This is a genomic window from Streptomyces sp. NPDC021562 (genome assembly GCF_040640875.1).
Taxonomy (GTDB): domain Bacteria; phylum Actinomycetota; class Actinomycetes; order Streptomycetales; family Streptomycetaceae; genus Streptomyces.
On the sequence record NZ_JBFACN010000027.1, the window covers coordinates 57,389 to 112,877 of the forward strand.

Here is a 55,489-nt window from a genome sequence, read left to right on the forward strand (position 1 = left end):
ACGGGACGGCGGTCGCTCGGTGCGGGAGCGGTCATGGTGCTCGCCTCCTCGCTGCGGTGGCGCGGCGGGTGCCCGTGCTCCCATGCAAGTCCTGACGCGTACCCGCTGCCAGGGGCCATTGGTCCCGGCCCGTCGTGAAAGGGACTTCAGGGACCCGGATCCGGGCTGTTCGGCCCCAGCCGGGGCGGCCCCGGCGAGCTGGACTGGACGCGTCGGGACACGACGAGCGCCGAGGAGGTACGGCGATGGCCACACTGACACGCAGGCAGAGGTTCCCGTTCCCGGACATGCCGGACTGGCTTGAGACCTTTCCCAGCAGGCTGACGATGCCCGCGGTCCGGATCGAGGACTACACGGAGAGCGGCCGCTACGTCATGCGCGCCGAACTGCCGGGTATGTCCGCGGAGGACATCGACGTCGTGATCGGCGACGGGGTGCTGACGGTCGAGGCCGAACGCACGGAACGGGACGTCGACAAGAGCCACAGCGAGATCCGGTACGGTGCCATGAGCCGTAGCGTGACCCTGCCGGCCGGCGCCGACGAGGACGACGTCAAGGCCGACTACACCGACGGCATGCTGACCATCAGCGTGGGCCTGGGGGCCGAGAAGGCCGAGGCCAAGCACATCGAGATCCGGCACGGCGGCTGACGTCGCATTTCCGGTGGGCCCCGGTGCGTGCCATTTCCGGCGGGCCCCGGTGGACCCACCGGCCGCCGCGTGCGGCGACCCCGGGGGTACGTGGTCACGAATGCCCCTTCGACGGTTGCGGACGCTCGTGCCGAGGGCCTTCCGGTGCGCTCGGCCACGTCAGGGCGCGGGTGATGTCGGCGAGGGTGAGGATCCCGGCGAGACGGCCGCGGTCGAGGACCAGGGCGCGCCGCACCGGGCTCTCCTGCAACCGGGGCAGCACGTCGAGAACCGGCTCGTCCGGGGTCGCCGTCACGACGTCGGGCAGCGGGCGCATCACCTCGCGGACCGTCGTGTGGTCACGTGCCCGAGGCGGCACGGACTGCACCCGGCGCATGGTGAGCAGACCGGCGACCGAACCGTCCACCGCCAGCACGGGGAAGGCCGAATGACGGTAGGGGCCGAAGGGGCCTTCGGCCAGGAGGTCGCTGAGTGTCGCCGTCGCCGGGACGCTGACCGGGTCCGGTGTCATGACGCGGCGGACGGGAACGCCCTCCAGCACGCCCCGCATCTGTGCCTGCCGTGACTCCGCCGTGGCGGCGGCGACGAGGAACCAGCCGATCAGCGCGGCCCACAGGCCGGACAGGTGGCCGCCGAACAGCACGTCCGCGAACCCGGTCAGGACCATGAACCAGCCCAGGGCGCGACCCGCCGCCGTGGCACCCCGGGTGGCGCGCAGCCGGTCACCGGTGCGGTGCCACAGGTACGCCCGCAGCAGTCGGCCCCCGTCCAGCGGGGCGGCGGGCAGCGCGTTGAAGACGGCGAGCAGGACGTTGATCGCGGCGAGCCAGGCGACCGCCTCGACCACCAGCCCGGACGCATGCAGTGCGTCCAGTCCCACGGCGGCTCCGGCGAGCACACCTCCGGCGAGCAGACTGGTGAGCGGGCCCACGCCGGCGATCCGCAGTTCGGCGGCCGGGGACGAGGCCTCGCCGCGCAGCCGGGCCGCGCCGCCCAGCATCCACAGCGTGATGCCCGCCACCTCGACCCCGTTGCGCCGGGCGACCACGGCATGCGCCAGCTCGTGCGCGAGCAGCGAACCGAGGAACACCACGGCGGTCAGGACGGCGAGGCCCCAGTACGCCACGGGGGAGTGACCAGGGTGCGCGGCCGGGAAGCGGCCGTGCGCCAGCGCCGTGGTGATCAGCACGACGATGACCAGTACGCTCCAGTGCAGGCCGACACGGACACCGGCGATCCGCCCCAGGGACAGCGTCTCGTCCATCGACACCGCCTCACCTTCCGGTCTTCTCCCGGTTCTCCCGGTCCTCTTCCGGGCTTCCGTGCGGTGCGCGCCGCACAGGGCGGCACCTACAGACTGCGGCGGCGGCCGCCCGGTCCGGAGGGGCCGACCGGCTCTCGACGCGGACACTCGGCCCCGATCCGGCTGCCGGAGGCGCGCCTCACGCGCCCTGACCGTTCCGGGACCCGCGAGGCGCGGCACAGCGCATGCTCGACCGCGCGGCCCACGACGTCCGGCGGCGAGGGCCTTGGCCCTGAGCTGCCCTGACCGGCTCCTCACGACCGGCCCGCGCACGCTCGGGAGCCGGGCCGGTCCCCGCCGGAGGGGCTGCCCTCTGTTCGGCGTGCCGTCCTTCGCCGGGGCGGGATACCGTGGAGACGATCCGAGGAGGCCGGGCCGGTGCGCCGGGACCGAGGAGGAGCGCGGTGGAGACTCCCGACGAGCTCCGCGTCCTGCTGCCGCAGCTGAAACTCGACGAGCTGCTGGACGAGCTGCAGGCCAGGCTGGACGCTGCCCGGGGGACCCGGGACCGTGTGCACAGCCTGTTGGAGGCGCTCCTCTCCGTCGGCCGCGAGCTGGACCTGGAGCAGGCCCTGCGCTCTATCGTCAGGGCCGCCGCGGCCCTGGTGGACGCCGAGTACGCGGCCCTGGGCGTCATCGGACCCGACGGCGGCAGCCTGTCGGCGTTCCACACCGCCGGGGTCACCGACGAGCAGGTCGCCGCGATCGGGCCGCTGCCCGAGGGCCACGGCATCCTCGGCGAACTGATCCGCGATCCGCGGCCGCTGCGTCTGGAGAAGCTCTCCCAGCACGCCGCCTCCTACGGCTTCCCGGACCGGCATCCGCCGATGAACAGCTTCCTGGGTGTCCCGATCCGGGTCCGGGACCAGGTCTTCGGCAACCTCTACCTCACCGAGAAGCGCGGCGGGCTCCAGTTCGACGAGGAGGACGAGGCGGTGCTGGCCACCCTGGCCGTGGCGGCCGGCGTGGCGATCGACAACGCCCGTCTCTACGAGGACTCCCGGCTCAGGGAGCGGTGGCTGCGGGCGAACGTGGAGATCACCCACAGTCTGATGTCCGGCAGCGGCCGGGCCGAGGCCCTGCACCTGATCGCGGGGCGCGCCAAGGAGATATCCGGCTCCGCGCTGGCGGCGGTCGCCCTGCCCTGGGAGGACAACGCGTCCCTGGGTGTCGAGATCGCGGTGGGACTGGACGCGGACGCGCACCGGGGTCTGGTGCTGCCCCTGCGGGAGACCCTGATGGGGCTGGCGTTCGCCACCGCGGCACCGGTCGTCAGCGACGACGTCACCCACGATGCCCGGGTCTCTCCCGAACCCCCGCGCTTCGAGGGGCTCGGCCCCGCCGTGGCCGTCCCCATCGGCACCGGCGAGGGCGGGGTGCGCGGTGTGGTGCTGCTGGCCCGCGAAGCCGGGCGGCCGGTCTACGCACACAAGGAGACGGAGATGCTGCAGGGCTTCGCCGCGCAGGCCGCGATCGCGATGGAACTGGCCGAGCGGCGACAGGACGCCCAGCGCATCGCGGTGCTCCAGGACCGCGACCGGATCGCCCGGGACCTGCACGACCTGGCCATCCAGCGGCTGTTCGCCACCGGGATGACTCTGCAGAGCGCCGGGCGCTTCATCGATCACCCGGAGGCGTCCGAGCGGGTGCTGCGGGCCGTCGACGACCTGGACGAGACCATCAAGATCATCAGGTCGTCCATCTTCGGCCTCCGGGACCATGGCGACGCCGGCGGCGGCCTGCGCGCGCGAGCCGTCCAGACGGTCGGCCGGGCCGCACCGGTCCTGGGTTTCGCGCCCGGCGTGCGCATGGAGGGCCTGCTGGACACCGACGTGCCCCGCGAGACCGGCGACCATGTGGTGGCCGTGCTCTCCGAGGCGCTGACCAACATCGCCCGACATGCGCACGCCCACCGGGCCACGGTCACGCTGGCCACCGACGGCCGCGAGGTGCGTCTGACGGTCTGCGACGACGGCGTGGGCATCCCGTCCGGCGGCCGCCGCAGCGGGCTGCGGAACATGGCCGAGCGTGCGGAACAACTCGGCGGGACGCTGGAGATCGTGTGTGCCGACGGCGGTGGCACCACGCTGGAATGGCATGTCCCCCTGCCGGCGGAGTAGGCGGCTCCGGTCGGCGCGGGGCCTACCGGGGCAGCGGGCCGGGGCCACTCGGCCCAAGACCCCGCGGGTGCGGGGCGGCAGCCTGGAGATGCCCGGGCCGGCGCCCCGCGCGACGGCGGCCCCACCCGCCCCGGCCGGGCGACGCGGGCTCTGAGAGGAGGCGGCGGCCATGGCAGAGACCCCTCCGGCGACCGTCACCCCGGTACGGCTGTGGCACTGGCGGCGCAATCCGCTCAGGCGGCGCAGCGACGTGATCGAAGGCTGGATCATCGCCGTCGGCTGGATACTCGCCGTGGCCTGCGCGGTCTTCGCGGGCGCGACGGCGGCCCGCGTCACCGACGCGGCGTCCGCGGCACGGGCGTCCCAGGTCCACACCGCGACCGCCGTGGTCACCGACGGCACACCGACGGTCCCGGCGGGCGACGGGAAGTACGGCGACTGGCAGGTGCGGGCGACCGTGCGCTGGAGCGACCCTGACGGTTCCGTGCACACGGGCCAGGCGGTCGTCCCCGCGGGTGCCCCGGCCGGCACCCGCGTGCCGATCTGGGCGGACCGGGCCGGCCACGTGGTCGGCGCACCCGTCTCCGCGACGGCGGCGACCGTGCAGGCGGCCCTGACCGGCATCCTCGTCGGCCCACTTGCCGGTGCCGCCGTCTGGGCCGTCGGCAAGGGCATCCGGGTACGGCTCGTCCGCCGTCGGCTGGCGGAGTGGGACGAGGAGTGGAAGAAGACCGGCCCGCGCTGGGGCAACCTGAGCGGAGGCAGGGGCTGAAGGCGACGGCACCGGACGCCGGAACCTGTCGCCGCGCCGACCCTCGCCGCCCCTCCCCGAGGAGAGGGAGAGGGAGCCTGCCCGGGAAGGAGCCCTCCCGGGCGACCGGACCCGCGGCAGCCGGTCACCGGGGGCGCGGAGGTTACTTCGCCAACTGGGGGTACAGGCCCGCGAGGTCACCCGCGAGGCCTGCCTTGACCTGCCGCGAGATGTCGTCGGCGAGGACCTCGTACGCTCCGCTCTCGACGCCGTCCAGGGCGAGGGCGGCGACGTCACGCGGGTCGGACTTGGGGGCGTCGACGTCCGCCGCCAGATCCGTGTCCACGTACCCGACGTGCAGGCCGGTCACCGCGATGCCGCGCGGCCGCAGCTCCAGGCGCAGGGAGTTGGTCTGCGACCACAGCGCGGCCTTGGACGCGCTGTAGGAACCGCCGAGGGCGAGCCAGGAGAGCACGGAGTGCACGTTGAGGAGGTGGCCGCCGCCGTTGCTCTCGATGACGGGCACGAAGGCCCGGGTGAGCAGCAGCGGGCCGTAGAAGTTGGTCTCGAACTCCCGGCGTACGTCGTCGACCGGGGAGCCGAGGAAGGACGCGCCGACCGAGGCGCCCGCGTTGTTGATCAGCACGGTGACGTCTCCCGCCTGCGCGGCGGCGGCCGCCACGGAGGCGGGGTCGGTGACTTCCAGCGCCACGGGAACGGCGTCGGGATGCGTGACGGCGCGCGGGTCCCGTGCGGTGGCGTAGACCTTGCCGGCGCCGCGCGCGTACAGCTCCTCCACCAGAGCCTTGCCGATGCCCCGGCTGCCGCCGGTGACGAAGACGTTGGCGCCCTTCAGAGCGGTCATGACGGTACCTCCGGGGATTGGAAACTGATCGGTTTCCCTCACTGTAAACCGATCAGTTTCCGGAGGCAAGCCCAGCGGCCTGCTGCTGCGGAGGCGCACCCGCCGGCGGCGCCTGCCGTACGGCCCGGTTGGCGGTGGTGAGGAGGGCCAGGACGAGAAGCCACGCTCCGCAGAGCCAGACCAGCGGCTTGGCGCCCAGCGTGGTGATCAGTGCGCCGCCCGCAAGCGTGCCGACCGACAAGGCTCCCGTGGTGAGCGTGGAGACCGCGCTCGTCGCCCGGCCCCGCAGCTCGTCGGGGGTGATGGCCAACTGGTGGGTGGTCAGGGCCACCGTATGGACCGGAGCCGCCAGCGACTCGGCGGCCGCGACCGCTGCCAGCACCAGCGGGCTGGGCGCGAGGGCGTACAGCGGGAACATCAAGGCCTCCAGCCACAGCATCACCACGGCGATCCGGCCCAGCGGAAAGCGGCGTGCCGCCCTGTCCGAGACCAGCGCCCCCGCCAGGGAACCGGCCGCCGCGCCGCCGAAGACGACGCCGATCCACAGGGGTGAGGCGCCCACCTGCCGAGCGAGGGTGATGATCAACAGGTATCCGGCGCCGTAACGCAGCTTGTCGGCGGCCGAGACCAGAGTGAGAAAGCGGACGACCGGCTGGCGCCAGAGCCAGCCGAGCCCCTCCCGGATCTCGGTGGTGAGGCGGAACGTCGTCCGCACGTCCTGCCGGTCAACTTGGAATCGCGCACGCATCAGACACAGCGACACCGCCGACACCGCGAAGGAGGCCGCGTTGACCGCGAACGGCACGGTCCGGCCTGCGGCGTAGAGGACGCCGGCGAGTGACGCCCCGAAAACGCCCACCGCGCCGGCGACGGACTGCGAGTAGCCGAGCGCGGCGGACAACTGCCGCGGACCGACCACGTTGGGCAGTGCCGCCGTGTTCGCCACTCGGAACAGCGTGGTCAGGATCCCGGTCAGCACCGCGGTCGCGTACAACTGGGGCAGGGTGGGCGTGTTCAGCCACAGCGCGACGGCGACGCCGCCGGTCAGGGCGGCCCGGCCGAGCTCGCACCAGATCATGGTGGTCTTGCGGTCCCACCGGTCGACGAGGGCACCGGCAACCAGACCGAACGTCAAGAAGGAGAAGGTGCCCAGGCCGAGCACGAGCCCGGCTTGGGTGGGCGACCCGGTGAGGGCCAGCACGATCAGCGGCAGGGCCATGAAATGGGCCTGGTCACCTATGGCGGAGACCAGCTGGCCGCCCAGCAGCAGCGAGAAGTCCCGGTTCCGGAACAGACCGGAACCGCGAAGGGTGTTCAAGATGATTACGCTCCGTAACAGCTCAAAGACACAAGGGTGACGTCGGAGTCGGTGTCAGAGCTGAGAAACGCGGGGCGTGATCGACATGCGCGGACCGTACCCGGGACCTGGGACGGGCGGCAATCGATTTCCGAGCGACCCCTCCAGGACCTCAGGTCCGGGACGCGAACAGCTCGGCCAGATGCAGCGTCGGCACCTGGGCCAGGTCGTCGAGCTGGACGCGGCAGGACATGCCGTCCGCCAGGACCACCGCGTCCGCGTGGGACCGTACGGCGGGCAGCAGATGCGTCTCGGCCACGGCGACGCTGACCTCGTAGTGCCCCTTCTCCACCCCGAAGTTGCCGGCCAGACCGCAGCACCCCGGCACCCTGGTGACGGTCGCCCCGGCCCTCTCCAGCAGCCGCTGGTCGGTCTCCCAGCCGATGACGGCGCTGTGGTGGCAGTGCGGCTGCGCGACGACCTCCACCCCGGTCAGGTCGGGCAGCGGCAGGTCGAGGCGCTCGACGAGCTCGGCGAAGCTCAGCATCCCCGATGCCACCACCTTCGCCTCCTCCGCCTCGTCGTCGTCGCACAGCTCCTTCGCGTCGCTGCGCAACGACGCGAGGCATGACGGCTCCAGCGCCAGCACGGGGACGTTCCCGCGGACGTAGGGGGCGAGCGTGCGTACGGCCTGTCCGACGATGGTCCGTGCCCGGTCGAGTTGGCCGGTCGTGATCCAGGTCAGACCGCAGCAGGCGGCTTCCTGGATGACGCGGACCGTGAGTCCGTGCGACTGGAGGAACCGGATGGCCGCCAGTCCGGAGGCCGGGAAGAAGTGGTCGGTGAAGGAGTCGGCCCAGATCCACACGTCGGGAGGCGTGTTCCCCGCGCGAGCCGTGTCCGTCGCCCGCCTCAGGGTGGGGGAGGCGAACCGCGGCAGGGACCGCCGCCGGTCGATGCCGGCGGCCCACTTGGCCAGGGCGGCGAGCGGTCTGGCGCGCAGGAGCAGGTTGGCCGGCTTGGCCAGCGGCGACGTGAGCCCGGCCCACTTCGGGAGCTGCCCGAGGAACAGGTGCGACCGTGGCCGGCGCAGCCCGGCGACGTCATGCCGCTGGTGCAGCACCTCGCTCTTGTACGTGGCCATGTCGACACCACTGGGGCAGTCGCTCGCACACCCCTTGCACGCGAGGCACAGGTCGAGCGCCTCGACCACCGCCGCATCCCGCAGGCCCCCGCTCAGCAGGGCGCCGTCCAGCGCCTCCTGGAGCACCCGGGCCCGGCCGCGGGTCGAGTCCCGCTCGTCCCCCGTGGCGAGATAGGACGGGCACATCACCCCGGCGGTCCTCGGGGCCACACACTTCCCGACCCCGGTGCACCGGTACACGGCGGCACCGAGATCCCCGCCGTCGTGCACCAGCCGCAGACCGGAGGACACCGGCGCCCGCGGGCGCACCGGGCGCAGGTCGTCGGTGATCGCAACAGGGTCGGCGATGATCCCCGGATTGAGGATGCCGTCGGGGTCGCAGACGGCCTTGACCTGCCGGAACAGGGCGAGCGACGTCTCGTCGTACATCAGCGGCAACAGCTCGCTCCGGACCCGGCCGTCACCGTGCTCCCCGGACAGGGTGCCGCGGTAGGCACGCAGGCGTGTCGCACACGCGGTCATGAACTCGCGGAACACCCCGGCCGAGGCCGCGTCGCCGGGCCGGAACGGGAAGTCGATCCGGCAGTGGACGCAGCCGTCGCCGAAGTGCCCGTACGGAACGCCCTGAAGACCGTGCGCCCGCAGCAGTTCCTCGAAGTCGCGCAGCCACGCGCCGAGATGCTCCGGTGGAACGGCCGCGTCCTCCCAGCCGCCGTACGCCGGAGTCGGCAGTGACCGGCCCGCGAGCCCGGCGCCGTCCTCCCGGATGCGCCACAGTGCCGCCGCCTCCCGCGGGTCGTCGACCAGCCTGGTGCCGAGCGCGGCGCCGACGGCGACGAGCCGACGCACCGCGTCCGTCGCGTCCACGCCCGCCACCTCCGCGAACAGCCATCCGTGTCCTCGTGGCAGGGCGGGCACCGGAGAACCCTTTCCCCGCACCAGATCCACGATGCGCGCGTCCATGCCCTCGCACGCGACGAGCCGGCCCGGGGCCGCGGCGAGCAGCGCCGGTACCGCATCGGCCGCGTCGGCCATCGTCGGGTACCCGAGCACCAGCATCCGGCGCTCGACCCGGTCGTCGACCAGCCGGACGGTGGCTTCGAGGACGGTGGCCAGCGAACCCTCGCTGCCGGTCAGGAACCGCTCGACCCGGCGCCGTTCGGGCAGCAGGTGTTCCAGGCCGTAGCCGCTGACCTGACGGCCGAAGCGGCCGAACTCGGTACGCAGATGAGCCAGGTTGGCGTCCCCGACGGCCGCCAGCCGCTTCCCGGTGTCGCCGGTGAGCCGACCGCCCTGCTCCAGGGCGAGCTCACCGTTCCCGTACAGCACCCGCAGCGACTCGACGTTGTCCACCGTGCGCCCGTAGCCCAGCGCCCGCGAACCGCACGCGTTGTTGCCGATCATCCCGCCGATCGTGCAGCGGCTGTGGGAGGAGGGGTCCGGTCCGAACCGCAGCCCGTGCGGCGCGGCCGCGCGCTGCAGGTCCGCGTGCACCACGCCCGGTTCCACACGCGCGGTGCGCGCGGCCGGGTCGATGTCGAGAATCCGGTTGAACCGGCGGGTGTCGACGACGATGCCGCTCCCGACCGCGTTCCCGGCGATGCTCGTGCCCGCGCCGCGCATCGTCACCGGAACCCGCAGCTCACGCGCCACCTCGCGGACCGCGATCACGTCGTCGGCGCTGCGTGCTTTCACGACCGTGGACGGGACGACGCGGTAGAGGCTCGCGTCCGAGGAGTACAGGGCTCGTGCCAGCGGAGAGTCGTCGAACTCGACTCCTGCGGCGCGAAGAGCGGCGGCCAGGTCGTCGGATGCCGGTGGTGCTGGAGCGGCCATACCTCAGGCTAACCAACGGGGCATCCGCGCCTTCATGTCTCATGGTCGGTCGGGGACACATCGAGGAGCCGGAGCATCGCGGGGAGCAGGTCGCTCGTCAACGGATCCGGGGTGTCTTCGTCGATCGCGCCCTCCAGCGCGAGACTTGTGTAGCCGTGCACGAGTGACCACACCGCGTAGCTCGGCACCAGCGCGTGGTCCGCGCTGTCCGGTAGCTGCGCATCCTGGCCGCGCAGGCCACGGTCCAGGGCGCGGAGCGCCCGGTGCTTCTGCTCGACCAGTTCCGGATCGTCGAAGTCGAACTGGGTCATGCGCCACATGAGGTCGAACAGCGCGCGGTTGTCCCGGGCGAACGCGACGTATTCGGCCGAGAGCGCCTCGACCCGCTCCCGCACCTCGCGCCCGACGACCTCAACCGCCTCCAGCCGCTCGCAGAGCCGGCGGTAGGCGCGCGTGGCGAGCGCGCCGAGCAGCCCGCGCGCGTCGCCGAAGTGGTGCTTGGGAGCGGACTGCGACACTCCCGCCCGCCGCGCGGCCTCGCGCATGCTGAACCCGGCGACACCGCTCTCGGACAGCACTTCCAGCGCGCTGTCGAGCAGCGCCGCGCGCAGATTGCCGTGGTGGTAACGATCGCCGGCCTTCGGCTCTTCGGTCATCACGATCCTATCTTGACAGTGAGCAGACCCTCCGTAAACTGCTCACTGTCAAGATAAGGTGGTCACTGGGAGTGGGTATGACGGACACGGTCCTCGTCACGGGTGTCTCGGGGTTCATCGGCGGTCACACAACGGCAGCGCTTCTGCGGCGCGGATACGCGGTCCGCGGGTCGGTGAGGTCACCGGCCCGGGCCGCCGAGGTGCGCGCTGCGATGGCAGAGGCAGGCGCAGACGACACGTTGTTGGAGGTCCGGCAGCTCGATCTGCTGTCGGACGAGGGATGGGCGGCCGCGACCGCGGGCTGCCGGTTCGTCCTGCACGTCGCCTCCCCCTTCGTCACGACGAAGCCGAAGGACCCGGAGGACTTGATCCGCCCTGCCGTTCAGGGCACGACGCGGGCGATCGACGCGGCGCTCGACGCAGGCGTGGAACGCGTGGTCGTCACCTCGTCTCTCGCAGCGGTGCAGTACGCCCCGGCGCGCAGGGGCCACGTCTTCACGGCATCCGACTGGACCCGGCTCGACCGCCGCGGTCTCGGTGCCTACGTGGTGTCGAAGGTCCGGGCCGAGCGCGCGGCGTGGGACATCGCCGAACGCCGCGGCGTGCGCGACCGGCTCGCCGTCATCAACCCGGGCGCGGTCATCGGGCCCCTCCTCTCCGACGACCCGGGAACCTCGGTCTCGGCGATCCAGCAGATCATGGCCGGCGCGCTGCCGATGGTCCCGGACCTGCGACTTCCGTGGGTACACGTGCGAGACGTCGCCGACGCGCACATCGCGGCGATGACCTCGCAAACCGCGGGCGGGACGCGCACGATCGTCGCGACCGACCCGTCTTCGCTCATCGACGTCGCCGCGGTGCTCCGCGAGAGGCTTCCCGAGGTGAGCGGGAAGATCCCCACGCGGGCGATGACGACGTGGCTCACCTGGGCCGCGAGCGTGTTCGAACCTCAGCTGCGCGACAACCGGTGGCTCATCGGCTCGGCGCAGCGCTTCGACCACGGCCCCGCCGAGGCGCTCCTGGGCCGCCCGCTCCACGCGATCCCCGACACGATCGAGGAAACCGGCCGCAGCCTCGCCGAGCGCGGACTCGTCTGAGGCCGCCTGGAAACCAGACAAGCGCAGGAGCGATGCTGACGGCATGACTCCTTGGAATGTGCTCGATCTAGACAAGGCCCTGCGTGCCGGCTGGGCCGCCGACACCTGCTCGCCCGACGACCAGGCAGACTGGCAGCCGGGCAACCCGGCCTGGGGGCACTGTGACATCACCGCCCTGATCGTCAACGATGTCTTCGGCGGTGATCTCGTGGTCGGCGAGGTGCACCTCGACGGGACCCGGCATGGTTTCCACTGGTGGAACAAGTTGCCCAGCGGTGTGGAACTCGATCTGACCCGGGAGCAGTTCCAGCGCGGGCAGACCGTCACGGCTGCTCGTGTCGTCGTGCGTCCGCCGGGCCCGCTGCCCCGCCGCTGGGAGGAATACCTCCTGCTGCGTGAGCGTGTGATCAAGCACCTTGGTCCGCTTCCGGAACCCGTCTGAGGAGTCGGGGCCAGCTGGCCGGGGCGAGGGGGACGACGCCCTGACCGCTGGTGGCCCGGGTCAGCCCAGTGGTTGCACCGAACTCAGCCTTCCGTGACCGCCGACTCGATCAGGGACAGCGTCCGGTTGTCCGCGTCCACGTCTGCGCGGACGCCGATGGGCAGCGGCAGGTTCGGCGAGGTGTGGCCGAAGTCGACCTGTGCGAGAACCGGGATGTCACGTTCAGCCAGGACATCGAGTACCACGTCGCGGAGATCTGCGCGCTCTCCGCCGCCCTCGTGGGGCGTGACCTCGGTCGGGATGCCGACCACCATGCCCGCGATCCGGTCCAGCACACCGGACAGCCGCAAGGTGTGCAGGTCGTTCCAGATCCGTGAGACCGGCCGCTGCAGCTCCTCCCAGAACAACACGGCACCCTCGAACCGTTCGGCGGGCGGCGCGAACGGTGTCGCCTGCAGGAGGACCAGGCGGTTCAGCAAACCGCCGAACAGCGGCCCCTGCGCGCGGCCCGGCCGCCAGGTTTCCCATGCCTCCCTCGCCGGCAGCACGCCCGGCGCCTCGGCCTTGGTGAGCACGCGGGTGTAGAGGTCGACGAGCTCGGAGCGACGGGCCGCGTCGCCCAGCGTGTACCAGTCGCTGCCGAAACCGTGGGTGGCGATGTCGGCGTGGAAACCGACGAGGCCGGTCCTGGCGTGCAACGCCATGTGCAGCAGGGAGATATCGCTGTAGCCGAGGATGGGTTTCGGGTCGGCCCGGATCGCGTCCAGATCGATCAAATCAAGATAGCCGATGGTCGTCTGCCCACCGGTATGCGCGACGATGGCCCGCACTTCCGGGTCACGGAGCAGACCATTGAGTTCGTCGGCCTGCTCCGCCGGAGTGCCCGACGCCCACCACCGCTTCCGCGCCGGGTTGACCATCGGGCTGATCCGCACGCGGAAACCCATCCGCTCGAGTATCGCCACACCGCGGGCGAGCAGTGGTTCCTCACCCGGTTCAAGCTGGCCCGAGGGTGCGGTGACGACCACGAGGTCACCGGAACGCAGCGCGCGGGGCCGAAGGATCGCAGGCATGGGGAATCTCCTCCTTGTTGATCAACAAGGGCGAGGAACAAGGTCCGTGCCGCCGGTATTCCGCCGCCCCGACGTGATCAGGCCAAGCCCCGAAACCCCGGCTGGGGCGCACTCACTTCGCGACAGCGCCCCGCCTCAAGGACGTTCAGTCGATACAGAACTCGTTGCCCTCGATGTCCAGCATCGGGATGCACGAGTCGTTGCCGTCGTACAGCGTTTGCACGTGGACCGCGCCGAGCGGGATCAGCCGTTCGCATTCGGCCTCGAGTGCGGCGAGGCGTTCCTCACCCACGAGCCCCGTGCCGACCCGCACATCGAGATGCACCCGGTTCTTGACGGCCTTGCCCTCGGGGACGCGCTGGAAGTAGAGCCGCGGGCCCTCACCCGAGGGGTCGACGCAGGCGAACCATGCGTCCCGCTCCTCGGGAGACTGCGAACGCTTGAAGTCGTCCCAGGTGGCGAACCCCGCGGGCGGCGGCGGTACTACGTAGCCCAGCACCTCGCACCAGAAGCGGGCGAGGCGCTCGGGTTCCGCGCAGTCGAAGGTGACCTGGAACGTCCTGATCTCTGGCATCGGCGCACCGTACCGCGCACCAGGGCGCCCTCGCCGCTCAATTCCGCAGCCGGATCGGCTCGAAACCCGTCGCTTCCTCGGCCGTCCTGGCGCCCGGCCCCGCGCCCGCAGCGCCGACACCGCTGTCGGGATCACGGCGAACCATGCCGCGTCCGCGGTGCGACGGCTCGGGCGCACCGGGCGCCCGCTCGTCATGCCGGGGGAGGAGCCGTCGATCCGCGGGGGGTGAGGGCGGGAGTCGGCACCTGGTGCGAAGCGACGTCGTCACCGGCGATCACCGCGAAGAGCGTCCGCGCGACCTCGGCGCCGAAACCGTGGATGTCGTGGCTCATGGCCGACAGGGTGGGGTGGGTGAGCCGGCACAGCTGGGAGTCGTCCCACGCCAGCAACGACAGGTCGTCCGGCACCGACAGACCCATCTCGGCGGCCACCGCCGCGCCCGCGACGGCCATGATGTCGTTGTCGTAGACGATCGCGGTGGGCCGCCGCGCGGACAGCAGCAGGTTACGCGTTGCCCGGCCCCCCTCCTCGCCCTCGAAGCCGGTGGTGGCCTGCTGACCTTCCTCCAGGCCGAGTTCGGTCATGACGGAGTCGAACGCGGCGGCCCGGATGCCGCTGTGTCCGAGGGCCGCAGGCCCGCCGACGCGGGCGATCCGCCGGTGCCCCAGCGCCGCCAGGTAGCGCACGGCCTGCGTGACCGCGGTCGCGTCGTCCGTCCACACCGAGGTCAGCCCGCCGGTCAGGGAGGGATGACCCACGGCGACGGCCGGCAGCCCCAGCTCCCGCAGGGCGGGAACGCGCGGGTCGTCCTGGTGGAAGTCGACGAGGATCGACCCGCTGACCCGGCGTGCCCGCCACCAGCTCTCCTGCAACGCCACCTCCTCGTCGAGGTCCCGCACCAGGCGCAGCAGCAGGGAGCAGGAGTGCTCGGTCAGCACGCTCTCGATCCCGGAGATGAACTCCATGTAGAAGGGTTCGAGGCCGAGCAGGCGAGCCGGTCGGCACACCGCGAGCCCCACCGCGTCCACCCGCTGGTTCGACAGACTGCGTGCGGACAGGTTGGGCTCCCAGCCCAGCTCACGGGCCGCCGTGAAGATGCGCGCCCGAGTGGCTTGCGAGACCCCCGGCTTGTCGTTGAAGGCCAGCGAGACGGCCCCCTTGGACACACCGGCACGCGCGGCGACGTCCTTGATGGTGACCCGGGTGGGGGAGGCGCTCACGACCCCTCCATGCAGAAGATCGCTTCCCGGGCGCGGTCGGCCGTCAGACCGGGCGCCCCGTCGATCCTGATGCGGACCTGCTCGCCCGGCAGGAGCGTGACCAGTCCGCGGTCCGCCGAGGCGTCGGGGCTCAGCCTGTCGGCCTGCACGAGCAGGTCCCGTACCAACGTGTGCGCTGTCACCACGAGGTCGACCTTATCCCCGGCACAGGACACCCGCCGCAGCTGCACGTCGTAGCGGGGACGGGGGTAGTGGACGTCGCGGTCGGCGGTCGCGAAGTGGAAGGAGCGGAGACCGCCGGCTTCCGCGACCAGGTACTCCTCGGGGGAGCGGTCCGTCGGCACGAGGTGCAGGGGCACGGGCAGGCGGACCACGGTGCGGGCCCCGGCATCGACGTCGAGGCGCGCCTCGCGGAGCGTCCGGCCGTCGGTGCTCAGGCGCCGCAGCACCACCTCGGTGCGCCAGGCGGCGGCGCTCTGGTTGATCACGGCCACGACCAGCCCGTCCCCTTCCGGCTGCAGGGTCAGCAGCCGGTCCGCGTACAGCCGGCGCAGTTCGTGGTATAGCGGCTTGAAACGGCCGTCCCCGTCGATGGCGGCCCACGAGCTCACCGGCCAGCAGTCGTTGAGCTGCCACACGATCGTGCCCGCGCACACCGGCCAGTTGGCTCGCCAGTGCTCGATGCCGGTGGCCACGGCACGTGCCTGGACCACCTGGGTCAGGTAGTGCCAACGGTCGAAGTCGCCGACCGGCACCGTGAAGTGGCGTTCCAGTCCGCGATTGAGCTTGCCGATGCCGTCGTCCGCCTTCTGGTGGTGCAGCATTCCGGGGGAGTCCGGAGCCAGCTCCTCACCGGGCAGGGCCCGGCGGAGCGTGGCGATCGCCGGGGGCGCCTGCCAGCCGAACTCGGCGACGAAGCGCGGCACGCTCGCCCGGTACGCGGTGTAGTCGAGGCGGTTCCAGACCTCCCAGGAGTGGTGGGTGCCGTGGGCGGGATCGTTGGGGTGGTGGTCCCACGAGCCCGACCAGGGGCTGCCCGCCGTGTAGGGCCGGGTGGGATCGAGTTCGGCGACGATCCGCGGCAACAGGCCGAGGTAGTAGCCCTCACCCCAGGAGTCGCCCGCGAGTGCGGGCTCCCAGTCCCAGTCCCTGAAACCCCACAGGTTCTCGTTGTTGCCGTTCCACACCACGAGGGACGGGTGGGGCATCAGGCGTACGACGTTCTCGCGGGCCTCGGCCTCGACCTCGCCCCGCAGGGGTTGTTCCTCGGGGTAGGCGGCGCAGGCGAAGGGGAAGTCCTGCCAGACCATCAGGCCCAGCTCGTCACAGGCGTCGTAGAAGGCGTCGCTCTCGTACAGGCCGCCGCCCCAGACGCGCACCAGGTCGACGTTGGCGGCTGCCGCCTGGGCGAGGCGCTCACGGTAGCGCTCGGGGGTGACGCGGGAGGGCAGGACGTCGTCGGGGATCCAGTTCACCCCGCGGGCGAAGACGCGGGCGCCGTTGACGACGAAGGTGAAGCCGGTGCCGTGCTCGTCCGGCGTGCGGTCCAGCTCCACGGTGCGAAATCCGACCCGGCGGTGCCAGATGTCGAGAGGCAGGGGTTCGACGGTGCCGTCGGTGACATCGAGGAGCGTCAACTCCACGTCGTACAGGCGCTGCTCCCCGTAGCCGCGAGGCCACCACAGCTCGGGGTGCGGCACGTCGATCACGACGACGGCTCGGCCGCCCTCCACGGGAGCGGTCACCTCGACACCGGCCACGGTCGCCCGGGCCGCCAAAGCTCGCGACGCGCCGCTCTCGGTACGCTCCACGTCAAGGCGAAGCTCCACATGCCCGATGCCGTCCCTCACCGTGACGAGCGGGCGGACCCGGTCGAGCCTGGCGGTGGACCAGCGCTCCACTCGGACGGGCTTCCAGATGCCGGCCGTCACCACGGTCGGCCCCCAGTCCCAGCCGAAGCTGCAGGCCATCTTGCGGATGTACTGGAAGGGCTCGGGATACGCGTTGGGCCGGTCACCGGTCAGCGCCCGGACCGCCTCGGCCTCGCTGTAGGCCGAGGTGAACAGCACGCGCAGGTCCCCGCCGGCGCCCGTGACGTCGAAGCGGTAGCCGCGGTGCATGTTGCGGGTCCGGCCGAGCACGGTGCCGTCGAGAGTGATCTCGGCGGCCGTGTCCAATCCCTCGAAGACCAGATCGGTGCGCTCGTGCGCGCCGATGGGAAGGCCCAGGGACCGGCAGTACGCCCAGTCGCGGCGGCCCACCCAGGCCACTTCGCGTTCGTTCTCGCCGATGAACGGATCGGGGATCACTCCCGCGTCGATCAGGTCGGTGTGGACGCAGCCCGGAACCCGGGCGGGCAACGGCGACCCGTCGTGATCAATGCTCCAGCCCTCGGTGAGCGGGATGACGTCCTTCATGCATGGCTCCCATCGACGCGACTCGGGGCCTCTCGGTGATCGGCCGAGCACAATTTAACGGTCGAAGTGATCGCGTGTCCATAAACCGGTTCAGTTCTGCCAGATCACCTCGTCGATCGACGATGTGTGATTTGAGCAGTGCATCTATGTCGACTAGCTCCCGCATCGCGTAACACTTTGGTATCGCACCGGGGGGATGAGCTGTACCGGTTTACTTGGTCCTGCCATAGTGCCGTCGTTCCCTTTCGATGTCTGGAGCCGCAACCCTGAAGGGAGTTGGGCACATGGGGAGGAAGGCGCTTTCGGGCGTGCTGCTTGCCACCGCGATGCTGGCCGTCGCGGGGTGCACCGGCGGAGCCGCGACGACGGGCGAGACCGCGAACGCCCCCGCCGATCCCGGGAAGGTCTCAGGCGAGATCAAGGTCCTCACGCACCGTACCGATCTCGTGCAGAACGGCACGATGAAGAAGTACGCCGAGGCGTTCAACAAGATCTATCCCAAGGTGAAGGTCACGTTCGAGGGCATCACCGACTACGAAGGCGAAGTCAAGATCCGGATGAACACGGATCAGTATGGCGATGTCCTGATGATCCCGAACGCCATAGCCCAGGACGACTACCCGAAGTTCTTCGCTTCCCTCGGCATTGCCCAGGAGCTGGGCAAGAAGTACCGCTTCGTCGACAAGGCCACGGTCGACGGAAAGGTCTACGGAATCGCGACTGTCGGCAACGCCAACGGCTTCGTCTACAACAAGGCGGTCTGGAAGAAGGCCGGCGTCACCGACTGGCCCACGACGCCCGCACGGTTCATCGACGATCTGAAGGCCATCAAGGCCAAGACGAGGGCGGTGCCCTACTACACCAACTTCAAGGACGCCTGGCCGTTGACCTCACCCTGGACGGGCATCCTCGGTTCGGTCTCCTGCGACCCGCAGGCGAGCAACAAGCTGGTCTCGGCGAACCCGTGGGCGCCGGGAAGCGATCTCACCACGGCTGACACCCTCCTGTACGACATGGTGCACGGCGGCCTCACGGAGAAGGACCCGACCACCACCAACTGGGAGTCCTCCAAAGGCATGATCGCCAAGGGGGACATCGCCACCATGCTCCTGGGCTCCTGGGCCATCACGCAGATGCAGGACGCCGCCAGGACCGCCGGTACCGACGCGGACGACATCGGATTCATGCCGTTCCCGGCGCAGGTCGGCGGAGAGTTCTGCTCCGTGATCTCGGCCGACTACCAGGAGGCGGTGAACATCCACTCCCGGCACAAGGAGGCCGCACGCGCCTGGATCGACTGGTTCACCGACAAGTCCGGCTTCGCGCAGAACGAGGGATCCGTGCCCACCCTCAAGTCCAGCGCCCTGCCCGCGACGCTGAAGCCGTACACCGACGCGGGTGTCAAGCTCATCGAGGTCTCCCAGAGCAGGACAGGGCAGGTCAACGCGATCGACGACGCCGCGGAGATAGGCCTGAACAAGCCCGACTACCGGCAGAAGCTGGTCGACCTGGCGCGCGGCGCCCAGCAGGGCGACCTCAAGGACTACCTGAGGGAACTCGGCAAGAAGTGGACGGAAGCGGCGAAGAACTCCGGTTCCTGACCGGCGTCCCGGCGAGTCGCCGCCACCGGTCAGCCGGGACGGCGGTCCGTGCGTGCCCCCACCGCTTCGCACCTCGAAAGGCCGTCATGACGGACACGACGAGCAAGACACCCTGGGCCGCGCGACGCGGACCCGACGTCTCCACGACCGCTCGGCGGGGCCGGGCGACCGGTAGCGGCGCACCCCCGCGCTCATGGAAGTCCCACCCGCTGCGTCGCCTCACCCCCTGGCTCTTCCTGGCCGCGCCGTTGGCGCTCCTGATCACCTTCACGTACGTCCCTGTCGGGAACATGATCTACTACAGCTTCACGGACTGGGACGGCGTCAGTCCGGACATGAAGCTGGTGGGCCTGGACAACTACCGGCAACTGTTCACGCGGCCCGAACTGTTCCGGGTCTTCTTCGTGAGCCTCTACTACCTCGTGGCGTCGTTCGTGCAGATCGCGGTCGCTCTGTACTTCGCCACCGTGCTGAGCTTCGACCTCAGGTTCCGCAACCTGTTCAAGGGGATCCTGTTCTTCCCCTACCTCATCAACGGCGTGGCGATCGGTTTTGTCTTCCTGTACTTCTTCCAGGACGGCGGCACCCTCGACACGGTCCTGTCCTGGTTCGGCGCCGGTTCCGACCATGCCTGGCTGTCGACGCCCGAGTCGGCGAACACCGTCCTGGCCGGGGTATCGGTGTGGCGTTTCACCGGCCTCAACTTCGTCCTGTTCCTCGGCGCGATCCAGTCGGTACCGGGAGAGCTGTACGAGGCGGCCCAACTGGACGGGGCCACCCGCCGGCAGCAGTTCCGGCACATCATCGCGCCCAGCATCCGGCCGGTACTGAGCCTGAGCGTCATTCTGGCGGTCTCGGGTTCACTGTCGGTCTTCGAGATCCCCTGGATCATGACCGGCGGCGCGACCGGCACCCAGACCTTCGTCATCCAGACGATCAAGCTCGCCTTCCAGTTCAACAAGACAGGCCTCGCCTCCGCCGCGGCCGTCGTCCTGCTGCTGATCATCCTACTGGTCACCTGGATGCAGCGGGTTCTGGTGCCCGACGAGAGGACGGACCTCGTATGACCGGCTCCGCACCGCAGAGGACGAGGCGGCCCTGGATCGGCACGACCCTCGTCTACGTGTCGCTTCTCGCGGCATCCGTCGTCGTCCTGCTCCCCCTGCTCGTCGTGTTCCTGGCCTCCTTCAAGACGTCCCGGGAGATGCTGAGCTCCAGCGCCCTCTCGCTCCCGCACGACATCCTCAACTTCCGGAACTACGCGACCGCCTTCACGGACGGCCACATGCTCAGCGCGTTCGGGAACACGGCGTTCATCCTGCTCTTCTCCATCACCGGGACAGTGCTCATCGGTTCGTTGACGGCGTACGCCATCGACCGTTTCGACTTCCGGATGAAGAAGCTCGTCGTGGCCCTCTTCCTGATCGCCACTCTCGTCCCGGGAGTGACCACCCAGGTGGCGACTTTCCAGGTCGTCAACAGCTTCGGCCTGTTCGACACCCGCTGGGCTCCGATCCTGCTCTACATGGGCACCGACATCGTCTCCGTCTACATCTTCCTGCAGTTCATCCGGGGCATCCCGGTCTCCCTGGACGAAGCCGCGCGGCTGGACGGCGCCAACGCCTTCACCATCTACCGCAAAATCATCTTTCCCCTGCTGAAGCCTGCCATCGCCACAGTGGTGATCATCAAGGGGATCACCGTCTACAACGACTTCTACATCCCCTTCCTGTACATGCCCTCGGAGAACCTCGGCACCATCTCCACCGCCCTGTTCCGCTTCAAGGGCCCGTTCGGCGCCCACTGGGAGAGCATCTCCGCGGGCGCCGTCCTGGTCATCCTCCCGACACTGGCGGTGTTCCTGTTCCTCCAGCGCTACATCTACAACGGCTTCGCCCAGGGCGCGACCAAGTGACGGGCGACAGGGCCTCGCAGACAAACTGTGAGCGAGAACAGGGGCGGACACGTACCGTGAAGGCGCGTCTTGTCTCTGCCCGAAAGGCACCCTCCTTGTCCTCGACGCTCTACCGAGTGCGGGAATCCTTTCCCGACGCCCCGAGCGCGCTGACGCGGGCGCGCGCGATCATGCGCGATCTGGCTGACTGGTTCACCGCCCCCTGGCCCCAACTGGAACCGATCAGCACGGCCGAGCAGTACGCGTACGCCATCCGTTCCTTCGACACCGCCCGCACGGTCGTGGACCGGGACCCCCGCATCTTCCCTTTCCTGGACGAACTGGAGCGCCGCGAGGCCATCACGTTCGACGCGGAGCAGCCGAGGTCCTGCCTCACCGCGAACCTGCGGCTCAGCCCCGACCTGGCCGACCTCTGGCCGCTGCCCGAGGGCGTGATGCTCTCCCTGGACACGACCCTGCCCTTCGGCACCCCCGAAAGCGAAGCCGAGGACGACGCCACCGAGGAGGAACTGGACCGGATGGTCTCCGTTCTCGGACCGCAGAGTCTGGACGTCAACTGGGACTGCGGCTGGCGTGGCCTGTCCGAGACCAAGGACTGCGGCGTGCGACTGGGCCTGAACACCGGTCGGGCGGAACACACCTCCGAACAGTCTCTCGGCGACTTCGGAGTCTGGCTCCGACTCGGCGCTCGCGTCGCCTGGACACCCGAGGGCCAGACCTGGCTTCGCACCTGCGGATTCCCCCTGGGCGATCCCCAGGCGGACTGACGACCCCGACGCCCGGATCCGCGCGCGAGCCCGAGGACGCGGGCACCGGGGAGGAACTCGGCAGGGTGGGGCCGTGCTGCGCTGTGGTGGATGCCTACCGTGAGGATGCGTCCACCCCTGCCTCTGTCCGAAAGGCGCGTTTCCTTGTCCTCGACGCTGTACCGCGTGCGTGAACCGTTTCCCGACGCTGGGAGCGCGCTGTCCCGGGCGCGCGCGATCATGCGTGACCTGACCGACTGGACGGCCGAGCCCTGGCCCCGGCTGGACAAGGTCACCACGGCCGAGCAATTCGCCTACGCGCTCCGCGCTTTCGACACCGCCCGGTTCGCCGCCGACCGGGTACCCCACGTCTTCGCCTTCATCGACGAGTTGCGACGCCGAGGAGCCGTCACGTTCGACGCCCGGCAGACGAGGTCCTGGTTCAGCGGCGACGTGCGGCTGGGTCCGGACCTGGCGGATCTCTGGCCCTTTCCCGAGAGCGTGGACCTCGCCCTGGCTGCGACTCCGCCCTTCGGCGCCCCCGGCGGCGAGCCTGAGGACACCTGCACCGAGGAGCAACTGGACCGGATGGTCCCGGTGCTCGGCCCACTGACCCTGAGTGTCCTGTGGGACTGCGCCTGGCGTGGTCTCCCGGAGGCCAAGGGGTGCGGTGTGCTGCTCTGCCTGAACAGCGTCCGGGCGTCGCAGCACGACGAGCCGTCCCCCGGCCAGTTCGGCGTCTGGATCTCCCTCGGCCCCCGCGTCGCCTGGACACCAGAGGGGCGGACCTGGGTCCGCGACTCCGGACTTCCGCTGGGTGAACCCGAGGACGGCTGGTGACCCGGACGCCCTGCGCGCCGCTCCCGCACACCTCGTCCAGCGCATCCGGCGCGTCCTAGGCACATCCCGTCACGAGTTCCACCTCACTCGTGCAGGGCGACCGCGAGCGCCTCGGCCAGGGTCACGGGCGGGCGGCCGATCAGGCGGCGCAGGTCGCCGGAGTCGGTGTACATCTCGCCGCGGTTCATGCCGCGGTCGGCGTCGGCGAGGACCTCCGCCAGCTCGGCGGGCAGGCCCGCGGCGGCCAGTGCCTGGTTGAGACCGCTCACCGGGAGGTCCTGGTAGGTAACCTGCTTGCCGGCTGCAGCGGAGATCGCGGCGGCGAGCTCGGTCAGGGTGAAGGATTCGTCGCCGCCGAGTTCGTACACGGCGCCGGTGTGGCCCTCGGCGGTGAGGACGACCGCTGCGGCCTCGGCGTAGTCGGCGCGGGACGCGGCGCTGATCCGCCCCTCGCCTGCGGCGCCGACGACGGCGCCGTTCCGCAGGATCTGCGGCAGTTGGCTGGTGTAGTTCTCCAGGTACCAGCTGTTGCGCAGCAGCACGCTGGGGACTCCGCGGTCCCGCAGATACTCCTCGGTCTCCCCGTGCGTGGCGCCGATGACGGTGGTGGCCGTGTCCGCGTGCGTCGTGCTCGTGTACGCGACCAGCGACACGCCTGCGGACGCTGCGGCGTCGATCACGCGACGGTGGTTGGCGACCCGCTCGCCCACGGGGACCGAGGCCGAGACCAGCAGCAGCCTGTCCGCCCCCGCAAACGCCTCGACCATGCCGTCGGTGTCCGCGAAGTCGGCGCGGCGTACCGTGACGCCCCGGTCGGCCAGGTCCTTGATCCCGGCGATGTCCCGGCCGGTGGCGATGATGTCCGCGGCCGGGACCCCCCGCCGCAGCAGCGCCTCGACGGTGAGCCTGCCCAGCTGGCCGGTGGCTCCGGTGACGACGATCGACATGATGGTCGTTCCTTCCCTTCCTCGCGTGCCTCGCACGCCTGCCGCGGTCCGTCCGCGGCGGGATGGAACCCAGAATGACCTGGACACTTTCTGTCGGGGAGTAGCCACTTTTCGGTAGGGTACTTACCAGACCGATAGCATCGAGGTGAGACGTATGACGGCTGTCGAGAACGTGACCGGGCCCATACCGTCATTCGATCCGTACGAGCGCGGCTGCCCGTCGCGGGACCTGCTCGACCAGATCGGCAGCAAGTGGGCGGTCCTCGTGCTGGGCGAGCTCGGCCGGAACGGGACCTCCCGGTTCGGGCAGCTCCGGCAGGCGCTGGCGGGCGTGAGCGAGAAGATGCTCACCCAGACGCTGCGCACCCTCGAACGGGACGGGCTGGTCAGCCGGACCGTCTACCCGGAGGTGCCGCCGCACGTGGAGTACGAGCTGACCGCGCTCGGCCAGACGCTGCGGGAACCGCTGAAGGCACTCACGGAGTGGTCGGTGCTGCACATCGAAGAAGTCATCACCGCCCGCGAAGAGTACGACGACCGCACTGAGCGCACCCGGTAATCGGCGGCGGCAACCCGGCGACATCACGGGTTCAACCTCAGTGGTGCGGGTGCGGGCGACTTCGCCAACGTCGTGACGCCCGACGGGAGGTGCGACCACGTGTCGGTCGAGGTCAGCCGCCGCCGACAGGTCCGGCGCACCGGTCCGGCCAGGTGCCCCTCGCCGGGTGCCACACGACCGGCGAGGGCCTGGTTCAACCGGGTGAGCGCGGTGTCGTCCGCGTCCTCGGGGACGCTCGCCGTCCTGTCCGCGCTGGGCAGTTGCCGCAGCAGCACCAGCGGTACGGCACCGTCGGTGCGCACGTCCAGCACCACGAACGCCGTGCCCGGCGGAAGACGATTTCGTCGTCCTCGTCCATTAACTGGCGCGTCCGGCGGCCCGTGATCGACTCGGGGTGATCGGCGACCTCTACATGATCTGGGAGGCGACACGGTCGTGGCAGCGGGGCTGTGACGGCTGGCTCGTCTCCTGTGACCCGCCGCCGATGGCATGAGTGTGAAGACAGAACCGAGGAAAGAGCTATGGCCAAAGAGCGAGTGACGGTGTGCCTCCCCCCGCGCGACCCGGGGGACGTCGTCCAGGCCATCGGCGCGGCGATGGCGCCGTTCGACTACAACCGTGACGTCGGAGTCGGCGATCCGGACCTCGAGACCTGGTGGGACTACTGGCAGATCGACGGCGCGGGCTGCGAGTTCCTGGTCGTCCCTGGGTACGAGGACGACCCGCGTCTCATCCGGGGTGCCAAAACCCTGTCCGGAGAGCCGCGCAACGTTCCGCCGGCACTGTGCGACGGTGGCCCGCGAGCGCTGCTGGATCTCGACACGCCGCGAGCTCAGGCGGCCGCCAGGGCACGCAGGGCCTTCGAGGCATGGCAGGAGTTCGCTTCCGCCTACCCGCCCGGCCAAGCCTTTGGTGACTTCCGGGCCCGGCACCTCGCCGACCCCGAGAGCTATTCACAGGCACAGGCCCTGGAGGACTACCGCGGGCAGCCGGTCATCGCGGCGTTCCTGGAGAACCCGGAACTGGAGGAGATCGTGGGCGGCGACCCGATCGCCCGCCTGAGCGACGACCTCGACGGCCTGGTGCGCCACGCCGTGGACGCCGCCTTGCCCTCGAACGCCCTGTTGACCCTGGACGGACGCTGGCTGGACGTCGCGAACGCCGAGCGGCGCCGCTACTTCAGCGACTACCTGATCGGGCTTCCGGCCGACGCGTACGCCGTCCGCGTGCTGTACCACGGCTGACGTGTGCGTCCGCGACGATGCCTCTGAGGTCAGTGTCTCTTCACGCTGTCTGGGCCCGGTGCTCTGCTTCTCAGGCGCCCTTTTCGTGCCTTTAGAAGAAGCCCAGCTTCTTCGGCGAGTACGACACCAGGAGGTTCTTCGTCTGCTGGTAGTGCTCCAGCATCATCTTGTGGGTCTCGCGGCCGATCCCCGACTGCTTGTAGCCGCCGAACGCCGCGTGGGCCGGGTAGGCGTGGTAGCAGTTCGTCCAGACCCGGCCCGCCTGGATCGCGCGGCCCGCGCGGTACGCGGTGTTGATGTCGCGGGTCCAGACGCCCGCGCCGAGCCCGTACAGCGTGTCGTTGGCGATCTTCAGCGCGTCGTCGAAGTCGTCGAAGGACGTCACCGAGACGACCGGGCCGAAGATCTCCTCCTGGAAGATCCGCATCCGGTTGTCGCCCTCGAAGATGGTCGGCTGGACGTAGTAGCCGCCCTTCAACTCACCGTCGTACTCGATGCGTTCGCCGCCGGTGAGAACCTTCGCGCCCTCCTGCCGGCCGATGTCGAGGTAGGAGAGGATCTTCTCCAGCTGGTCGTTGGATGCCTGGGCGCCGATCATCGTGTCGGTGTCGAGCGGATGGCCGGGCTTGATGAGGCGGGTGCGGGCCACCGCCGCCTCCATGAACTCGGTGTAGTGGCCACGCTGGACGAGCGCCCGGGACGGGCAGGTGCACACCTCGCCCTGGTTCAGGGCGAACATCGTGAATCCTTCGAGGGCCTTGTCGCGGAAGTCGTCGTCGTGCGCCCAGACGTCGTCGAAGAAGATGTTCGGGGACTTGCCGCCCAGTTCGAGCGTGACCGGCTTGATGTTCTCCGAGGCGTACTGCATGATCAGCCGCCCGGTGGTGGTCTCCCCGGTGAAGGCCACCTTCGCCACCCGCGGACTGGACGCCAGCGGCTTGCCGGCCTCGACGCCGAAACCGTTGACGATGTTCACCACGCCGGGTGGCAGCAGATCCGCGATCAGTCCCATCCAGTAGTGGATGGACGCCGGCGTCTGCTCGGCCGGCTTGATGACGACCGCGTTGCCGGCGGCGAGGGCGGGCGCCAGCTTCCAGGTCGCCATCAGGATCGGGAAGTTCCACGGGATGATCTGCGCGACGACCCCGAGCGGCTCGTGGAAGTGGTACGCCACGGTGTCGTCGTCGACCTCGCCCAGCGAACCCTCCTGTGCCCGGATCGCCCCCGCGAAGTAGCGGAAGTGGTCGATGGCCAGGGGAATGTCCGCGGCCAGCGTCTCCCGCACCGGCTTGCCGTTCTCCCAGCTCTCCGCGACCGCGAGCGGTTCGAGGTAGGCCTCCATCCGGTCGGCGATCTTGAGAAGGATGTCGGAGCGTTCCGTCACGGACGTCCGGCCCCAGCCCGGCGCCGCCGCGTGCGCCGCGTCCAGCGCCCGCTCCACGTCCTCCGCGGTGCCCCGTGCGATCTCGGTGAACGGCTGCCCGTTCACCGGCGACGGGTTCTCGAAGTACTGCCCGCGGGCCGGCGGCACGTACGCGCCGCCGATGAAGTGGTCGTAGCGCGCCTGGTAGGAGACGATCGCGCCCTCGGTGCCGGGCGCCGCGTAACGGGTCATGGTGGCCTGCCTCCTTGCAGATGCGCTGCCCGTCGTGGGCAGCTCCGCGCGCAGGCTAGGGAAACGGACGTTGCGCCCCCGTTGCGCCGCAGGTCAGTGGGTCGCGGGTCAGTGCCCGCAGGTCCGTGCGGAGCAGGTCCGTGCGGAGCAGGTCAGTGCGTCGGAGCCGCCAGCTCGGTCTCCAGCGCCGCCAGCCGGTACCGGACGAGCGCCGTCGGGCGCACCGCCGCGAGCGCCCGCCACACCTCGACGTCGTCCTCGCCCCACGGCGCGTGCGCCCACTCCGCGAGCAGATCGGGATCGCGGCGCGCGATCAGCGCCGACCGCAGCCCGTCCGCCAGCCGCCGCCGCAGCCGTACCACCGCGGGGGCCTGCGACCCCGGCAGCAGCGGTCCCGGATACGCCGCCACGGCCGCCGTCACCGCCCCCGCCGCCAGCCGCCGCTCCACCACGGCCGCGTCCGACTCGACCGGAACGGTCAGCCGGTACGGCCGCGACGCCAGCAGTCCAGGACCCAGCAGCCGCCGTAGCCGGGCCAGTTCGGCCCGGAGGGTCACCGGGGTCACCGACTCGTCCTCGTAGAGCGCGCAGAGCAGTTCGTCGCCGGTCAGGCCCTCCGGGTGGCGGGACAGCAGCACCAGCAGCTCGCTGTGGCGCCGGCCGAGCCGCAGACGGCGGCCGTCCAGGTGGAACTCCGCCTCGTCACGGCCGAGCGCCGTCAGCGCCGGTGCCTCGTCGGCCGGGGCCGGCGGATCGAGCAGCGCCAGCTGCGACTCCGCGGCCCGGGCCACCGCCTGGACGAAGCCGAGACTGTGCGGGTGCGCCAGCCGGTCGCCACCGGTGATGTCGACGGCGCCCAGCACCCGCCCCGTGCGCGGATCGTGCACCGGAGCGGCCGCACACGTCCATGGCTGCACCCGGCGGATGAAGTGCTCCGCCGCGAACACCTGCACCGGCCGGTCCACCGCGACCGCCGTGCCCGGCGCGTTGGTGCCGACCGCGGCCTCCGACCAGCGCGCACCCGGTACGAAGTTCATCAGGTCAGCCCGCCGCCGGGTCGCCGGGTGCCCCTCGACCCACAGCAGCCTGCCGTCCGCGTCGCACACCGCGAGCAGGTGCTCGCCGTCCGCCGCGAACGTGCCCATCAGCTCCCGGAACAGCGGCATCACCCGGGCCAGCGGGTGCTCCGCCCGGTAGGCCCCGAGATCACCGTCCATCAGCTCCACCCGCGCCGATCCTTCCGGTCCCACCCCGGCCCGCGCCGAACGACGCCACGACTCGGCCACCACGGACCGCACCGGGCGTGGCACGGTGCCCGCCGTGGTGAACGTCTCGTGTGCCCGGCGCAGCACCCGGACGCGCTCGGCAGGGTCGGCCCCCGGCTCCAGGGCCACCCACGGATCGGTCAACTCGTCCTCCCCGGACGGCGATGCGGCTGGGGACATCGTCACGCGGGGTGTGCGCGCCGACAACCGTTTCGACGCTCCTCAGTCGAGGGAATCGAGCGAGGCCAGGCCGACCAACTTCATGTAGCGGCTCCAGTCCCAGTGCACGCCCGGATCCGTGTGATCGGTCCCCGGCACCTCGACATGGCCGATCACGTGTTCCCGGTCCTTCGGGATACCGTGTCTCTCGCAGATCGACGCCACCAGCCGTGCCGACTGCGCGTACAGGAGGTCGGTGAAGTACTCCGGCCTGTCCACCCAGCCCTCGTGCTCGATGCCGATGCTCCGCGTGTTGTAGTCCCAGTTCCCCGCGTGCCAGGCGATGTCGGTCTCCCGCACGCACTGCGCGACATGACCGTCCGCCGAACGCACCAGGTAGTGCGCGGACACCCGCTGCCTCGGGTTCTGGAAGGTGGCCAGCGTGCCGGCGTAGGACTGCTGCGCGACGTGGATGATCACACGGTCGATCCGGTGCTCGTCAGGTCGCTGGGCCGGGGTGCGGTTCACGCTGCTCGCCGCCGCCCACTCGGCCCTCGGGTAGTCGACGACCGCGGTGCGGGCGTCCGCACGGGTCTCGGGGAGCAGCGTGTACGGGACGACGGCGAGGGCCGCGCCGGTGAGGAGCCGTCGCCTGCTGGGAAGCGGTCGTGCCCGGTCCATGGGTGCCTTTCGGAAACGTGTGCCAGCGGCACGGGGCGAGCGGCACGGGTGCGAGCGGCGGCGGCCACCGGCGCAGGGCCGCCGCCGTCGCGCGCAGCCGCGCACGCAGTGCGCGGTAAGTCTCGCGCGCGGGCGGCCGCTCCGTGCGGAGCGCGGCCACTCACGTGCGGTTGGTGTCGCACCCGTCGGCCGACGGCGCTTCCACCGGCACAGTCGTGTGACGGTGGGTGTCGAGTCACCGGACCCACGGGCGCGCACCGGCCACCGCTCCAGCTCGATGTCCCCCGTGCGCACGCACCGGCCGCGGGCCGTGGGCGGCCGGCAGGCGCCCGGCAGGCGGCCGCCATGCGGCCGGCCCGGGCGCCTCAGCCAGGTGCGCCCTCGCGGAGGTAGGCGAAGGAACCCGACTTCGCCGCCGCGTGCAGGGCGCGGAGCGTCCGCAGGGACGCCGCGAGCGGCGTGTGCGTCAACTCCGCCTCGGGGACCAGAGCGTACCGGTCGTGTTCCTCGCTCAGCCGTACCGTCGTCCCGCCGGTGAAGAGCCCGCCGTGGAAGAAGCAGTCCAGGACCGGTCCGGTGCCGAGCACGTCCGCGCGGTGGTCGATGCCGATCAGCCGGGGCTCCGAACCGAGGGTGATGCCCGTCTCCTCCAGCATCTCCCGCCGGGCCGCCGTCCGGGGATCCTCACCGTGGTCCAGCATCCCGCCGGGCAGCCACCACCGGCCCGACCACGGCTGACCGGGACCGTAGCGCAGCAGCAGGACGCGATCGTGTTCGTCCAGCATGAACACGCACGCGGCGATGAGCGCCTGCGGCTGGGTCCTGATCCATTCCGCGCGGGGAACCCACTCGGCCACGCGCACCTCCCCGGAGTCCGACGGAACCTCAGAGGTGACTCCCCGCGGCGCGGTGGCCCTGAACCACCCGCACGAAGGACACGGACCTCGCGAGCGTGACCGGCTCAGGCCCGTTCCGCCACCGTCGCGGGATCGTCCAGCACGGCCCGGACCACCGAGTGGGCCGCGCCCAGCAGCGGCCCCTCAGAGCCCAGGCGGGAGACGGAGACCGGGCAGGCCGGGCCCGTCGTCCGGTCGGACAGTTCGGCTTCCAGGGACGGCAGGAGCCACGGCGCGAGGCCGGCCAGGGCGCCGCCGAGAACCACCGACTCGGGGTCGAGAAGGTTGACCGCGCCGGTCAGGGCGATACCCAGAGCCGTACCGGCGTCGTGCAGGGCGCGCCGTACGCCCTCGTGGTCCTCGCCCGCCTCCCGCGCGAGCAGCCCCACCGCGTCCTCGCGGGACTCCAGGCCGGCCGCGCGCAGCACCGCCTCCTCACCCGCGTACTGCTCCAGGCAGCCGCGTCCGCCGCAGGCGCAGCGCGGTCCGTCGGGACGGACCGGCACATGGCCGAGTTCGCCCGCGAAACCGCGGTTGCCGCGCAGCAGCTGACCGTCCACGACGACGGCGGCACCGATACCGATCTCCGCCGACACGTGCAGGAAGTCGCGCGGGGTGGCGTCGCCGAGCCACAGCTCGGCCAGCGCGCCGAAGTTCGCCTCGTTGTCCACCGACAGCGGCAGTCCCGCGGGCAGCAGCGCGCCGAGATCGATGTCGTGCCAGTCGAGGTTCGGGGCGTGCGCGACCGTGTGGCCGTCGCGGGCGACCAGGCCGGGGACGGCGACCGCGAGACCGGCCGGCCACAGGCCCTCCAGCTCCGCGTCCGCCACGACCCGCCGGACCAGCGCGGTCAGTTCCCCGACCACCGGACGCGGGTCCCGGCCCCGGTTCGTGCCGTGCCGCACGGCACGCGCGCGTATCTCCCCGCGCAGGTCCACCGCGCACACGGCGAGGTGGTCGACCCCGACCTCCGCGCCGATCCCGGCCGGGCCGCGCCCGCTCACCGCGAGCGCCGAGCCGGGACGGCCGACCCTGCTGGGCCGTTCGGGACCGAGTTCCTCCAGGAGCCCCCAGCGGACCAGCTCGTCCACCAGGGTCGACACCGCCGCCCTGGTCAGCCCGATGCGCGAGGCGACCGCGGCCCGCGACAGCGAACCCTCGGCCCTGACCGCGTGCATCACGCGCGCGAGGTTGCGCCGGCGCATGCCCTGCTGGGTGTCCGGCAGGGCGCGGCCGGTCGCCGTGGTACGGGCCTCGTGCAGCGGTGCGGTCATGCCTCCATCAATCCTCTGGGCTCCAGGCGGGTCAGCGGTCCTCAGGCGCCCGTTCCAGCAGCGGGGCCGCGTCGGAGAGTACCCCGGAGATCCTGGCCAGCGTCGCGTCGTCCCGCTCCACCGCGTCCAGCACCGGGCCCGCGGCCGTGTCCCAGCGCCTGGCCACCGCCGCCGGGTCCTCCCCGGTCAGCAGCCCGGCCGCCTGCGCCGCCGCGCCGAGAGCGACGAGTTCCTTCGCCTCGGGCACCCGCACCGGGCGCCCCGAGAGCCGCCGTACCGTCTCCTGCCAGGCGCGGCCGCGGGCGCCGCCGCCGATCAGCAGCAGCGGGGCGGTCCGGTCCGCGTCCGCGTCCAGGACCAGGTCCAGAGCGCCCAGCAGGGCGTGCACGGCCCCGTCGTAGGCGGCCTGGAGGAGCTGACCGCCGGTGGTGTCGTGGCGCAGGCCGTGCAGCAGTCCGGAGGCGTTCGGCAGGTTCGGGGTGCGCTCGCCGTCCAGGTAGGGCAGCAGGGTGACCGAGGTGCCCGGCTCGACGGCCTCCCGGTCCAGCCCGAGGAGGGCCGCGACCCGGTCGACCGCGAGGGTGCAGTTCAGCGTGCAGGCGAGCGGCAGCCAGTCGCCGTGCGCGTCGGCGAAACCCGCCACCGTGCCGGTCGGGTCGGCGGGCCGGTGTTTGGAGACGGCGTACACCGTGCCGGACGTGCCGAGGCTCAGCACCGGGGTGCCGGGGCGCAGCCCGAGCCCCATCGCCGCCGCCGCGTTGTCGCCGGTCCCGGGAGCGACCAGGGTGCCCTTGGAGAACGGCAGGTCGTGGCTGTCGCGGACGGTGCCGGCGACCTCGCCGGGCCGCACCACCCGGGGCAGCAACGCCGGATCCAGACCGACGTGGGCGAGGGTCTCCTCGTCGTACGCCTCGGTCGCCGACGCCCACCAGCCGGTGCCGGAGGCGTCACCCCGGTCGGTCGTGCCCTGCCCGGTCAGCCGCTCGGTGAGGTAGTCGTGGGGGAGCCGTACGGACCTGGTCGCCCGGACCGCCTCCGGCTCGTGCTCGGCCAGCCAGGCCCACTTGGTGACCGTGAACGACGCGCCCGGCACGCTGCCGGTGCGCTCCGCCCAGGCCTTCGGACCGCCCAGCTCCTCGATCAGCCGCCGCGCCTGGGGCGCCGAACGGACGTCGTTCCACAGCAGTGCGGGCCGCACCGGTTCGCCGCGCCCGTCCAGGGTGACCAGGCCGTGCTGCTGCCCGCCGATCGACACGGCGGCCGCCTCGCGCGCCGCCTCCCCGCACTGGTGCAGCGCCTCGCACAGCGCGTCCCACCACTGACGCGGATCGCTCTCCCGGCCCGCGCCGGAGGACACGGTGTGCGGTGCCTGGCCGCTCGCCACGACCTGCCCGGTGGACGCGTCGACCACCAGTGCCTTGGTGGACTGGGTGGACGTGTCCACGCCGACGACGAGCGGACCCTCGGCTGCTGACATCGGGCTCTCCCTTTTTCCGCGCTGTGCGGTCTTCCTGACCTGCGGTTTTCCTGGTTGACCGGGGTGTCGTCCCCCGGTTTTCGGCTCTCGGGGACAGGGTGACCCTTCCCAGGGATGCGTCGGCATACTAATTTGTAAACGGCCATGACGAAATAGTCGGCCCGACAATCGTGCCGACCGACGTCGCGCACCCCCATCACGACAGGCATCAAGCAAGGAGCCGCGGCATGAGCTTCCAGCCCACCCCCGAGGACAGGTTCACCTTCGGCCTGTGGACCGTCGGCTGGCAGGGAAGGGACCCGTTCGGCGACGCCACCCGCCGTGCCCTCGACCCGGTCGAGACCGTCCAGCGTCTGGCCGAGCTGGGCGCCTACGGCGTGACCTTCCACGACGACGACCTCATCCCCTTCGGATCCTCCGACACCGAGCGTGAATCGCACATCAAGCGCTTCCGCCAGGCCCTCGACGCGACCGGCATGACCGTCCCGATGGCCACCACCAACCTCTTCACCCACCCGGTCTTCAAGGACGGCGCGTTCACCGCGAACGACCGTGACGTGCGCCGCTACGCGCTGCGCAAGACCATCCGCAACATCGACCTGGCCGCCGAGCTGGGCGCGAAGACCTACGTCGCCTGGGGCGGCCGTGAGGGCGCGGAGTCCGGCGCCGCCAAGGACGTGCGCAACGCCCTCGACCGCATGAAGGAGGCCTTCGACCTCCTCGGCGAGTACGTCACCTCCCAGGGCTACGACCTGCGCTTCGCCATCGAGCCCAAGCCGAACGAGCCGCGCGGCGACATCCTGCTCCCCACCGTCGGCCACGCGCTCGCGTTCATCGAGCGCCTGGAGCGCCCCGAGCTGTACGGCGTCAACCCCGAGGTGGGCCACGAGCAGATGGCCGGCCTGAACTTCCCGCACGGCATCGCGCAGGCGCTGTGGGCGGGCAAGCTCTTCCACATCGACCTCAACGGCCAGTCCGGCATCAAGTACGACCAGGACCTGCGCTTCGGCGCCGGTGACCTGCGTGCCGCGTTCTGGCTGGTCGACCTTCTGGAGAGCGCCGGTTACGAGGGGCCGAAGCACTTCGACTTCAAGCCGCCGCGGACCGAGGACCTCGACGGCGTGTGGGCCTCGGCCGCCGGCTGCATGCGCAACTACCTGATCCTCAAGGAGCGCGCCGCCGCCTTCCGTGCCGACCCGGAGGTCCAGGAGGCCTTGCGTGCCTCCCGGCTGGACCAGCTGGCCCAGCCGACCGCCGCGGACGGCCTGCAGGCCCTCCTCGCCGACCGTGCGGCCTTCGAGGAGTTCGACGCGGAGGCGGTCGCCGCCCGTGGCATGGCCTTCGAGCAGCTCGACCAGCTGGCGATGGACCACCTGCTGGGCGCCCGCGGCTGACACCGGCACGCGCGCGTGCGGGCGATTTCCGAGAAGTACGCCTTCACGCGCGCGGCTCACTTCGTGTTGCCCCCCGTTCCCGGTTCCCGGTTCCCGGCGGGGCCGGTTGTCGAGGGAAATGTTCCGGAATCATGCGGTCCACGGCATGAGTCCGTGTCAACCTCCTTGCGGGGGTCGTGTGGTGCCCGGTACCGGGTGACTCTGGGCGGTATGGCCACGCCACCCGTACCGCCCCGACACCCCGGCCCGCCGGAGCGCACCGCGCCCCCGGCCGGGAACTACGACCCGCCCCCGGACGGGCAGCACGACCCGCCCCCGCACGAGGGTCACCGCCCGCCGTCCGGCACGGGGTACGGACCGTCTTCCGGTGGGGATTACGGTCAACCAGGCGGAACGGATCACCGCCCGCTGCCCGGCGCGGACTGCGGACCGTCGTCCGGTGGGGATCATGGTCCACCGTCCGGCACGGACTACGGACCGTTGCCCGGCGCGGCCTACGGACCGCAAGTTGGCGTCGAGCACGGAGCGCGCCCCGGCGGCCGGTTCGGGGCGCCCGTGGAGGACGTGACCGACCGGCCGCCGTACGGCGGTTTCGGTGTGCCGCCCGGTGGCGGCGAGCCGCCGACCGCGGTCGGCTGGACACCACCGCGGCCCCCCGGGCCGCCGCGGCGGCGCATGGGCCCGCTGTTCGCCGTGCTGACGGTGCTGGTGGCCGCGGTGGCGGTCGCCGTCGTCGTGCTGACGGCGTCGTCCGGCGGCAGCGGCTCACCCGGCGCCAAGCCCACCACGAGCAGCCCGAACACCTCTGGCCCTGCCCGGCCCTCGTTCAGCCTGCCGACGGAGCTGCCCAGCGGCCTGCCGTCCCGGCTGCCGAGCGAACTCCCCTCGCAGTGGCCCTCGGAAGTTCCCAGCGGACTGCCGGGCGGCCTCGATTCCCTGCTGCCCTCCCTGCTGGGGTAGTCACAGCACCTTGGGCAGCCGGACGTACACCAGGGTCGTCTTGACGCCGCTGTCGACCAGGCGGCCCTGCGCGTCGAAGGCGCCCGCGCCGTCCGTCATCCCGAAGTCGTTGTCGTTGACGAGCGCGAGCGTGTCGTGGTCCACGCGCGCGATGCCCTCGATCTTCAGGGGCACCCCGGGCACCGTGTTCAGGTCGACGACCAGGCGCTTGCCGAGCACCGGAACACCGGCCGCGGCGGGGTCGTCCAGCTGCTCCAGCGAGGGGGAGGTGGTGTCGTCGTCGTAGACGCCGCCGAGGATGTCCGACCTGCGGTCCAGCCGCACCACTTCGAGGCGTGCGGCGTTGTCGGTGCGCTCCTCGACCAGCAGACGGTCGCCGCCGACCGCGACGATCGACGAGATCTTCAGCTCGGACGTGTCGTCCTCGCCGGGGTCCACCACGTCCACCGGGTCGAAGCGGTAGGCGTACTCGGCGGTGACGGCCTTCTTGCGGGGCGAGAACCGCAGCAGACGGGTCGTGCGCGAGGCGTCCCTGGCGTCGCCGTCCGGCAGTGAGAGCGGGCTCTGCAGGACCATCACGAGGTCCCCGCCGGGCAGCAGGGCCAGCCCCTCGAAGCCACGGTTGATCTTGCGGTGCAGGAAGACGGACGGCAGCGCCTCGACCACCGGGTAGTCGGTGCCGGTGAGTTGCAGCCCCTTGGGCACGTAACGGGTGAGCACCTTCCCGTGCGCGGAGACGTGGACCAGCGACGGGCCGTACTCGTCGACCAGCCAGAAGCTGCCGTCGTCGGCGCGGACGATGCCCTCGGTGTCCAGGCCGTTCGGGTTGTACGACAGCGCGGTCCTCGCGTCGTAGGAGTACGGCGTCTCGTCGCGGCCCGCCTGGTCGGGCAGCCCGGTGACGGCCTTGCCCGAGGAGGTGGTGACCGGGATCGCGTCGATCACGTCGAGACGGTCGCCGCTGACCCGGACCTTCACGATCGCCGGGTCGAAACCGGGCACCGGGAAGGTCCGGCGCTTCTTGCCGTCGACCTTGATCTGGCCGTTGGGGCCGCGGTCGGTGACCGTCCAGTATTCGCCCTTGCGGCCGGCCGGGTAGATGTCGCTGCCGATGCCGCCGAGGTCGATGCCCCGGTCGTTGTCGACGCTGTCCCGCAGCAGCGCGTTGCTGAAGGTGCCGAGCGGGATGTCGCCCAGGGTGGCCGTGCGCACGACGTGAGCCGGTCCGGACGGTGAGGCGGTGGCCGTGCCCGCCGCCACGAGGGCGGCGGCCAGGGCCAGGGGCAGACCTGTCGCGGCGAGACGGTGGACGCGGCGGTTGCGGCCGGCGTGCGGGGACATCAGGCCTCCTGGTGGCAAGTTCGTTGGCAGCGGCCAGAGTTCGGCCTCACCGGGAACGCCGTTCGACCGGTCGGTGAACGGCGGGCGACGGTCACTCGGCGGATCACCCGTGGGGGAGCGGTGGCCGTTTCCGTGGCTCCCGGCTGGATCACTTCACAAGGTGTTCGACCTGGCCGTTCGCCTCGGTGGTGATCGGCCGGCCCCGGCGGCCCCGGCGGCCGGCGGCCTCGGCGGCCCAGGCAGCCCTCGCAGTCCCTGGCAGCGCCCGGCCGACGGTCCCGGTGGTCCCTGGCGGCTCCGGCGCTCCCCGGCAGTCGGGCGGCCGGTGTTCGCAAGCCGGGACCGGCCAGTAGGGGACGGGCGTCAGGGATGTCTCAGGGTCGCGGTCCGGAACCGCGCGAGGTGCGAGGCCGTTCTCAGATCAGAGAGCGGCAAGGGCCGCGAAGGAGGCGACGCCGATGTCGAAGAACGCGAAGATCGCCGCAGGAGGTGTGGCGGTCGGGCTCATCCTGCTCATATGGCTGCCCTGGTGGGTGACCTTTCTGATCGTGGTGGGCGTGCCGGTGGCGGCGTACCTCACCCTCGACCCCTCGCAGCGCCGCAGGCTGCGCCGGATCACCCGCAAGGAGATCGGCCACTGAGCCGCCCCTCCGGGGCCGCGACCTCGGCCGACGCGGGACCACGCGGGGAGCCGGACCCGGCGCGGCCCCGGAGGGCTCACAAAGGGCGCACGGCCATCTTGTCGAGGGCTTCCAGCAGCCCGGGAAGCTCGGGACCCCGGCCGACGGGCAGCACCTCGCCCGGCTCCTCGTCGAGGAGGACGAAGGCCATGTCGTCGGTGCGGGCGACCAGCGACCAGCCGGGCCCGTCGGCGCGCAGCGTACGGGCGTCGCCCGGGGCGAACGACGAGCGGACCCGGCCCAGCGGCGGAGGCGTGTCCACGTAGGCGCGCGCCTCGGCGAGGACACGCCGGACCCCGACATGGCCCTTGCGGGCGGCCGCGGAGCCCTCAGGGGCCTCCTGCGGGTCCTCGGCGGCCTGCGGGGCCCGGTCCGCCCGGTCCGCAGGCGTGCGGAAGTGGTCCTCGCTGATCTGCTCCCGCCAGATCGCCCACTGCAGGGCGATCTCGTCCGCGCCCAGCCGCCGCTGCGCCGGTCCCCAGGTGCTCGTGTCCGGCGGGGTCAGCGCGGCCCGGTCCGCGACCTCCGGGCCGGGGTCGTGCGGCGGGGGCACGTTGGGGGCCGCCACGGCCACCGCGAGCGGCCAGCCGGGCAGGGCGGTGACCACCGTGCGCTCGTCCGGCGACAGGTCGTACTCCATGCCGCAGTCCCAGGACGCGATCGCGACGGCCACCAGCGAGACGTCGTCGATCACGACCGTCCAGCGCGCTCCGGTGCCGTCCTGGCCGAGCACCAGGCCGTAGCCGTCGGCGCGCGGCGCCAGGTCCAGTGCCGCGCAGGCCTCCGGATAGTCGTCGCCCAGCACGCTCGGAAACTTCGCCGGCGTCAGCAGCACCGCCGTGAGCACGTACAGCGCTTCGTCCGCGGCGTCGACGGCCTCCTCGTCGGTCCCGGCCATCCCTGCCTCCCCAGTCGTTCCTCCAACGGCGCGCACCATAGTGCGACGGCAAGCCTGTTGTCACGACCGGCTCCACACGCGGAGCTGCAGTTTTCCACCGGGACCGGATGAAAACGACCGCAGCGGCACCGGCAGGTCAGGCGACCGGCAGCCCGAGAAGGTCGCGCGCCACCGTCCGCGGCGACTGGGCGCGCTGCCGGGCCAGCTCGACGACGGCCCGGCACGCCAGCTCGCTCACCCCGAACGACAGCGCCTCCGGCGACACCCAGCCCGACGCCTCCTCCAGCCGGTCCTGGTCGTCCTCCGCCCGGGCCGCGACATAGGCGGCCGCAGCCTCGAACAAGTTGTGTGCACGCCGTTCACTCCGCGGCGACACCCCTGCGCTCCCGGTCGCGTCGGCACCCCGAGACCTGGCTGCGTACTTGCGGATCCGTGCGAACACGCGCACCACCTTCCCCCTGCCGGCTGTCGCTCTCCAACAAGCGCCCTGCTTTACCGAACGTAGAGTTGAAGTCCCGGTAACAGAAGAGGGCGTCGGCTAGCCCGTGCGCACCGCCAGCGCCAGGAACCGGGTGTCCTCGTCCACGTAGGACGTCATGCGCCAGCCCGAACCGGCGAGCAGGGGGCCGAGATTGCCCTGCGCGCGCAGGTCGTCCGGCGTGATCTGCCGCCCGTGGCGCGCTGCCAGAGCGGCCCGGCCGATGGGGTGGAACAGGGCGAGTACGCCGCCGGGGCGGACCACCCGCGCCAGCTCCCGCAGATTCTCGGCGGGGCGGGGCAGGTGGGCGATCAGTCCCGCCGCGAACACGGCGTCGAGGGACGCCGACCGCAGCGGCAGCGCGGCGACGTCGGCGAGCAGCAGCCGTCCGTCCCGGTCCCGGCCGGCCCGCACGGCGGCCTCCAGCATCGCCGGCGTCAGATCCACCCCGAGGACCGTGCCCGAGGGACCCACGGCAGCGCGCAGCGGCGGCAGCGCCCGCCCGGTACCGCAGCCCGCGTCGAGCACACGGTCTCCCTCGCGCAGCCCCGACTCCGCGACGGCGGCCGCGTACGCGGGACCGTCGTCCGGGAACCGGCTGTCCCAGTCGGCCGCCCGCTCGGTGAAGAACTCCCGGACACGCGTGTGGTCTTCGCTCATGTTCAGCATGATCCCTCACCGTCACGGAGGACGCCCCTGCGCGCACGTTCGAGCGGGAGGCGATCGTTCCGGCTCATCTCTGCGTCATATTGCGGCACCTTTCGAACTGTGCTCCCTTTGCGCCCCCGTGCCCCCTAGCGTCCCTTGGCCATGGGACACCTGGACCACGCCACCTTCGGCTGGCTGACCCCCGTGCTGTCGTACGTCATGGCCTGTACGGGCGCCGCACTGGGGCTGCGCTGCACCGTCCGCGCCCTCGGCGCCACCGGCCGCGCCCGCCGCAACTGGCTGCTCACCGCGGCCTCCGCCATCGGCACCGGCATCTGGACCATGCACTTCGTGGCCATGCTCGGCTTCGGGGTCAGCGGCACCGACATCCGCTACGACGTACCGCTGACCATCCTCAGCCTGGTCGTCGCCGTCGTCGTGGTCAGCGCCGGCGTCTTCGCCGTCGGCTACAGCCGCGACCGCGGGCGGGCACTGCTGCTCGGGGGGCTCACCACCGGGCTGGGCGTCGCCAGCATGCACTATCTCGGCATGGCGGCCGTGCGGCTGCACGGTGACGTGCGCTACGACCCGATGCTCGTCGGGCTGTCCGTGCTCATCGCCGTGGTCGCCGCGACCGCGGCCCTGTGGGCGGCGCTCAACATCAGGTCACCCGTCGCCGTCACCCTCGCCTCCCTCGTCATGGGAGCGGCGGTCAGCAGCATGCACTACACCGGGATGTTCGCGGTCAGCGTGCACGTGACGCCCTCCGGCTCGCCGCTGCCCGGGGCCACCGCGATGCAGTTCATCTTCCCCCTCGCGGTGGGCCTGGGCTCCTACCTCTTCCTCACCTCGGCCTTCGTCGCGCTCTCGCCCACGGCCGGGGAGCGCGAGGCGTCCGCGTCCGCGCAGCGGCCCGTCACGGGCGCCGCGCGCTGACCGGGCCCCGCCCCCGCACACGACCACCTTCCGAGCGAGGACGCCATGCGTACATCCCGTAGGACCCCCGCGGCAGGCCCGGAGACCCCGTCTCCAGGACCGCCGCGCGGCCGCCGCGCGCACGCCGGGCAACCCGCGCACGAACCGGCCGACGACCTCGACGGCACCCCGGCGGACGGGCCAACGGCGCGCCCGGGAGGCTGGCGGCTGCGTCCCCGGACCGTACGGGCCAAGGTCGTCTGCCTGCTCATGGTGCCGGTCATGTCCCTGCTCGCCCTGTGGGCCTACGCCACGGTCACCACGGCGCAGGACGTCGCGCGGCTGCGCCAGTCCCAACGCGTCGACACCGCGCTGCGGACCCCGGTCGCCGACGCCGTGGCCGCCCTCCAGGCCGAACGCGCCGCCGCCGTACGGTACGCGACCGACCCCGCCTCCGAACCCGACGCGGACCTCGCGCGACTCGGAGCCCGCACCGATCAGGCCGTGGCCCGGCTGCGGCTCGGCACGGGCAGCACCGTCGCCGACAGCGAGGAGCTGCCCTCCGGTGTCGCCCAGCGTCTGCAATCCTTCGTCACCGGCGCCGAGCGCCTGCGCGCGCTGCGGACGGCGGTGCGAAACCGCGGCGCCGACTGGGGCGCGACCTACCGGCGGTACACGCAGGCCATCGCCACCGGCTTCGCCGTGGACGGCGCCCTCTGCGGCATCCAGGCCGACGACATGGGCGCCGACGCGCGCGTGCTGCTCGAGTTCTCCCGCGCGGGCGAGGCCCTGGCCCAGGAGGACGCGGTCCTCGCCGGTGCCCGGTCGGCCGGCGCCCTCGAAGGCGAACGGCTGCGGCTGTTCACCGGTGCCGTGGCGACCCGCCGTGTCCTCGTGGACGCGGCGGTCACCGATCTGCCCACCCCGCAACGCGCGGCGTGGCGACGGCTCGCGGACGGCGCCGACTACCCCGCGCTCGCCTCCGCCGAGGACAAGATCCTGGCCAGTCGCCCCGGAGCCAGAGCGCTCGACGCGGTACGGACGACGGCCTGGAGCACCGCACACACGCGCGTGCAGGACGGCATGCGCGCCATCCAGGCCGCCACGGGCCGCTCGGTCGCGGGCCGCGCCGATCCGTTCACCCGTGGTCTGCTCACCCCGGCCGGCGCCGCCGTCCTGTTCGGTCTGCTCGCCGTGTGCGCCTCGCTCGTCATCTCCGTCCGCATCGGACGCGGCCTCGTCGTCGAGCTGGTGAGCCTGCGCAACAGCGCCCTGGAGATCGCGCGCCGCAAGCTGCCGGAGGCGATGCGCCGACTGCGGGCCGGCGAGGAGATCGACGTCCGCGCCGAGGCGCCCCCGGGGCCGCCCGCCGAGGACGAGACCGGACAGGTCGCCGAGGCCCTCGGCACCGTGCACCGCGCCGCCCTGCGCGCGGCTGTGGAACGCGCCGAACTCGCCAGCGGCATCTCGGGCGTCTTCGTCAACCTCGCCCGCCGCAGCCAGATCCTGGTGCACCGCCAGCTCAGTCTGCTGGACAGCATGGAACGCCGTTCCGACGACCCCAACGAACTCAGCGACCTGTTCCGGCTCGACCACCTCACCACCCGGATGCGGCGCCACGCCGAAAGCCTGATCATCCTCTCCGGGGCCGCCCCGGGCCGGGCCTGGCGGATGCCCGTCTCCCTGACCGACGTGGTGCGTGCCGCCGTCTCGGAGGTCGAGGACTACGCGCGCGTGGAGGTACGCCAGGTCCCCGAGGCCGCGGTCGTCGGCGCGGCCGTGGCCGACCTCACGCATCTGCTCGCCGAACTCGTCGAGAACGCCGCCCAGTTCTCGCCACCGCACACCCGCGTGCGCGTCACCGGTGAACCCGTCGGCAACGGCTACGCCCTGGAGGTCGAGGACCGCGGTCTCGGCATGGGCCAGGAGACGCTCGCCGAGGCCAACCGGCGCATCGAGCAGTCCGAGGCCCTCGACCTCTTCGACAGCGACCGGCTCGGCCTCTTCGTGGTCAGCAGGCTCGCGGCCCGGCACGGGATCAAGGTGCATCTGCGCACCTCCCCGTACGGCGGCACCACCGCCGTGGTCCTGCTGCCGAAGGCCCTGCTGCACAGCGGCCCGGCGGAGCACCCCGGCCGTCCGGCGGCCGGTACCGAGCAGCCCGCGGCACGCGCGTACGCGCGCGTGTCCGCCGCCCTCCCGGAGGCCGCTGCCCACGCCCCCGCGGACCGGCAGGCGCGCGCCGTCACCGCCCACACCTCCCCGGACCCCACCCCCGAACCCCCGCGCCCCGACCCTGACCTCAGCCCCGACCCGACGCCCCCCGGAGTCACCGCGTTGCGGCCGTACCGCCCACCCCACGGCTCCACCTCCTCCGACCATGCCGGCTTTTCCGACCACTCCGGCTCCTCCGGCTCCTCCCACTTCTCCGACGACGACCTCCCGCGCCGGGTACGACAGGCGAACCTCGCCCCCCAACTGCGCGATCCCCGCGCCCAGGAACCCGCGCCCGCCCGCAGCGGCCACGAGCGCACCCCCGAACTGGTACGCGACCGAATGGCGGCCTACCGCGACGGCTGGGCGCGTGGCGGCGGCAGACGGCCCGGCCGCGGAGCCACCCCGGAACCCGAAGCGGGCACCGACAGCATCGAAGGAGACCGCGCATGATCCAGGATCCGAGAACGACGCCGGACCGGCGTTCCGGCGAACTCGACTGGCTGCTGGACGACCTGGTGCTACGCGTCACCGAGGTGCGGCACGCCGTGGTGCTGTCCAACGACGGTCTCGCCGTCGGCGCCTCGACCGGCCTCAGGCGGGAGGACGCCGACCACCTGGCCGCCGTGGCCTCCGGCTTCAACAGCCTCGCCAAGGGCGCCGGACGGCACTTCGGGGCGGGCGGGGTACGCCAGACCATGGTCGAGATGGACGACGCCTTCCTCTTCGTGGCCGCCGCGGGCGACGGCTCCTGCCTCGCCGTGCTGACCGCCGTCACCGCCGACATCGGTCTGGTCGCCTACGAGATGGCACGCCTGGTCAAGCGGGTGGGCGAGCACCTCCGCACGGCGCCCCGCGTCGCCGCCAGGCCGCCCGCCGCCGGATGAGCAGGCAGAGCCGGAAGAGCACCGCGGATGAACGAGTTCACGACCGGCGCCCCGCGCGAGCCGGGCAGCCAGTGGTACGACAACGAGGCCGGGCCCCTGGTCCGTCCCTACGCCATGACCGGCGGGCGCACCAGACCCGGCCCCACTGGTGTGCGCTTCGACCTGATCGCCCTGGTCACCCTGGACAAGGGGGGCTCCGGCGCGGACGGTGAGCCCGCGCTCGGTCCCGAGCACCGGGCGCTGGTCGACCTGTGCCGGACGGAGACCCAGTCCGTCGCCGAGCTCGCCGCCGGTGCCGACCTGCCCGTGGGCGTGGTCCGGGTGCTGCTCGGGGACCTGCTGGAACTGGGCTGCGTCACCGTGAGCCGTCCGGTGCCACCGGCCCAGCTACCCGACGAACGGATTCTGCGCGAAGTCATCGCGGGGTTGCGGGCACTGTAGATGAGCATCCGGAACCAACCGGGCGCGAGCCGGTCAGAAGAGATCCGGTCCGGGCGCCCCCAGGATCGCCGTAGTTGTCATGATGCTGGTTCGCGTCCCGAGCCCAGCGTCCCGTCCGGGCGGCTTTCGCCCTCCGAGAGAAGTGATCATGGTCTCCGAGCACTCCGAACCCGCCGTCGACGACACGTCCGCCATGGCGCTCAAGATATTGGTCGCCGGCGGCTTCGGCGTCGGCAAGACGACCCTCGTCGGTGCCGTCAGCGAGATCCGGCCGCTGCGCACCGAGGAAGTGCTCAGCGAGGCCGGGCAGTCGGTCGACGACACGGACGGCGTGGACCAGAAGGTCACCACGACCGTCGCCATGGACTTCGGACGCATCACCATCCGATCCGGACTCGCCCTGTACCTCTTCGGAACCCCGGGCCAGGACCGGTTCTGGTTCCTGTGGGACGAGCTGTCGCAGGGCGCCCTCGGAGCCGTCGTCCTCGCCGACACCCGTCGCCTGGAGGACTGCTTCCCGGCGGTCGACTACTTCGAGCACCGGCACATCCCGTTCGTCGTCGCCGTCAACTGCTTCACCGGCGCCCGCACCTACGGGGCGTCCGACGTCTGCCGTGCCCTGGACCTGGACCAGGGCACGCCGGTGGTCCTGTGCGACGCCCGCGACCGGGACTCCGGCAAGGAGGTGCTGATCCGGCTCGTCGAGTACGCCGGGCGGATGCACACCGCCCGGCTTCTCGACTCGGTCGGCTGACTCTCAACCGGTGAGGTCCCTGAGCGCCACCACCTTCTCCACGGTCACCCGGACCAGCAGCTCGCCCGGAACGCCGTTGCGGGCGCCGAACTCCTGCGCGCGGTCCTCTCCCATGTACCGGGCCGCGATCCGGGTGGCCGAATCACGCAGCTCGTCCAGGTCCTCGGACAGCCGGGCGTGCCCGTTCAGCACCACGAAGTGGAAGGGGGGCCGGTCGTCGTCGACGCACAGGGCGACACGCCCGTCACGGGCGAGATTGCGCCCTTTCACGGTGTCCTTGCCCGTGTTGAACACCAGCTCGTCCCCGTCCAGCAGGAACCAGATCGGGGCCACGTGCGGGCTGCCGTCGGCGTTGACGGTGGACAGCTTGCCGGTACGGGTGCCGTGCGAGACGAACGCCCGCCATTCCTCGTCGGTCATCTTCTCTGCCATGCCCTCATCCTCCTTGCCCGGACGCCGGTGGTGGGGAAGGCTGGCGGGGAGATCCTCCAGCCAGGGGGAGACGGCACACGGGGAGACGCTACGACATGGCGCAGAACCAGAAGCTCGGCTGGCTGCTCGACGACCTGACCGAGCGCGTGGAACACGTCCGGCACGCGCTGGTCCTGTCGAACGACGGGCTGGTCACGGGCGCGAGCACGGGCCTTCGCCGGGAGGACGCCGAGCATCTGGCCGCCGTCGCCTCCGGACTGCACAGCCTCGCCAAGGGGTCCGGACGCCACTTCGGCGCCGGCCAGGTCCGGCAGACGATGATCGAGTACGACGAGGCGGTGCTGTTCGTCACCGCCGCCGGAACCGGCAGCTGCCTGTGCGTCCTCAGCGGTGCCGAGGCCGACATCGGTCAGATCGCCTACGAGATGACCCTGCTCGTCAACCGCGTCGGCGAGCACCTCGGCGTGGACGCCCGGCAGCCGGAGCGCTCCTCCGCGATAGACCTCTGAGCTGGGAGTTCCCTCCGCGCCTGGAGTTATCCACAGGCCCGCGACGGATTGTGCCGGAGCGGCTACGGTCTTTTCCATGGCGAGCGCACCCGGCGCGAGCCACCCGCTCCACGGGGGAGACGACCATGACCGGCACCATCCTCGCCCAGCCCCGCCCGCTCACCTGCGCACCCAGCCGAGCCGCCCGTGAACTGGGCCTCAGGCGCGGCGAGTTCGACCTCGCAGTACACCTCGGGCGGATCCGTACCGTGCCCGACGAGGGCGGCGGCGGAGCCCGCCGGGTGCCATGGACCGAGATCGACCGGCTCCGTCCCCGTACCGAGACCCTCCGCGAGAGCGTGAAGGTCGTCGGCACGGCCGAGGGCGCGGCCCTCATGGAGATCCCGGCGGCCAGGTTCACCCGCTTCGCCAAACTCGGCCTGATCACTCCCGTCAGGTGGTACCCGAACCGCTACCGCGCCGTGGTCTGGCTCTATCTGGCCGAAGAGCTAAGGCAGTTCGTCACCGATCACAGGAACACCCGGCTGCTCACCGGCCGGGCGCCGGAGGAACTGCGCGACCGGCTGCGGGCGGGCGCCGACCAGCGGGCGCGCAACTGGCGTGGACGGCACCGGGGTTTCCTGCTGAGGAAGGCGGACGGGCCGTGGCAGCGGGCCGGTGTGGTGGCGGGTTTCCTGGACCCCGGTGAGATCGACGAGGTGGTCACGGACCCCCACGAGCGCGCGCACGTCGACAAGTTCCGTCCGGCCCCGCCCGCCCATGGCGCGCCGGGCTCGCCCGCCGCGCAGCTCGCCGAGGAACTCATGACGGCGGACGCCCCGGACGAGATCGGCTGGCTCCGCGGCGAACTCGCCCAGGAGGTGTTCGCGGCCCGCACCACGAGCCCCGCGCCCGGCGCGGTCCCGCACACCCCGCGGCCCGTCCGGCACGCTCCCCGGGCCGCCCGGCACACCCTTCCCCTCGTCCCGGACACCCCAGGCGCAGCACCTCGGCCGTCCCGGCACCCGGCACGGCCGAGGCCCGCGCACGGCCTGCGCGACTGGCTCTACAAAGCCCTGAAGAGCCCTTCCTGGACGACCGACACCAGCAGCCGCCCCTCGAGGTCGTAGACCCGCCCGCGGGCCAGCCCGAGACCCCCCGTGGCGATGGGGGACTCCTGCTCGTAGAGGAACCACTCGTCCGCGCGGAACGGCCGGTGGAACCACATCGCGTGGTCCAGCGAGGCCATGTCGTAGTTGCGAGGTCCCCACAGGGGCTCGACGGGGACCCGCACCGCGTCCAGGAGGGTCATGTCGCTCGCGTAGGTCAGCGCGCACGTGTGCACCAGCGGATCGTCGCCCAGCGGACCCACCGCGCGCATCCACACCGCACTGCGCGGCTCGGCGCCCTGCACCTCCTCGGGGTGCCAGCGCAGCCGGTCGACATACCGGATGTCGAAGGGCTGGCGGCGCGCCATCCGCTCCAACTGCTCCGGCAGCTCGCCCAGATGCTTGCGGATCTCCTCGGCGAGCGTCGGCAGCGACTCCGGGTGCGGCACCTCACGGGCCGGCGGCAACTGATGCTCGAAGGCTCCCCTCTCAGGCTTGTGGAAGGAGGCGGTCAGTGTGAAGATCGTGCGGCCCTGCTGCACGGCCGTGACCCGGCGCGTCGTGAACGAGCGCCCGTCCCGGACCCGTTCGACCTGGTACACGATCGGCACGCCCGGCCTGCCCGGACGCAGGAAGTACGCGTGCAGCGAGTGCACCGGGCGGTCGCCCTCCGTGGTGCGGCCGGCGGCGACCAGCGCCTGGCCCGCCACCTGGCCCCCGAAGACCCGCTGGAGGGACTCCTGGGGACTGCGGCCACGAAAGATGTTGACCTCGATCTGCTCCAGGTCGAGCAGGTCGACCAGTCTCTCGGCCGGGTTCGTCATGCGTGCGTCTCTCCTGTGCTCGAACCGGTACTCAGAGCTGTCCGACGTCGGTGACGCGGACGACCGCGCGCCCCTCGGCGTCGGAGGCCGTCAGGTCGACCTCCGCGCTGATGCCCCAGTCGTGGTCGCCGTTCGGGTCGTCGAAGATCTGGCGGACACGCCACAGCGCGTTCTGCGGCTCCTCCTGGATCACCAGCAGCTTGGGACCGCGGGCGTCGGGGCCGGTACCGAGGTCCTCGTACTCGTCCCAGTACTTGTCCATCGCCTCGCCCCAGGCGTCGGCGTCCCAGCCGGACTCCGCGTCCATCTCGCCCAGTTCGTCGACCTGGTCGAGCGCGGCCAGTTCCACCCGGCGGAACATCGCGTTGCGGACCAGGACCCGGAACGCGCGCGCGTTGGCCGTGACCGGCTTGACCTCGTCGGCCTTCTCCTGGGCCTCCTCGGCGGTCATCTCCTCCGGGTTGGCGAGCTGCTCCCACTCGTCCAGCAGGCTGGAGTCGACCTGGCGGACCATCTCGCCCAGCCACTCGATCAGGTCCTGCAGGTCCTCGGACTTCAGGTCGTCCGGGATGTTGTGGTCGAGGGCCTTGTAGGCGCTCGCGAGGTAGCGCAGCACGATGCCCTCGGTGCGGGCCAGCTCGTAGAAGGACACCAACTCGGTGAAGGACATCGCCCGTTCGTACATGTCACGGATGACCGACTTCGGCGACAACGGATGGTCGCCGACCCAGGGGTGGCTCTTGCGGTAGGTGTTGTACGCGTGGAAGAGCAGCTCCTCCAGGGGCTTCGGGTAGCTGACGTCCTGGAGGCGCTCCATGCGCTCCTCGTACTCGACGCCGTCCGCCTTCATGGCGGCCACCGCCTCGCCCTTCGCCTTGTTCAGCTGCGCGACCAGGATCTGCCGCGGGTCGTCCAGCGTGGACTCGACGACGGAGACCATGTCCAGGGCGTAGGAGGGCGACTCGGGATCGAGGAGTTCGAAGGCGGCGAGCGCGAACGTGGACAGCGGCTGGTTGAGCGCGAAGTCCTGCTGGAGATCGACCGTGAGGCGGACGATGCGGCCGGTGGCGTCCGGCGTGTCGAGCTTCTCGACGATCCCGCCGTCCACCAGCGAACGGTAGATCGCGATCGCCCGGCGGATGTGCCGCAGCTGCTGCTTGCGCGGCTCGTGGTTGTCCTCCAGCAGATGGCGCATCGCCTCGAAGGCGTTGCCCGGCCGGGCGATCACCGACAACAGCATCGTGTGCGTCACCCGGAAACGGGACGTCAACGGCTCCGGCTCGGAAGCGATCAGCTTCTCGAACGTGTTCTCCGTCCAGCCGACGAAGCCCTCCGGTGCCTTCTTGCGCACCACCTTGCGCCGCTTCTTCGGGTCGTCGCCGGCCTTCGCCAGCGCCTTCTCGTTCTCGATGACGTGCTCGGGTGCCTGCGCGACCACGAGACCGGCCGTGTCGAACCCGGCCCGCCCCGCCCGGCCCGCGATCTGGTGGAACTCACGCGCGCGCAGCGTGCGCACCCGGTTGCCGTCGTACTTGGTGAGGGCGGTGAACAGGACCGTGCGGATGGGCACATTGACGCCCACGCCCAGCGTGTCGGTGCCGCAGATGACCTTCAGCAGACCGGCCTGTGCGAGCTTCTCCACCAGACGCCGGTACTTGGGGAGCATGCCGGCGTGGTGCACACCGATGCCGTGACGGACGTAGCGGGAGAGGTTGCGGCCGAACTTGGTGGTGAAGCGGAAGTTCCCGATCAGCTCGGCGATCTGCTCCTTCTCCTCCTTGGAGCACATGTTGATGCTCATCAGCGCCTGCGCCCGCTCCACCGCCTGCGCCTGTGTGAAGTGCACGATGTACACCGGCGCCTGCTTGCTCTCCAGGAGCTCGGTGAGCGTTTCCGTCAGTGGGGTGAGCCGGTACTCGTAGGAGAGCGGCACCGGTCGGGTCGCCGAGCGGACCACCGCGGTGGGGCGGCCGGTGCGGCGGGTGAGGTCCTTCTCGAAGAAGGAGACGTCGCCGAGGGTGGCGGACATGAGGATGAACTGCGCCTGGGGCAGTTCGAGGAGCGGGATCTGCCAGGCCCAGCCGCGGTCGCCCTCGGCGTAGAAGTGGAACTCGTCCATGACGACCTGGCCGACGTCCGCCTGCTTCCCGTCGCGCAGGGCGATGGAGGCGAGGACCTCGGCGGTGCAGCAGATGACGGGCGCGTCGGAGTTCACGGAGGCGTCGCCGGTGAGCATGCCGACGTTCTCGGTGCCGAAGATCTTGCACAGCTCGAAGAACTTCTCCGACACCAGTGCCTTGATCGGGGCCGTGTAGAAGGTGACCTCGTCCCGGGCCAGCGCGGCGAAGTGCGCGCCCGCGGCGATCATGCTCTTGCCGGAGCCGGTCGGCGTCGACACGATCACGTTCGCCCCGGAGACCGCCTCGATCAGCGCCTCCTCCTGGTGGGGGTAGAGCGTGAGCCCACGCTCCTCGGCCCACGCCTCGAAGGCTTCGTACAGGGCGTCGGGGTCGGCGGTCGGCGGCAGTCGATCGATGAGGGTCACGGACCCATCTTGCCTGGCCCGGCCGCCGAGGGGGGAATCGGCTTCGAGCACGAAGATCATGACCGCTACGCTGTGTCGCCGACGGAGCGTCATCGCACCCGGTCAACTGGACAGCGGTACACGAGGAATGGGGCGGGCCACGGCCATGATGGGACCAGCACACTCACTGTCGGGAGCGGCCGCCTGGCTCGGCGTCGGAGCGGCGGCCGCCGCGGCCGGGCACCCGATGCCCTGGCCGGTGCTGCTGGTCGGCGCGCTGATCTGCGCCGGCGCCGCGCTCGCCCCCGACCTCGACCACAAGGCCGCCACCATCTCGCGGGCCTTCGGACCGCTGTCGCGCTGGATCTGCGAGATCGTCGACAGGCTGTCGTACGCGGTCTACAAGGCCACCCGCAAGCCGGGCGACGCGCGTCGCTCCGGCGGCCACCGCACCCTGACACACACCTGGGTGTGGGCGGTCCTGATCGGCGGCGGCTGCTCGGCCGCCGCGATCTTCGGCGGGCGCTGGGCGGTGCTGGCGGTCCTCTTCGTGCACATGGTGCTGGCGATCGAGGGTCTGCTGTGGCGGGCCGCCCGCGGCTCCAGCAGCGATGTGCTGGTGTGGTTGCTGGCGGCGACCAGCGCCTGGATCCTCGCGGGCATCCTGGACAAGGCGGGCAACGGCTCGGACTGGCTGTTCGCCCGGCCCGGCCAGGACTACCTGTGGCTGGGACTGCCGGTGGTGCTGGGCGCGCTGGTGCACGACATCGGGGACGCGCTGACCGTCTCGGGCTGCCCGATCCTGTGGCCCATCCCGATCGGCCGCAAGCGCTGGTACCCGCTGGGCCCGCCGAAGGTGATGCGGTTCCGCGCGGGCAGCTGGGTCGAGCTGAAGGTGCTCATGCCGGTGTTCATGGTGCTCGGCGGCATAGGCGGCGCCGCCGCCCTCAACGTGATCTGACCCCGCCGTCAGCCGGTCCCCCCGGAGCCACTCCCGTAACGGCGCTCGAACGCGGCGACGCGGCCCTCGGTGTCCACCGTGCGGGCCTTGCCCGTGTAGAAGGGATGGCTCTCGGAGGAGATCTCCACGTCGACCACCGGGTAGCTGTGGCCGTCGTCCCACTCGATGGTCTGGTCGCTGGTGGCCGTGGACCGCGTCAGGAAGGCGTATCCGGCGGCGCGGTCGCGGAAGACGACCGGGTGGTAGTCGGGGTGCTTGTCCTGCTGCATGGCGGCTCCTCGGGTTCAGCCGTAGGCGGAGTCCTCGTCGACGATGTGCATCGCGGCCTCCTCGGCGGAGGCTCCGGCGCCGTCGATGCCGACATCGCTGGCGACCAGACCGTTCTCGTCGTCCTCGTGCACCCCCTCGTCCGGGGCGACGAGCCGGCCGGAGCGCAGGTCACCGACCTCGTTGTCGAGGAGCTCGCCGTCCGTGCCGGCGCAGTCGCCGATGCCGTCGCCGTCCGGGGCGGCGGGATCGGGCAGCTCCTCGGACAGCCGCTGGTCCAGGGTCTCGCCCCGGCGGCGTTCGGCCGCGGTCACCCCGGTGTGCTCCACCGCCCACGGCCGCTCGGGCGGGGACCAGCCGCGGTCGAGGGGGTCGGAGACGCCGTCGAAGTCCAGGGTGTCCTCGACGTCGAGGACACCCGAGTCCTCCCGGATCTCGGACTCGTCCGGCTGGTAGACGTCGTCCCCCCATCCGTCGGCGGTGGTCACGGCTACCTCCAGGCAGTGAGGACACGGCCCGCGGGGCGGGCCGCCGGCACCCTCGGCGCGGTTCCCGCAGGGCGTGGACCCCGCGGTTCCCGGTCGGTCCCCGAACCGGTGCCGCTCTCCAGCCTTCCACCCCTGCTCGCACCCGCGCAACGGCACGGGGCCCGACCTGCGACGCACCTGGGGCCCGGCGAGCCCCTGTCGTGCCGCGGCCGCCCCGGCCGACGCGGAAGCCGTGACACCCGCCGCCGCACCGCCTGCGTGACACCGGCCGCCGCACGGCTCCCGTGGCACCGGCCGCCGCACGGCTCCCGTGGCACGGCCGGTCAGCCGTGCCACGACCGCCACAGCGCCGCGTAGGCGCCGTCGGCCGCCACCAGCTCGTCATGGCTGCCCAGCTCGCTGATCCGGCCGTTCTCGACCACGGCGATGACGTCCGCGTCATGGGCGGTGTGCAGCCGGTGGGCGATGGCGACCACGGTGCGGCCGTCCAGGACGCGGGCCAGGGACCGCTCCAGATGGCGGGCCGCGCGCGGATCCAGCAGCGAGGTCGCCTCGTCCAGCACCAGTGTGTGCGGGTCGGCCAGCACCAGCCGGGCCAGCGCGATCTGCTGGGCCTGCGCCGGGGTGAGCGCCACCCCGCCGGAGCCCACCTCGGTGTCCAGACCGTCCTCCAGGGCCCGCGCCCAGTCGTGCGCGTCGACCGCGCCCAGGGCCGCCCACAGCTCGGCGTCCTCGGCGTCGGTCCGGGCGAGCAGCAGGTTGTCGCGCAGGGAGCCCACGAAGACGTGGTGCTCCTGGTTGACGAGGGCCACATGGGACCGGACCCGTTCGGCGGTCATCCGGGACAGCTCCGCGCCGCCCAGGGTGACCCGGCCGTCGCGGGGCGCGTAGATCCCGGCCAGCAGCCGGCCCAGGGTGGACTTCCCCGCACCCGAGGGGCCGACCAGGGCCAGCCGGGTACCGGGGGCGACCGCCAGAGAGACCTCGCGCAGCACGTCGACGCCCGGCAGGTAGCCGAAGCGGACACCGTCCGCGAGCACCTCGCGGCCCTCGGGAGCCAGCGAGCCGTCACCGGCGTCCGGTTCGATGTCCCGCACCCCGACCAGCCGGGCCAGCGACACCTGGGCCACCTGGACCTCGTCGTACCAGCGCAGGATCAGGTTCACCGGCTCGACGAGCATCTGGGCGATGAGCGCGCCCGTCGTCAGCTGGCCGATGCCGATCCAGCCCCGCAGCACGAAGAAGCCACCGAGCAGCAGCACCGAGCCGAGGACCGTGGTGTGGGTGGCGTTGACCGCGGGGAACAGCACCGAACGCAGCCACAGGGTGTAGCGCTCCCACGCCGTCCACTGGATGATCCGGCGTTCGGACAGGGCGATGCGCCGGGCGCCGAGGCGGTGTGCCTCGACGGTGCGCCCGGCGTCCACGGACTCCGCGAGGGCGGCGGCCACGGCCGCGTAGCCGGCTGCCTCGGAGCGGTAGCCGGCCGGGGCCCGCTTGAAGTACCAGCGGCAGACGGCCACCAGCAGCGGCACGGCCAGCAGCACGCTCGCGGCCAGCGGGGGTGCCGTGACGGCCAGCCCGCCGAGCAGCAGCACGACCCAGACCACGCCGATCGACAGCTGGGGCACGGCCTCCCGCATGGCGTTGGCCAGCCGGTCGATGTCGGTGGTGATCCGGGACAGCAGGTCGCCCGTGCCCGCCCGTTCCAGGACGCCCGGCGGCAGTCCGACGGAGCGGACCAGGAAGTCCTCGCGCAGATCGGCCAGCATCCGCTCACCGAGCACGGCTCCGCGCAGCCGCACCTCGCGCACGAACACGGCCTGGACGGCGAGCGCGAGCACGAACAGGCCGATGGTCAGCCCCAGATGGAGCTCCCGGGCCCCGTCGGAGACCCGTTGGACGAGTGCGCCGAGCAGGTAGGGGCCGACCATGGAGGCCACCACGGCCACCGCGTTGACCGCGATGAGGAGGGTGAAGGCCCGGCGGTGCCTGCGGAACAGCTCGGCCACGTAGGCGCGTACCGTCGCGGCGGCGCCTACGGGCAGGGTGGCGGCCGTCGTCGGGGCCGCCGGGTCGTAGGCCGGTGGTGCGACGCCGATCATGCGCTCTCCTCGATCTCTTCCAGCGCGCCGCACAGGGCCGCTTCCTCGTCGGTCTCCCGGGTCACCACGGCCCGGTACCGGGGCTCGGCGTGCAGCAGTTCGCGGTGCACGCCGACCGCCGTGACCGCGCCCTCGTGGACGAGGACCACCCGGTCGGCCCGGTCGAGCAGCAGCGGTGAGGAGGTGAACACCACCGTGGTGCGGCCGGACCGCACCTCGCGGATGCCCTCCGCGATCCGTGCCTCGGTGTGCGAGTCGACGGCCGACGTGGGCTCGTCCAGGACCAGCACCTCGGGGTCGGTGAGCAGCGACCGGGCCAGCGCGAGCCGCTGGCGCTGCCCGCCCGACAGGGACCGTCCGCGCTCGGTGATCCGGGCGTCCAGCGGGTCGGTGACGTCCAGCGAGCCCTGGACCAGGGCGTCCAGCACGTCCGCGCACTGGGCGGCGGCCAGCGCGTCCTCGGCCCGCACGGCACCGGAGGCCGGCACGTCGAGCAGCTCGCGCAGCGAACCGGACAGCAGCACGGGGTCCTTGTCCTGGACGAGCACCGCGGTACGGGCCGCCGCCAGGGACAGTTCGTCGAGCGGTACCCCGCCGAGCAGCACGGAGGCGCCGGCCTCGGCCGGGTGGCCGCCCAGCCGTTCGGCGAGCCGCCCGGCCGCGTCGGGGTCGCCGCAGACCACCGCGGTCAGGCGGCCCGCGGGGGCCAGGAGACCGGTGGCGGGGTCGTACAGGTCGCCGTCCGGCGCCGCGTCCGCGAGGGAGCCGCCGATGTCGGTGGCCCGTTCCAGACGGAGCACCCGCGCGGCGCGCTTCGCCGCGGGGCGCGAGAAGGAGTAGGCCATGGCGATCTCGGTGAAGTGCTGCAGCGGATAGTTGAGGATCATGACCGCGCTGTAGACGGTGACCAGTTCGCCGACCGTGACGCGGCCCTGGCGGGCGAGCTGGACGCCGTGCCAGACGACGACGATCAGCAGCAGTCCGGGCACCAGCACCTGGATCGCGGAGATCAGCGCCCACATCCGGGCGCTGCGCACGGCGGCCCGCCGTACCTCCTGGGACGCGCGGCGATAGCGGTCCAGGAAGAGGTCCTCGCCGCCGATGCCGCGCAGCACACGCAGTCCGGCGACGGTGTCCGAGGCCAGTTCGGTGGCGCGGCCGGCCTTCGTGCGCTGGAGGTCCGCGCGCCGGGTGGCCCGGGGCAGCAGCGGCAGCACGGCCAGCGCGACCAGGGGCAGGCCGACGGCGACGACCCAGCCGAGAGCGGGCTGGTAGACGAGCAGGCCCACCGCGACCGCGACGACGGTCACGGCGGCCGCGGTGAAGCGGGAGACGGCCTCCACGAACCAGCCGATCCGCTCCACGTCGGCGGTGGAGACGGCCACCACCTCGCCGGCCGCCACCCGCCGGGTCAGCGCGGAGCCGAGCTCGGCGGCCTTGCGGGCGAGCAGTTGCTGCACGCGGGCGGCCGCGGTGATCCAGTTGGTGACGGCGGTCCGGTGCAGGAAGGTGTCGCCCACCGCGACCGCCGTACCGCACAGCAGCAGCAGACCGCCGGTCAGCGCCAGCCTGCCGCCGGAGCGGTCGACGACGGCCTGGACGGCGGAGCCCACGCAGAACGGCAGCAGGGAGACGGACACGAAGTGCAGCAGCCCCCACGCCAGCGCCTTGAGCTGGCCGCCCAGCTGGTTCCGTCCCAGCCACCACAGGAACCGGGGACCCGAGCGGGCGTCCGGCACACCCGGATCGGCATACGGAAGATCTTGAATCTGCATGAGCGGTGACGTCCCAGCGGCTCGTGTCGGGGAGGGGGGAATCGGGTCGGAAGGCGGTGACAAGCCGTGAAAGGTTCGCGCCGGTGCGTACTCGAAAGCAAACGGTTTTCTGGTGGTCGGCCCAAGCGCGTGCAGCCGTGGGGGGGGGCGCCGGGGGGGGGGGGCGGGGGGCCGCGCGGCCGCCGCACGGACGCGGCGGGGGGGGGCGGCGGGGGGGGGGGGGGGGAGAGGGGGGACCGAGA

At 71.9% G+C, this 55,489-nt stretch carries 52 protein-coding genes (1 of these 52 only partly in view); 23 read left to right on the forward strand and 29 right to left on the reverse strand.

The features are described from left to right. Window positions 1-35: the beginning of a universal stress protein gene (locus AB0G52_RS32775; RefSeq protein ID WP_132887330.1), read on the reverse strand. The gene continues 850 nt to the left of window position 1, outside the view; only the first 35 of its 885 coding nucleotides appear in the window; the start codon lies at window positions 33-35; its stop codon lies off the left edge, out of view. A 210-nt stretch (window positions 36-245) separates the two neighbouring features. On the opposite strand from AB0G52_RS32775, the gene AB0G52_RS32780 reads away from it, so the two are divergent. Next, complete coding sequence (locus AB0G52_RS32780) at window positions 246-650, forward strand: Hsp20/alpha crystallin family protein (protein WP_132887331.1); 405 nt, start codon at window positions 246-248, stop codon at window positions 648-650. A 94-nt stretch (window positions 651-744) separates the two neighbouring features. On the opposite strand, the gene AB0G52_RS32785 is transcribed toward AB0G52_RS32780, so the two are convergent. Beyond that, entirely contained in the window at window positions 745-1,914 is a 1,170-nt protein-coding gene (locus AB0G52_RS32785; protein WP_132887332.1) for a site-2 protease family protein, read from the reverse strand. Window positions 1,915-2,357: 443 nt separating this feature from the next. On the opposite strand from AB0G52_RS32785, the gene AB0G52_RS32790 reads away from it, so the two are divergent. Both AB0G52_RS32790 and AB0G52_RS32795 read left to right on the forward strand, forming a co-directional pair. Then, entirely contained in the window at window positions 2,358-4,073 is a 1,716-nt protein-coding gene (locus tag AB0G52_RS32790) for a GAF domain-containing sensor histidine kinase (RefSeq protein ID WP_361341386.1), read from the forward strand. A 169-nt stretch (window positions 4,074-4,242) separates the two neighbouring features. Then, window positions 4,243-4,845 (forward strand): hypothetical protein, encoded by a 603-nt coding sequence (locus AB0G52_RS32795; protein ID WP_132887334.1) that lies wholly within the window; start codon window positions 4,243-4,245, stop codon window positions 4,843-4,845. Window positions 4,846-4,987: 142 nt separating this feature from the next. Here the strand turns inward: AB0G52_RS32795 and AB0G52_RS32800 are convergent, their stop codons facing one another. The 4 genes from AB0G52_RS32800 to AB0G52_RS32815 all read right to left on the reverse strand — a co-directional run bounded on the left by AB0G52_RS32800 (window position 4,988) and on the right by AB0G52_RS32815 (window position 10,622). After that, window positions 4,988-5,689 (reverse strand): SDR family oxidoreductase, encoded by a 702-nt coding sequence (locus tag AB0G52_RS32800; protein WP_132887335.1) that lies wholly within the window; start codon window positions 5,687-5,689, stop codon window positions 4,988-4,990. 52 nt (window positions 5,690-5,741) lie between these two features. Then, window positions 5,742-7,007, reverse strand: a complete 1,266-nt coding sequence (locus tag AB0G52_RS32805) for an MFS transporter (protein WP_361341390.1) — start codon at window positions 7,005-7,007, stop codon at window positions 5,742-5,744. Window positions 7,008-7,158: 151 nt separating this feature from the next. After that, window positions 7,159-9,966: an FAD-binding and (Fe-S)-binding domain-containing protein gene (locus AB0G52_RS32810; protein ID WP_361341393.1), complete on the reverse strand. Its 2,808-nt coding sequence runs from the start codon at window positions 9,964-9,966 to the stop codon at window positions 7,159-7,161. A 32-nt stretch (window positions 9,967-9,998) separates the two neighbouring features. Beyond that, the gene (locus AB0G52_RS32815) at window positions 9,999-10,622 is read right to left on the reverse strand and encodes a TetR/AcrR family transcriptional regulator (RefSeq protein ID WP_361341478.1); all 624 of its coding nucleotides are present in this window, start codon (window positions 10,620-10,622) and stop codon (window positions 9,999-10,001) included. A 77-nt stretch (window positions 10,623-10,699) separates the two neighbouring features. On the opposite strand from AB0G52_RS32815, the gene AB0G52_RS32820 reads away from it, so the two are divergent. Both AB0G52_RS32820 and AB0G52_RS32825 read left to right on the forward strand, forming a co-directional pair. Next, window positions 10,700-11,719: an NAD-dependent epimerase/dehydratase family protein gene (locus tag AB0G52_RS32820; RefSeq protein WP_132887339.1), complete on the forward strand. Its 1,020-nt coding sequence runs from the start codon at window positions 10,700-10,702 to the stop codon at window positions 11,717-11,719. A 43-nt stretch (window positions 11,720-11,762) separates the two neighbouring features. Then, window positions 11,763-12,161, forward strand: a complete 399-nt coding sequence (locus tag AB0G52_RS32825) for a hypothetical protein (protein WP_132887340.1) — start codon at window positions 11,763-11,765, stop codon at window positions 12,159-12,161. A gap of 83 nt (window positions 12,162-12,244) precedes the next feature. On the opposite strand, the gene AB0G52_RS32830 is transcribed toward AB0G52_RS32825, so the two are convergent. The 4 genes from AB0G52_RS32830 to AB0G52_RS32845 form a co-directional block, all read right to left on the reverse strand. Further along, the gene (locus AB0G52_RS32830; protein ID WP_132887341.1) at window positions 12,245-13,234 is read right to left on the reverse strand and encodes a S66 peptidase family protein; all 990 of its coding nucleotides are present in this window, start codon (window positions 13,232-13,234) and stop codon (window positions 12,245-12,247) included. Window positions 13,235-13,379: 145 nt separating this feature from the next. Then, complete coding sequence (locus AB0G52_RS32835) at window positions 13,380-13,808, reverse strand: VOC family protein (RefSeq protein ID WP_132887342.1); 429 nt, start codon at window positions 13,806-13,808, stop codon at window positions 13,380-13,382. Window positions 13,809-13,999: 191 nt separating this feature from the next. After that, complete coding sequence (locus AB0G52_RS32840) at window positions 14,000-15,028, reverse strand: LacI family DNA-binding transcriptional regulator (RefSeq protein ID WP_132887343.1); 1,029 nt, start codon at window positions 15,026-15,028, stop codon at window positions 14,000-14,002. Then, window positions 15,025-17,445: a glycoside hydrolase family 2 protein gene (locus AB0G52_RS32845; protein WP_361341400.1), complete on the reverse strand. Its 2,421-nt coding sequence runs from the start codon at window positions 17,443-17,445 to the stop codon at window positions 15,025-15,027. Before AB0G52_RS32845 ends, AB0G52_RS32840 begins: the two co-directional genes overlap by 4 nt. Window positions 17,446-17,729: 284 nt before the next feature. On the opposite strand from AB0G52_RS32845, the gene AB0G52_RS32850 reads away from it, so the two are divergent. From AB0G52_RS32850 to AB0G52_RS32870, 5 genes are all read left to right on the forward strand, one after another. Next, on the forward strand, window positions 17,730-19,046 hold the full coding sequence (locus tag AB0G52_RS32850; protein ID WP_361341403.1) for an ABC transporter substrate-binding protein: 1,317 nt from the start codon (window positions 17,730-17,732) through the stop codon (window positions 19,044-19,046). A gap of 86 nt (window positions 19,047-19,132) precedes the next feature. Continuing rightward, entirely contained in the window at window positions 19,133-20,113 is a 981-nt protein-coding gene (locus AB0G52_RS32855; RefSeq protein WP_361341406.1) for a sugar ABC transporter permease, read from the forward strand. Continuing rightward, window positions 20,110-20,961, forward strand: a complete 852-nt coding sequence (locus AB0G52_RS32860) for a carbohydrate ABC transporter permease (protein ID WP_132887347.1) — start codon at window positions 20,110-20,112, stop codon at window positions 20,959-20,961. Before AB0G52_RS32855 ends, AB0G52_RS32860 begins: the two co-directional genes overlap by 4 nt. 170 nt (window positions 20,962-21,131) lie before the next feature. Next, window positions 21,132-21,728 carry a hypothetical protein gene (locus AB0G52_RS32865; RefSeq protein ID WP_361341410.1) on the forward strand — a complete coding sequence of 199 codons (597 nt, stop codon included), beginning with the start codon at window positions 21,132-21,134 and terminating at the stop codon, window positions 21,726-21,728. 165 nt (window positions 21,729-21,893) lie between these two features. Then, a complete protein-coding gene (locus AB0G52_RS32870) occupies window positions 21,894-22,547 on the forward strand; it encodes a hypothetical protein (protein WP_361341413.1) in 654 nt (217 codons plus the stop codon). A gap of 83 nt (window positions 22,548-22,630) precedes the next feature. Here the strand turns inward: AB0G52_RS32870 and AB0G52_RS32875 are convergent, their stop codons facing one another. Then, window positions 22,631-23,494 (reverse strand): SDR family oxidoreductase, encoded by an 864-nt coding sequence (locus AB0G52_RS32875; RefSeq protein WP_361341416.1) that lies wholly within the window; start codon window positions 23,492-23,494, stop codon window positions 22,631-22,633. Window positions 23,495-23,648: 154 nt separating this feature from the next. On the opposite strand from AB0G52_RS32875, the gene AB0G52_RS32880 reads away from it, so the two are divergent. Next, window positions 23,649-24,053: a helix-turn-helix domain-containing protein gene (locus AB0G52_RS32880; protein WP_132887351.1), complete on the forward strand. Its 405-nt coding sequence runs from the start codon at window positions 23,649-23,651 to the stop codon at window positions 24,051-24,053. 23 nt (window positions 24,054-24,076) lie between these two features. Here the strand turns inward: AB0G52_RS32880 and AB0G52_RS32885 are convergent, their stop codons facing one another. Beyond that, entirely contained in the window at window positions 24,077-24,355 is a 279-nt protein-coding gene (locus tag AB0G52_RS32885) for a hypothetical protein (protein ID WP_361341419.1), read from the reverse strand. 219 nt (window positions 24,356-24,574) lie between these two features. On the opposite strand from AB0G52_RS32885, the gene AB0G52_RS32890 reads away from it, so the two are divergent. Beyond that, window positions 24,575-25,297, forward strand: coding sequence for a hypothetical protein (locus tag AB0G52_RS32890; protein ID WP_361341422.1), 723 nt, complete (start codon window positions 24,575-24,577; stop codon window positions 25,295-25,297). 91 nt (window positions 25,298-25,388) lie between these two features. On the opposite strand, the gene adh is transcribed toward AB0G52_RS32890, so the two are convergent. The 6 genes from adh to xylB all read right to left on the reverse strand — a co-directional run bounded on the left by adh (window position 25,389) and on the right by xylB (window position 32,664). After that, window positions 25,389-26,912, reverse strand: coding sequence for an aldehyde dehydrogenase (gene adh / locus AB0G52_RS32895; protein WP_361341426.1), 1,524 nt, complete (start codon window positions 26,910-26,912; stop codon window positions 25,389-25,391). 152 nt (window positions 26,913-27,064) lie between these two features. Beyond that, on the reverse strand, window positions 27,065-28,321 hold the full coding sequence (locus tag AB0G52_RS32900; RefSeq protein ID WP_132887361.1) for a GAF domain-containing protein: 1,257 nt from the start codon (window positions 28,319-28,321) through the stop codon (window positions 27,065-27,067). A 78-nt stretch (window positions 28,322-28,399) separates the two neighbouring features. Next, on the reverse strand, window positions 28,400-29,017 hold the full coding sequence (locus tag AB0G52_RS32905) for an N-acetylmuramoyl-L-alanine amidase (RefSeq protein WP_361341430.1): 618 nt from the start codon (window positions 29,015-29,017) through the stop codon (window positions 28,400-28,402). Window positions 29,018-29,382: 365 nt separating this feature from the next. Further along, the gene (locus tag AB0G52_RS32910; RefSeq protein WP_361341433.1) at window positions 29,383-29,874 is read right to left on the reverse strand and encodes an NUDIX hydrolase; all 492 of its coding nucleotides are present in this window, start codon (window positions 29,872-29,874) and stop codon (window positions 29,383-29,385) included. A 104-nt stretch (window positions 29,875-29,978) separates the two neighbouring features. Then, on the reverse strand, window positions 29,979-31,187 hold the full coding sequence (locus AB0G52_RS32915) for an ROK family transcriptional regulator (RefSeq protein ID WP_132887363.1): 1,209 nt from the start codon (window positions 31,185-31,187) through the stop codon (window positions 29,979-29,981). Window positions 31,188-31,218: 31 nt separating this feature from the next. Next, the gene (gene xylB / locus AB0G52_RS32920) at window positions 31,219-32,664 is read right to left on the reverse strand and encodes a xylulokinase (protein WP_132887364.1); all 1,446 of its coding nucleotides are present in this window, start codon (window positions 32,662-32,664) and stop codon (window positions 31,219-31,221) included. A 227-nt stretch (window positions 32,665-32,891) separates the two neighbouring features. On the opposite strand from xylB, the gene xylA reads away from it, so the two are divergent. After that, window positions 32,892-34,058: a xylose isomerase gene (gene xylA, locus AB0G52_RS32925; RefSeq protein ID WP_361341438.1), complete on the forward strand. Its 1,167-nt coding sequence runs from the start codon at window positions 32,892-32,894 to the stop codon at window positions 34,056-34,058. A gap of 555 nt (window positions 34,059-34,613) precedes the next feature. After that, window positions 34,614-35,018 carry a hypothetical protein gene (locus tag AB0G52_RS32930; protein WP_361341440.1) on the forward strand — a complete coding sequence of 135 codons (405 nt, stop codon included), beginning with the start codon at window positions 34,614-34,616 and terminating at the stop codon, window positions 35,016-35,018. On the opposite strand, the gene AB0G52_RS32935 is transcribed toward AB0G52_RS32930, so the two are convergent. Further along, window positions 35,019-36,359, reverse strand: a complete 1,341-nt coding sequence (locus AB0G52_RS32935; RefSeq protein WP_361341443.1) for an esterase-like activity of phytase family protein — start codon at window positions 36,357-36,359, stop codon at window positions 35,019-35,021. It abuts the gene before it with no gap. A 458-nt stretch (window positions 36,360-36,817) separates the two neighbouring features. Here AB0G52_RS32935 and AB0G52_RS32940 point away from each other — a divergent pair, with 458 nt between their 5' ends. Beyond that, entirely contained in the window at window positions 36,818-37,000 is a 183-nt protein-coding gene (locus AB0G52_RS32940; RefSeq protein ID WP_132887367.1) for a hypothetical protein, read from the forward strand. A 76-nt stretch (window positions 37,001-37,076) separates the two neighbouring features. Here the strand turns inward: AB0G52_RS32940 and AB0G52_RS32945 are convergent, their stop codons facing one another. The 3 genes from AB0G52_RS32945 to AB0G52_RS32955 form a co-directional block, all read right to left on the reverse strand. Further along, entirely contained in the window at window positions 37,077-37,937 is an 861-nt protein-coding gene (locus AB0G52_RS32945) for a hypothetical protein (protein ID WP_132887368.1), read from the reverse strand. 136 nt (window positions 37,938-38,073) lie between these two features. After that, window positions 38,074-38,313 carry a hypothetical protein gene (locus AB0G52_RS32950; protein ID WP_361341446.1) on the reverse strand — a complete coding sequence of 80 codons (240 nt, stop codon included), beginning with the start codon at window positions 38,311-38,313 and terminating at the stop codon, window positions 38,074-38,076. Between the two features lie 162 nt (window positions 38,314-38,475). Beyond that, window positions 38,476-39,075 carry a class I SAM-dependent methyltransferase gene (locus tag AB0G52_RS32955; RefSeq protein ID WP_361341449.1) on the reverse strand — a complete coding sequence of 200 codons (600 nt, stop codon included), beginning with the start codon at window positions 39,073-39,075 and terminating at the stop codon, window positions 38,476-38,478. 150 nt (window positions 39,076-39,225) lie between these two features. Here AB0G52_RS32955 and AB0G52_RS32960 point away from each other — a divergent pair, with 150 nt between their 5' ends. From AB0G52_RS32960 to AB0G52_RS32980, 5 genes are all read left to right on the forward strand, one after another. Next, window positions 39,226-39,999, forward strand: coding sequence for an MHYT domain-containing protein (locus AB0G52_RS32960; RefSeq protein WP_132887371.1), 774 nt, complete (start codon window positions 39,226-39,228; stop codon window positions 39,997-39,999). Window positions 40,000-40,044: 45 nt separating this feature from the next. Then, entirely contained in the window at window positions 40,045-42,645 is a 2,601-nt protein-coding gene (locus AB0G52_RS32965; RefSeq protein ID WP_361341453.1) for a sensor histidine kinase, read from the forward strand. Beyond that, window positions 42,642-43,079: a roadblock/LC7 domain-containing protein gene (locus tag AB0G52_RS32970; protein WP_132887373.1), complete on the forward strand. Its 438-nt coding sequence runs from the start codon at window positions 42,642-42,644 to the stop codon at window positions 43,077-43,079. Before AB0G52_RS32965 ends, AB0G52_RS32970 begins: the two co-directional genes overlap by 4 nt. A 27-nt stretch (window positions 43,080-43,106) precedes the next feature. Continuing rightward, on the forward strand, window positions 43,107-43,520 hold the full coding sequence (locus AB0G52_RS32975) for a DUF742 domain-containing protein (protein WP_132887374.1): 414 nt from the start codon (window positions 43,107-43,109) through the stop codon (window positions 43,518-43,520). 148 nt (window positions 43,521-43,668) lie between these two features. Continuing rightward, window positions 43,669-44,274: an ATP/GTP-binding protein gene (locus AB0G52_RS32980; protein WP_132887375.1), complete on the forward strand. Its 606-nt coding sequence runs from the start codon at window positions 43,669-43,671 to the stop codon at window positions 44,272-44,274. Between the two features lie 3 nt (window positions 44,275-44,277). Here AB0G52_RS32980 and AB0G52_RS32985 read toward each other — a convergent pair whose 3' ends face one another. Further along, window positions 44,278-44,706, reverse strand: a complete 429-nt coding sequence (locus AB0G52_RS32985; protein WP_132887376.1) for a PPOX class F420-dependent oxidoreductase — start codon at window positions 44,704-44,706, stop codon at window positions 44,278-44,280. A gap of 95 nt (window positions 44,707-44,801) precedes the next feature. Between AB0G52_RS32985 and AB0G52_RS32990 the strand changes: the two genes are divergently transcribed. Continuing rightward, window positions 44,802-45,215, forward strand: coding sequence for a roadblock/LC7 domain-containing protein (locus AB0G52_RS32990; protein ID WP_132887377.1), 414 nt, complete (start codon window positions 44,802-44,804; stop codon window positions 45,213-45,215). Window positions 45,216-45,340: 125 nt separating this feature from the next. Next, on the forward strand, window positions 45,341-46,324 hold the full coding sequence (locus tag AB0G52_RS32995) for a DUF6397 family protein (protein ID WP_361341459.1): 984 nt from the start codon (window positions 45,341-45,343) through the stop codon (window positions 46,322-46,324). Here AB0G52_RS32995 and AB0G52_RS33000 read toward each other — a convergent pair. Together AB0G52_RS33000 and AB0G52_RS33005 are read right to left on the reverse strand one after the other, a co-directional pair. Continuing rightward, window positions 46,261-47,127, reverse strand: coding sequence for an acyl-CoA thioesterase II (locus tag AB0G52_RS33000; protein ID WP_361341462.1), 867 nt, complete (start codon window positions 47,125-47,127; stop codon window positions 46,261-46,263). The two genes, AB0G52_RS32995 and AB0G52_RS33000, sit on opposite strands and share 64 nt — an antisense overlap. 31 nt (window positions 47,128-47,158) lie before the next feature. Next, the gene (locus AB0G52_RS33005) at window positions 47,159-49,672 is read right to left on the reverse strand and encodes a DEAD/DEAH box helicase (RefSeq protein WP_132887380.1); all 2,514 of its coding nucleotides are present in this window, start codon (window positions 49,670-49,672) and stop codon (window positions 47,159-47,161) included. 145 nt (window positions 49,673-49,817) lie between these two features. Here AB0G52_RS33005 and AB0G52_RS33010 point away from each other — a divergent pair, with 145 nt between their 5' ends. Further along, on the forward strand, window positions 49,818-50,612 hold the full coding sequence (locus tag AB0G52_RS33010) for a metal-dependent hydrolase (RefSeq protein WP_361341466.1): 795 nt from the start codon (window positions 49,818-49,820) through the stop codon (window positions 50,610-50,612). 8 nt (window positions 50,613-50,620) lie between these two features. Here AB0G52_RS33010 and AB0G52_RS33015 read toward each other — a convergent pair whose 3' ends face one another. From AB0G52_RS33015 to AB0G52_RS33030, 4 genes are all read right to left on the reverse strand, one after another. Next, window positions 50,621-50,881 carry a type B 50S ribosomal protein L31 gene (locus AB0G52_RS33015; RefSeq protein ID WP_132887382.1) on the reverse strand — a complete coding sequence of 87 codons (261 nt, stop codon included), beginning with the start codon at window positions 50,879-50,881 and terminating at the stop codon, window positions 50,621-50,623. A gap of 15 nt (window positions 50,882-50,896) precedes the next feature. Next, on the reverse strand, window positions 50,897-51,367 hold the full coding sequence (locus AB0G52_RS33020) for a DUF5709 domain-containing protein (RefSeq protein ID WP_132887383.1): 471 nt from the start codon (window positions 51,365-51,367) through the stop codon (window positions 50,897-50,899). Window positions 51,368-51,690: 323 nt separating this feature from the next. Next, complete coding sequence (locus AB0G52_RS33025) at window positions 51,691-53,472, reverse strand: ABC transporter ATP-binding protein (protein WP_361341470.1); 1,782 nt, start codon at window positions 53,470-53,472, stop codon at window positions 51,691-51,693. After that, entirely contained in the window at window positions 53,469-55,247 is a 1,779-nt protein-coding gene (locus AB0G52_RS33030) for an ABC transporter ATP-binding protein (RefSeq protein WP_132887385.1), read from the reverse strand. The genes AB0G52_RS33025 and AB0G52_RS33030 overlap by 4 nt, the downstream gene beginning before the upstream one ends. Window positions 55,248-55,489: the final 242 nt, after the last annotated feature.

What these genes read in the sequence shown, in the direction of transcription:
- AB0G52_RS32780 (WP_132887331.1), top strand. Translation starts at nt 246, where the DNA reads ATGGCCACACTGACACGCAGGCAGAGGTTCCCGTTCCCGGACATGCCG.
- AB0G52_RS32785 (WP_132887332.1), bottom strand. Translation starts at nt 1,914, where the DNA reads ATGGACGAGACGCTGTCCCTGGGGCGGATCGCCGGTGTCCGTGTCGGC.
- AB0G52_RS32795 (WP_132887334.1), top strand. Translation starts at nt 4,243, where the DNA reads ATGGCAGAGACCCCTCCGGCGACCGTCACCCCGGTACGGCTGTGGCAC.
- AB0G52_RS32800 (WP_132887335.1), bottom strand. Translation starts at nt 5,689, where the DNA reads ATGACCGCTCTGAAGGGCGCCAACGTCTTCGTCACCGGCGGCAGCCGG.
- AB0G52_RS32810 (WP_361341393.1), bottom strand. Translation starts at nt 9,966, where the DNA reads ATGGCCGCTCCAGCACCACCGGCATCCGACGACCTGGCCGCCGCTCTT.
- AB0G52_RS32815 (WP_361341478.1), bottom strand. Translation starts at nt 10,622, where the DNA reads ATGACCGAAGAGCCGAAGGCCGGCGATCGTTACCACCACGGCAATCTG.
- AB0G52_RS32820 (WP_132887339.1), top strand. Translation starts at nt 10,700, where the DNA reads ATGACGGACACGGTCCTCGTCACGGGTGTCTCGGGGTTCATCGGCGGT.
- AB0G52_RS32825 (WP_132887340.1), top strand. Translation starts at nt 11,763, where the DNA reads ATGACTCCTTGGAATGTGCTCGATCTAGACAAGGCCCTGCGTGCCGGC.
- AB0G52_RS32830 (WP_132887341.1), bottom strand. Translation starts at nt 13,234, where the DNA reads ATGCCTGCGATCCTTCGGCCCCGCGCGCTGCGTTCCGGTGACCTCGTG.
- AB0G52_RS32835 (WP_132887342.1), bottom strand. Translation starts at nt 13,808, where the DNA reads ATGCCAGAGATCAGGACGTTCCAGGTCACCTTCGACTGCGCGGAACCC.
- AB0G52_RS32845 (WP_361341400.1), bottom strand. Translation starts at nt 17,445, where the DNA reads ATGAAGGACGTCATCCCGCTCACCGAGGGCTGGAGCATTGATCACGAC.
- AB0G52_RS32850 (WP_361341403.1), top strand. Translation starts at nt 17,730, where the DNA reads ATGGGGAGGAAGGCGCTTTCGGGCGTGCTGCTTGCCACCGCGATGCTG.
- AB0G52_RS32855 (WP_361341406.1), top strand. Translation starts at nt 19,133, where the DNA reads ATGACGGACACGACGAGCAAGACACCCTGGGCCGCGCGACGCGGACCC.
- AB0G52_RS32860 (WP_132887347.1), top strand. Translation starts at nt 20,110, where the DNA reads ATGACCGGCTCCGCACCGCAGAGGACGAGGCGGCCCTGGATCGGCACG.
- AB0G52_RS32865 (WP_361341410.1), top strand. Translation starts at nt 21,132, where the DNA reads ATGCGCGATCTGGCTGACTGGTTCACCGCCCCCTGGCCCCAACTGGAA.
- AB0G52_RS32875 (WP_361341416.1), bottom strand. Translation starts at nt 23,494, where the DNA reads ATGTCGATCGTCGTCACCGGAGCCACCGGCCAGCTGGGCAGGCTCACC.
- AB0G52_RS32880 (WP_132887351.1), top strand. Translation starts at nt 23,649, where the DNA reads ATGACGGCTGTCGAGAACGTGACCGGGCCCATACCGTCATTCGATCCG.
- AB0G52_RS32890 (WP_361341422.1), top strand. Translation starts at nt 24,575, where the DNA reads ATGGCCAAAGAGCGAGTGACGGTGTGCCTCCCCCCGCGCGACCCGGGG.
- adh (WP_361341426.1), bottom strand. Translation starts at nt 26,912, where the DNA reads ATGACCCGTTACGCGGCGCCCGGCACCGAGGGCGCGATCGTCTCCTAC.
- AB0G52_RS32905 (WP_361341430.1), bottom strand. Translation starts at nt 29,017, where the DNA reads ATGGACCGGGCACGACCGCTTCCCAGCAGGCGACGGCTCCTCACCGGC.
- AB0G52_RS32915 (WP_132887363.1), bottom strand. Translation starts at nt 31,187, where the DNA reads ATGACCGCACCGCTGCACGAGGCCCGTACCACGGCGACCGGCCGCGCC.
- xylB (WP_132887364.1), bottom strand. Translation starts at nt 32,664, where the DNA reads ATGTCAGCAGCCGAGGGTCCGCTCGTCGTCGGCGTGGACACGTCCACC.
- xylA (WP_361341438.1), top strand. Translation starts at nt 32,892, where the DNA reads ATGAGCTTCCAGCCCACCCCCGAGGACAGGTTCACCTTCGGCCTGTGG.
- AB0G52_RS32935 (WP_361341443.1), bottom strand. Translation starts at nt 36,359, where the DNA reads ATGTCCCCGCACGCCGGCCGCAACCGCCGCGTCCACCGTCTCGCCGCG.
- AB0G52_RS32940 (WP_132887367.1), top strand. Translation starts at nt 36,818, where the DNA reads ATGTCGAAGAACGCGAAGATCGCCGCAGGAGGTGTGGCGGTCGGGCTC.
- AB0G52_RS32945 (WP_132887368.1), bottom strand. Translation starts at nt 37,937, where the DNA reads ATGGCCGGGACCGACGAGGAGGCCGTCGACGCCGCGGACGAAGCGCTG.
- AB0G52_RS32955 (WP_361341449.1), bottom strand. Translation starts at nt 39,075, where the DNA reads ATGAGCGAAGACCACACGCGTGTCCGGGAGTTCTTCACCGAGCGGGCG.
- AB0G52_RS32960 (WP_132887371.1), top strand. Translation starts at nt 39,226, where the DNA reads ATGGGACACCTGGACCACGCCACCTTCGGCTGGCTGACCCCCGTGCTG.
- AB0G52_RS32965 (WP_361341453.1), top strand. Translation starts at nt 40,045, where the DNA reads ATGCGTACATCCCGTAGGACCCCCGCGGCAGGCCCGGAGACCCCGTCT.
- AB0G52_RS32970 (WP_132887373.1), top strand. Translation starts at nt 42,642, where the DNA reads ATGATCCAGGATCCGAGAACGACGCCGGACCGGCGTTCCGGCGAACTC.
- AB0G52_RS32975 (WP_132887374.1), top strand. Translation starts at nt 43,107, where the DNA reads ATGAACGAGTTCACGACCGGCGCCCCGCGCGAGCCGGGCAGCCAGTGG.
- AB0G52_RS32980 (WP_132887375.1), top strand. Translation starts at nt 43,669, where the DNA reads ATGGTCTCCGAGCACTCCGAACCCGCCGTCGACGACACGTCCGCCATG.
- AB0G52_RS32985 (WP_132887376.1), bottom strand. Translation starts at nt 44,706, where the DNA reads ATGGCAGAGAAGATGACCGACGAGGAATGGCGGGCGTTCGTCTCGCAC.
- AB0G52_RS32990 (WP_132887377.1), top strand. Translation starts at nt 44,802, where the DNA reads ATGGCGCAGAACCAGAAGCTCGGCTGGCTGCTCGACGACCTGACCGAG.
- AB0G52_RS32995 (WP_361341459.1), top strand. Translation starts at nt 45,341, where the DNA reads ATGACCGGCACCATCCTCGCCCAGCCCCGCCCGCTCACCTGCGCACCC.
- AB0G52_RS33000 (WP_361341462.1), bottom strand. Translation starts at nt 47,127, where the DNA reads ATGACGAACCCGGCCGAGAGACTGGTCGACCTGCTCGACCTGGAGCAG.
- AB0G52_RS33010 (WP_361341466.1), top strand. Translation starts at nt 49,818, where the DNA reads ATGATGGGACCAGCACACTCACTGTCGGGAGCGGCCGCCTGGCTCGGC.
- AB0G52_RS33015 (WP_132887382.1), bottom strand. Translation starts at nt 50,881, where the DNA reads ATGCAGCAGGACAAGCACCCCGACTACCACCCGGTCGTCTTCCGCGAC.
- AB0G52_RS33025 (WP_361341470.1), bottom strand. Translation starts at nt 53,472, where the DNA reads ATGATCGGCGTCGCACCACCGGCCTACGACCCGGCGGCCCCGACGACG.
- AB0G52_RS33030 (WP_132887385.1), bottom strand. Translation starts at nt 55,247, where the DNA reads ATGCAGATTCAAGATCTTCCGTATGCCGATCCGGGTGTGCCGGACGCC.